Origin of the sequence: Rhodococcus sp. NPDC057297 (assembly GCF_042667435.1) — a bacterium.
GTDB lineage: Bacteria > Actinomycetota > Actinomycetes > Mycobacteriales > Mycobacteriaceae > Rhodococcoides.
Genome location: NZ_JBHUZE010000006.1, coordinates 115344 through 171430 on the forward strand (window position 1 = coordinate 115344; position 56087 = coordinate 171430).

General features: G+C 64.7%; 56 protein-coding genes (2 of these 56 cut by a window edge). 29 read left to right on the forward strand and 27 right to left on the reverse strand.

What is annotated here, in order from left to right:
• Positions 1-1409, forward strand: partial view of an AAA family ATPase gene (locus ACFULT_RS18430; RefSeq protein WP_378482097.1) — the 3' portion only. Its footprint begins 1612 nt before the window's first position; the window shows 1409 of its 3021 coding nt (coding positions 1613-3021); its start codon lies off the left edge, out of view; its stop codon occupies positions 1407-1409.
• Here ACFULT_RS18430 and ACFULT_RS18435 read toward each other — a convergent pair.
• The 6 genes from ACFULT_RS18435 to ACFULT_RS18460 all read right to left on the reverse strand — a co-directional run bounded on the left by ACFULT_RS18435 (position 1388) and on the right by ACFULT_RS18460 (position 8535).
• On the reverse strand, positions 1388-2608 hold the full coding sequence (locus tag ACFULT_RS18435; RefSeq protein WP_037105822.1) for an AI-2E family transporter: 1221 nt from the start codon (positions 2606-2608) through the stop codon (positions 1388-1390). The two genes, ACFULT_RS18430 and ACFULT_RS18435, sit on opposite strands and share 22 nt — an antisense overlap.
• A 127-nt stretch (positions 2609-2735) precedes the next feature.
• Positions 2736-3248: a methylated-DNA--[protein]-cysteine S-methyltransferase gene (locus tag ACFULT_RS18440; RefSeq protein ID WP_037105826.1), complete on the reverse strand. Its 513-nt coding sequence runs from the start codon at positions 3246-3248 to the stop codon at positions 2736-2738.
• Positions 3245-4690 (reverse strand): DNA-3-methyladenine glycosylase 2 family protein, encoded by a 1446-nt coding sequence (locus ACFULT_RS18445; protein ID WP_037106333.1) that lies wholly within the window; start codon positions 4688-4690, stop codon positions 3245-3247. Before ACFULT_RS18445 ends, ACFULT_RS18440 begins: the two co-directional genes overlap by 4 nt.
• A gap of 74 nt (positions 4691-4764) precedes the next feature.
• A complete protein-coding gene (locus tag ACFULT_RS18450; RefSeq protein ID WP_371828032.1) occupies positions 4765-4935 on the reverse strand; it encodes a YbdD/YjiX family protein in 171 nt (56 codons plus the stop codon).
• Between the two features lies 1 nt (position 4936).
• Positions 4937-7222 carry a carbon starvation CstA family protein gene (locus tag ACFULT_RS18455; RefSeq protein WP_026347850.1) on the reverse strand — a complete coding sequence of 762 codons (2286 nt, stop codon included), beginning with the start codon at positions 7220-7222 and terminating at the stop codon, positions 4937-4939.
• A 137-nt stretch (positions 7223-7359) separates the two neighbouring features.
• Positions 7360-8535, reverse strand: a complete 1176-nt coding sequence (locus ACFULT_RS18460; protein WP_037105830.1) for an ROK family transcriptional regulator — start codon at positions 8533-8535, stop codon at positions 7360-7362.
• A 148-nt stretch (positions 8536-8683) separates the two neighbouring features.
• Here ACFULT_RS18460 and edd point away from each other — a divergent pair, with 148 nt between their 5' ends.
• Positions 8684-10507: a phosphogluconate dehydratase gene (gene edd / locus ACFULT_RS18465; RefSeq protein WP_378482098.1), complete on the forward strand. Its 1824-nt coding sequence runs from the start codon at positions 8684-8686 to the stop codon at positions 10505-10507.
• Between the two features lie 46 nt (positions 10508-10553).
• The gene (gene eda / locus ACFULT_RS18470) at positions 10554-11180 is read left to right on the forward strand and encodes a bifunctional 4-hydroxy-2-oxoglutarate aldolase/2-dehydro-3-deoxy-phosphogluconate aldolase (RefSeq protein ID WP_094720876.1); all 627 of its coding nucleotides are present in this window, start codon (positions 10554-10556) and stop codon (positions 11178-11180) included.
• Between the two features lie 86 nt (positions 11181-11266).
• Here eda and ACFULT_RS18475 read toward each other — a convergent pair whose 3' ends face one another.
• Complete coding sequence (locus ACFULT_RS18475) at positions 11267-12034, reverse strand: SDR family NAD(P)-dependent oxidoreductase (protein ID WP_037106335.1); 768 nt, start codon at positions 12032-12034, stop codon at positions 11267-11269.
• A 102-nt stretch (positions 12035-12136) separates the two neighbouring features.
• Here ACFULT_RS18475 and ACFULT_RS18480 point away from each other — a divergent pair, with 102 nt between their 5' ends.
• From ACFULT_RS18480 to ACFULT_RS18495, 4 genes are all read left to right on the forward strand, one after another.
• Complete coding sequence (locus ACFULT_RS18480; protein ID WP_037105839.1) at positions 12137-12964, forward strand: helix-turn-helix transcriptional regulator; 828 nt, start codon at positions 12137-12139, stop codon at positions 12962-12964.
• Between the two features lie 34 nt (positions 12965-12998).
• Positions 12999-13793 (forward strand): TIGR03620 family F420-dependent LLM class oxidoreductase, encoded by a 795-nt coding sequence (locus ACFULT_RS18485; protein WP_037105841.1) that lies wholly within the window; start codon positions 12999-13001, stop codon positions 13791-13793.
• Between the two features lie 12 nt (positions 13794-13805).
• A complete protein-coding gene (gene ychF, locus ACFULT_RS18490) occupies positions 13806-14885 on the forward strand; it encodes a redox-regulated ATPase YchF (RefSeq protein WP_019665448.1) in 1080 nt (359 codons plus the stop codon).
• 77 nt (positions 14886-14962) lie between these two features.
• Positions 14963-16510 (forward strand): carboxylesterase/lipase family protein, encoded by a 1548-nt coding sequence (locus ACFULT_RS18495; RefSeq protein ID WP_378482099.1) that lies wholly within the window; start codon positions 14963-14965, stop codon positions 16508-16510.
• 40 nt (positions 16511-16550) lie between these two features.
• Here the strand turns inward: ACFULT_RS18495 and ACFULT_RS18500 are convergent, their stop codons facing one another.
• The 5 genes from ACFULT_RS18500 to ACFULT_RS18520 are packed head-to-tail and all read right to left on the reverse strand — an operon-like array spanning position 16551 to position 21179.
• Entirely contained in the window at positions 16551-17564 is a 1014-nt protein-coding gene (locus ACFULT_RS18500; RefSeq protein ID WP_378482100.1) for a polysaccharide pyruvyl transferase family protein, read from the reverse strand.
• Positions 17561-18463: a glycosyltransferase family 2 protein gene (locus ACFULT_RS18505; protein WP_378482101.1), complete on the reverse strand. Its 903-nt coding sequence runs from the start codon at positions 18461-18463 to the stop codon at positions 17561-17563. Before ACFULT_RS18505 ends, ACFULT_RS18500 begins: the two co-directional genes overlap by 4 nt.
• Before the next feature lie 55 nt (positions 18464-18518).
• Positions 18519-19037, reverse strand: coding sequence for an acyltransferase (locus ACFULT_RS18510; RefSeq protein WP_378482102.1), 519 nt, complete (start codon positions 19035-19037; stop codon positions 18519-18521).
• A gap of 5 nt (positions 19038-19042) precedes the next feature.
• Positions 19043-19975, reverse strand: coding sequence for a glycosyltransferase family 2 protein (locus ACFULT_RS18515; RefSeq protein ID WP_378482103.1), 933 nt, complete (start codon positions 19973-19975; stop codon positions 19043-19045).
• A gap of 40 nt (positions 19976-20015) precedes the next feature.
• Positions 20016-21179 (reverse strand): winged helix DNA-binding domain-containing protein, encoded by a 1164-nt coding sequence (locus ACFULT_RS18520; RefSeq protein WP_378482104.1) that lies wholly within the window; start codon positions 21177-21179, stop codon positions 20016-20018.
• Positions 21180-21214: 35 nt separating this feature from the next.
• On the opposite strand from ACFULT_RS18520, the gene ACFULT_RS18525 reads away from it, so the two are divergent.
• Entirely contained in the window at positions 21215-21640 is a 426-nt protein-coding gene (locus ACFULT_RS18525; RefSeq protein ID WP_378482105.1) for a helix-turn-helix transcriptional regulator, read from the forward strand.
• Between the two features lie 31 nt (positions 21641-21671).
• Here ACFULT_RS18525 and ACFULT_RS18530 read toward each other — a convergent pair whose 3' ends face one another.
• Entirely contained in the window at positions 21672-22631 is a 960-nt protein-coding gene (locus ACFULT_RS18530; protein WP_378482106.1) for an SDR family NAD(P)-dependent oxidoreductase, read from the reverse strand.
• A 35-nt stretch (positions 22632-22666) separates the two neighbouring features.
• Between ACFULT_RS18530 and ACFULT_RS18535 the strand changes: the two genes are divergently transcribed.
• The 4 genes from ACFULT_RS18535 to ACFULT_RS18550 all read left to right on the forward strand — a co-directional run bounded on the left by ACFULT_RS18535 (position 22667) and on the right by ACFULT_RS18550 (position 26518).
• A complete protein-coding gene (locus ACFULT_RS18535) occupies positions 22667-24568 on the forward strand; it encodes an alpha-amylase family protein (RefSeq protein WP_378482107.1) in 1902 nt (633 codons plus the stop codon).
• Positions 24569-24652: 84 nt separating this feature from the next.
• Positions 24653-25639, forward strand: a complete 987-nt coding sequence (locus tag ACFULT_RS18540; protein ID WP_037105857.1) for an alpha/beta hydrolase family protein — start codon at positions 24653-24655, stop codon at positions 25637-25639.
• 26 nt (positions 25640-25665) lie between these two features.
• The gene (locus ACFULT_RS18545) at positions 25666-26031 is read left to right on the forward strand and encodes a VOC family protein (RefSeq protein WP_378482108.1); all 366 of its coding nucleotides are present in this window, start codon (positions 25666-25668) and stop codon (positions 26029-26031) included.
• Positions 26032-26044: 13 nt separating this feature from the next.
• The gene (locus tag ACFULT_RS18550; protein WP_037105863.1) at positions 26045-26518 is read left to right on the forward strand and encodes an SRPBCC family protein; all 474 of its coding nucleotides are present in this window, start codon (positions 26045-26047) and stop codon (positions 26516-26518) included.
• Here the strand turns inward: ACFULT_RS18550 and ACFULT_RS18555 are convergent.
• From ACFULT_RS18555 to ACFULT_RS18570, 4 genes are all read right to left on the reverse strand, one after another.
• Entirely contained in the window at positions 26500-27378 is an 879-nt protein-coding gene (locus ACFULT_RS18555; RefSeq protein ID WP_378482109.1) for a PE-PPE domain-containing protein, read from the reverse strand. The genes ACFULT_RS18550 and ACFULT_RS18555 overlap by 19 nt on opposite strands.
• Before the next feature lie 58 nt (positions 27379-27436).
• Positions 27437-28735: a WS/DGAT domain-containing protein gene (locus ACFULT_RS18560; RefSeq protein ID WP_378482110.1), complete on the reverse strand. Its 1299-nt coding sequence runs from the start codon at positions 28733-28735 to the stop codon at positions 27437-27439.
• A 52-nt stretch (positions 28736-28787) separates the two neighbouring features.
• Entirely contained in the window at positions 28788-29567 is a 780-nt protein-coding gene (locus ACFULT_RS18565) for a hypothetical protein (protein WP_378482111.1), read from the reverse strand.
• 130 nt (positions 29568-29697) lie between these two features.
• Positions 29698-30276, reverse strand: coding sequence for a TerD family protein (locus ACFULT_RS18570; RefSeq protein WP_019665434.1), 579 nt, complete (start codon positions 30274-30276; stop codon positions 29698-29700).
• 135 nt (positions 30277-30411) lie between these two features.
• Here ACFULT_RS18570 and ACFULT_RS18575 point away from each other — a divergent pair, with 135 nt between their 5' ends.
• On the forward strand, positions 30412-31179 hold the full coding sequence (locus ACFULT_RS18575) for a DUF1906 domain-containing protein (protein ID WP_378482112.1): 768 nt from the start codon (positions 30412-30414) through the stop codon (positions 31177-31179).
• 62 nt (positions 31180-31241) lie between these two features.
• Here the strand turns inward: ACFULT_RS18575 and ACFULT_RS18580 are convergent, their stop codons facing one another.
• Both ACFULT_RS18580 and ACFULT_RS18585 read right to left on the reverse strand, forming a co-directional pair.
• Positions 31242-32471 (reverse strand): MFS transporter, encoded by a 1230-nt coding sequence (locus ACFULT_RS18580; RefSeq protein ID WP_378482113.1) that lies wholly within the window; start codon positions 32469-32471, stop codon positions 31242-31244.
• A 51-nt stretch (positions 32472-32522) separates the two neighbouring features.
• On the reverse strand, positions 32523-33365 hold the full coding sequence (locus ACFULT_RS18585) for a hypothetical protein (RefSeq protein WP_378482114.1): 843 nt from the start codon (positions 33363-33365) through the stop codon (positions 32523-32525).
• 285 nt (positions 33366-33650) lie between these two features.
• Here ACFULT_RS18585 and ACFULT_RS18590 point away from each other — a divergent pair, with 285 nt between their 5' ends.
• Positions 33651-34895 (forward strand): mannosyltransferase, encoded by a 1245-nt coding sequence (locus ACFULT_RS18590; protein ID WP_378482115.1) that lies wholly within the window; start codon positions 33651-33653, stop codon positions 34893-34895.
• On the opposite strand, the gene ACFULT_RS18595 is transcribed toward ACFULT_RS18590, so the two are convergent.
• Positions 34837-35127, reverse strand: coding sequence for a 4a-hydroxytetrahydrobiopterin dehydratase (locus ACFULT_RS18595; RefSeq protein ID WP_378482116.1), 291 nt, complete (start codon positions 35125-35127; stop codon positions 34837-34839). The two genes, ACFULT_RS18590 and ACFULT_RS18595, sit on opposite strands and share 59 nt — an antisense overlap.
• On the opposite strand from ACFULT_RS18595, the gene ACFULT_RS18600 reads away from it, so the two are divergent.
• Positions 35126-35545, forward strand: coding sequence for a (deoxy)nucleoside triphosphate pyrophosphohydrolase (locus ACFULT_RS18600; RefSeq protein WP_052059143.1), 420 nt, complete (start codon positions 35126-35128; stop codon positions 35543-35545). The two genes, ACFULT_RS18595 and ACFULT_RS18600, sit on opposite strands and share 2 nt — an antisense overlap.
• On the opposite strand, the gene ACFULT_RS18605 is transcribed toward ACFULT_RS18600, so the two are convergent.
• Positions 35523-35699, reverse strand: a complete 177-nt coding sequence (locus ACFULT_RS18605) for a hypothetical protein (protein ID WP_019665427.1) — start codon at positions 35697-35699, stop codon at positions 35523-35525. The two genes, ACFULT_RS18600 and ACFULT_RS18605, sit on opposite strands and share 23 nt — an antisense overlap.
• Positions 35700-35886: 187 nt before the next feature.
• Here ACFULT_RS18605 and typA point away from each other — a divergent pair, with 187 nt between their 5' ends.
• The 5 genes from typA to ACFULT_RS18630 all read left to right on the forward strand — a co-directional run bounded on the left by typA (position 35887) and on the right by ACFULT_RS18630 (position 41235).
• Positions 35887-37824, forward strand: coding sequence for a translational GTPase TypA (gene typA, locus ACFULT_RS18610; protein WP_020112613.1), 1938 nt, complete (start codon positions 35887-35889; stop codon positions 37822-37824).
• 135 nt (positions 37825-37959) lie between these two features.
• Positions 37960-39687 carry an ABC transporter family substrate-binding protein gene (locus ACFULT_RS18615; RefSeq protein ID WP_378482176.1) on the forward strand — a complete coding sequence of 576 codons (1728 nt, stop codon included), beginning with the start codon at positions 37960-37962 and terminating at the stop codon, positions 39685-39687.
• Complete coding sequence (mshB, locus tag ACFULT_RS18620; protein ID WP_037106347.1) at positions 39663-40568, forward strand: N-acetyl-1-D-myo-inositol-2-amino-2-deoxy-alpha-D-glucopyranoside deacetylase; 906 nt, start codon at positions 39663-39665, stop codon at positions 40566-40568. Before ACFULT_RS18615 ends, mshB begins: the two co-directional genes overlap by 25 nt.
• A 27-nt stretch (positions 40569-40595) precedes the next feature.
• Positions 40596-40754 carry a hypothetical protein gene (locus ACFULT_RS18625; protein WP_019665422.1) on the forward strand — a complete coding sequence of 53 codons (159 nt, stop codon included), beginning with the start codon at positions 40596-40598 and terminating at the stop codon, positions 40752-40754.
• Between the two features lie 28 nt (positions 40755-40782).
• Entirely contained in the window at positions 40783-41235 is a 453-nt protein-coding gene (locus tag ACFULT_RS18630) for a hypothetical protein (RefSeq protein WP_037105901.1), read from the forward strand.
• On the opposite strand, the gene ACFULT_RS18635 is transcribed toward ACFULT_RS18630, so the two are convergent.
• Together ACFULT_RS18635 and ACFULT_RS18640 are read right to left on the reverse strand one after the other, a co-directional pair.
• Positions 41162-41854, reverse strand: coding sequence for a uracil-DNA glycosylase (locus tag ACFULT_RS18635; protein ID WP_212556235.1), 693 nt, complete (start codon positions 41852-41854; stop codon positions 41162-41164). The genes ACFULT_RS18630 and ACFULT_RS18635 overlap by 74 nt on opposite strands.
• Complete coding sequence (locus ACFULT_RS18640) at positions 41851-42234, reverse strand: helix-turn-helix domain-containing protein (RefSeq protein ID WP_094720883.1); 384 nt, start codon at positions 42232-42234, stop codon at positions 41851-41853. The genes ACFULT_RS18635 and ACFULT_RS18640 overlap by 4 nt, the downstream gene beginning before the upstream one ends.
• A gap of 101 nt (positions 42235-42335) precedes the next feature.
• Here ACFULT_RS18640 and ACFULT_RS18645 point away from each other — a divergent pair, with 101 nt between their 5' ends.
• A complete protein-coding gene (locus tag ACFULT_RS18645; RefSeq protein ID WP_378482117.1) occupies positions 42336-43751 on the forward strand; it encodes an MFS transporter in 1416 nt (471 codons plus the stop codon).
• Here ACFULT_RS18645 and ACFULT_RS18650 read toward each other — a convergent pair.
• Positions 43741-45234: a PH domain-containing protein gene (locus ACFULT_RS18650; RefSeq protein WP_378482118.1), complete on the reverse strand. Its 1494-nt coding sequence runs from the start codon at positions 45232-45234 to the stop codon at positions 43741-43743. The genes ACFULT_RS18645 and ACFULT_RS18650 overlap by 11 nt on opposite strands.
• On the reverse strand, positions 45231-45719 hold the full coding sequence (locus tag ACFULT_RS18655; protein WP_378482119.1) for a PH domain-containing protein: 489 nt from the start codon (positions 45717-45719) through the stop codon (positions 45231-45233). The genes ACFULT_RS18650 and ACFULT_RS18655 overlap by 4 nt, the downstream gene beginning before the upstream one ends.
• Before the next feature lie 343 nt (positions 45720-46062).
• Between ACFULT_RS18655 and ACFULT_RS18660 the strand changes: the two genes are divergently transcribed.
• From ACFULT_RS18660 to ACFULT_RS18685, 6 genes are all read left to right on the forward strand, one after another.
• Positions 46063-48642: a bifunctional FO biosynthesis protein CofGH gene (locus ACFULT_RS18660; RefSeq protein WP_378482177.1), complete on the forward strand. Its 2580-nt coding sequence runs from the start codon at positions 46063-46065 to the stop codon at positions 48640-48642.
• A gap of 1 nt (position 48643) precedes the next feature.
• A complete protein-coding gene (locus ACFULT_RS18665; RefSeq protein WP_037105919.1) occupies positions 48644-49393 on the forward strand; it encodes a hypothetical protein in 750 nt (249 codons plus the stop codon).
• A gap of 111 nt (positions 49394-49504) precedes the next feature.
• On the forward strand, positions 49505-49828 hold the full coding sequence (fdxA, locus tag ACFULT_RS18670) for a ferredoxin (RefSeq protein WP_019665415.1): 324 nt from the start codon (positions 49505-49507) through the stop codon (positions 49826-49828).
• 2 nt (positions 49829-49830) lie between these two features.
• Positions 49831-50934 carry a succinyldiaminopimelate transaminase gene (gene dapC, locus ACFULT_RS18675; protein WP_094720888.1) on the forward strand — a complete coding sequence of 368 codons (1104 nt, stop codon included), beginning with the start codon at positions 49831-49833 and terminating at the stop codon, positions 50932-50934.
• A 40-nt stretch (positions 50935-50974) separates the two neighbouring features.
• A complete protein-coding gene (locus ACFULT_RS18680; RefSeq protein WP_378482120.1) occupies positions 50975-52447 on the forward strand; it encodes a SulP family inorganic anion transporter in 1473 nt (490 codons plus the stop codon).
• A 3-nt stretch (positions 52448-52450) separates the two neighbouring features.
• The gene (locus ACFULT_RS18685) at positions 52451-52840 is read left to right on the forward strand and encodes a MerR family transcriptional regulator (RefSeq protein WP_378482121.1); all 390 of its coding nucleotides are present in this window, start codon (positions 52451-52453) and stop codon (positions 52838-52840) included.
• On the opposite strand, the gene ACFULT_RS18690 is transcribed toward ACFULT_RS18685, so the two are convergent.
• On the reverse strand, positions 52812-53216 hold the full coding sequence (locus ACFULT_RS18690; RefSeq protein ID WP_037105936.1) for a hypothetical protein: 405 nt from the start codon (positions 53214-53216) through the stop codon (positions 52812-52814). The two genes, ACFULT_RS18685 and ACFULT_RS18690, sit on opposite strands and share 29 nt — an antisense overlap.
• 2 nt (positions 53217-53218) lie before the next feature.
• Here ACFULT_RS18690 and ACFULT_RS18695 point away from each other — a divergent pair, with 2 nt between their 5' ends.
• Positions 53219-54634 (forward strand): acyl-CoA synthetase, encoded by a 1416-nt coding sequence (locus tag ACFULT_RS18695; RefSeq protein WP_378482122.1) that lies wholly within the window; start codon positions 53219-53221, stop codon positions 54632-54634.
• Here the strand turns inward: ACFULT_RS18695 and ACFULT_RS18700 are convergent.
• Entirely contained in the window at positions 54631-55230 is a 600-nt protein-coding gene (locus ACFULT_RS18700; protein ID WP_378482123.1) for a CHAP domain-containing protein, read from the reverse strand. The genes ACFULT_RS18695 and ACFULT_RS18700 overlap by 4 nt on opposite strands.
• 87 nt (positions 55231-55317) lie before the next feature.
• On the opposite strand from ACFULT_RS18700, the gene ACFULT_RS18705 reads away from it, so the two are divergent.
• Positions 55318-56087: the 5' portion of a MerR family transcriptional regulator gene (locus tag ACFULT_RS18705; protein WP_378482124.1), read on the forward strand. Its footprint extends 241 nt past the window's final position; 770 of the gene's 1011 nt are visible here — the first part of the coding sequence; it begins with the start codon at positions 55318-55320; its stop codon lies off the right edge, out of view.

The following is a 56087-nucleotide window of genomic DNA, read 5'->3' on the forward strand; positions in this document are numbered from 1 at the left end:
GCGCCGAGGAGTCGACCGTCACCAAGGACGACGAGGCGGACGCCGCAGCCAGCGAGCGCCGGGCCGGAGTCATCGCCGAGAAGAAGGCGGCGGAGGTCACCGCGCTGCTGCGGACCCGAGACGTGCTGGTTCAGCAATCGGGAGACCGGGACAGCGCAGAGTTGGTCGCTGCGCTGGACAAGGTCTCCGCAGCGCTCCGATCCGCACGGACGGCTGCGGAGCAACGAGAGAGTCTGGACGCACGGCTGACGCACCTGCGCGGCGAGGATCAGAGACTCGCCGCGGCGATCGCCGACGAGCAGTCCGCGGCAGCAGGATTGAGTGCACGGGCCGCGCAGATGGCCGACGACGTGGCGCAGATGAGAGCCACGATCGCCGCAGCCGTCGACGGGACGGAGGGAATCGACGCCGAGGTGAAGCGGCTGGAGACTCTCATCTCACTGTCGTCCGTGGTCGTCGAGCGGCGAGAGGAGGCTTCGCGCGCGCTCCTCGACATGCGGGACGTGACCCGAAGGCTGGATGCGCTGATCGCGGAGTCGGGCTTCTCGACTGCACGCGAGGCTGCGGCCGCCGTGGTCTCTCCGGCCCGGGCGCAGTCCATCCAAAAGCAGCTTGCGCAAGCCAACGACATTCGCGCCCACGCGGAGCAGGTACTCGCCGAACCCGCGATCGCGGCTGTCGCGGACCTCGACCCCGTCGACACCGCTGCAGCGAGAGCCGCCGTCGAGGACGCGCAAGTGCGCTTGCATGCCGCCGTTGCCGAGCACGCCGAGTGCAAGCGTCGGGCCGAACAGTTGGAGGAGTTGACGGCCGGCTTGTGGGCGGCCATCGACCGTGCTGCGCCCATGCAGACCAAGCACGACGAACTTGCGGCACTCGCCGACGTGGTGGCGGGCCGCGGTCAGAACTCGCGAAAGATGTCCCTCCGGTCGTACGTGTTGGCGTCGCGGTTGGAGGAGGTCGCAGAATCGGCGTCGGCGAGACTGCGTCGAATGTCCTCGGGCCGATACGATTTCGTCCACTCCGACGAGGCAGAATCGCGGGGTCGACGCGGTGGGCTCGGTCTCGACATCCGCGACGACTACACAGGTGCCGTGCGCTCGGCGAAGACCCTGTCCGGGGGTGAATCGTTCCTGGCCTCGCTGGCATTGGCACTCGGCCTTGCCGACGTCGTCGCTGCCGAGAGCGGCGGTGTCGTCCTGGACACCATGTTCATCGACGAGGGCTTCGGCACGCTGGACGCCGACACTCTGGAATCGGTGATGGGAGTTCTGGACGAACTACGCGCAGGCGGCCGGGTGGTGGGCATCGTCAGCCATGTCGACGAGATGCGTCAACGCATCCCGACGCGCCTGCACGTCATACGTGAGCGAGAGGGATCGAGGCTTCAGCTCTTCGCGGCGTCCTGATCCTTCTGTTTCTTCTCCTTGGAATCCTTGTTGACACCGTCCTCGTCGGTGACGAGATCCTCGGTGTCCGGAGCCTGCTCCTCGAGCTCCACGCGGTCGGACTCGTTGGAGTGCCTGTCTATCTGTTCCGACACGTAGCGGATCAGCACCGCTGCCACGGCTGCTGCGGGGACCGCCAGGAACGCGCCGATGATGCCGAAGACGGAACCACCGCCGGTGACCGCCAGCAGGACGATCGCGGGATGCAGGTTCATGCTGCGGCTCTGCAGAATCGGTTGCAGCACGTTACCTTCCAGCTGCTGCACCGCGATGATGATGACGAGCACGATGAGTGCCGTCGTGGGCCCGTTCGCGACGAGCGCGACCAACACGGCCAACGCACCTGCGACGAACGCACCGACGATCGGGATGAAGCCACCCAGGAACGTCAACGTCGCCAGCACCAGGGCCAGCGGCACGCCGAGAATGACCAGGCCGAGGCCGATGAAGAAGGCGTCGATCAGACTCACGATGGCCTGAGTGCGGATGAAGCCGCCGAGCGTCGCCCACATCCGCGCTAGAACCTCGGCGAGGTGGCGACCAGCGCGGCCGCCGGCGATTCCGTGCAGCCATGGAATGAACCGGACGCCGTCCTTGACGAAGAAGAACGACAGCACGAGCACCAACGCGAGCGTGACGAGAATCGAACCTGCAGCAGAGACGCCGGTGAACACGCCCGAGGCGATCGCGGTGCCACTGTCCTGGAGTCGCGAGGTGATCGCCGACACGGCGTTGTCGATCTGTTCGTCCTGCAGGTTGACCGGCGGGCCCTTGAGCCAATCCTGAACCTGCGCGACGCCGTCGGTCGCCTTGTCCGCGAGTTCGGGTGCCGAGTCCACCACCGACGGCACGATCAAGGTGATGATGCCGCCGATGACGAGGAAGAACACGACGAGTGCGGCCGTCGCAGACAGCGCCGGAGGCAGCCCGACACGCATCATCCACTTGGTCGGTGGCCACAGGACCGTCGCGACGATGATCGCAAGCAGAGCCGGCAAGATCACCACCCACAACGCAGAGATGAGCCAGCCGAGAACCCAGGCACCCGCTGCGACGGACACCAGGATCAGCGACCATTTCGCCAACCAGATTCCGCCGACACCGATGAGGTCGCCGCGATCGCGCCCCGGTTTCACTTCGGGCGCTGTCTTGTCCGCCACGCTGCACGTTCCTTCCGTCGCCCCGCCGCTCGGTGCATCGTTCGATCCACTCGAGTGACCTTAACGTTTCATGACTCCACTCCCGCTTTCACTGCTCATTCCGCAGGCTCCACTCCCGCTTCCCTGGTCATTCCGCAGGCTCCACTCCCGCCTCGTGTGTGAGGAGCCATTCCTTCGCCGGCAGACCCCATCTGAATCCGCCGAGTGCGCCGCCGATTCGGAACACGCGATGGCACGGCACGAACAGTGCGGCCGCATTGCGCGCGCAGGCGGACGCAGCCCCCCGAATGGCCGCTGGGCGCCCGGCCATTTCTGCGAATTGCGAGTACGTCACCGGCGACCCGGCAGGCACTGTCCGTAGAACCTTCCAGGCGTGGACCAGGAATTCACCCGACTGTTGCGATACCGGTACGTCGTCGATGGCTCCCACGTCGCCGCGGTGATAGGCGTCGACGGCTGCGGTCACGCTGCCGAGCGTCGAGGCCTGCCGAAGATCCGTCGGCCGGAGACTTGTGTGGATCAACGGGACCAGATTGTCGACCGAGTCCGTCCATCCCGCTGCGAGGACGGACCCCGCGTCGTCGACGACGGTCGTGAACGGGCCGATCGGGGTGTCGGTGGTGGCGAACGATGCAGTCATGCTGCTCTCCTTGTCAGGGCGATGTTCCACAGGTGCATGGAGACGTAGGACCGCCACGGCGCCCAGCGGTCCGAGTCCTTCAGCGAAAGTCCGAGTGCCTCGGCGCCCTGTCGGACGACGAGATCGGTGTCGAGCAATACGTCGGGATCGGCGAGAGTGCGCATGACGACGTACCGCGCCGTCCACGGGCCGATCCCCTTGAGCGCGAGCAAGTCTCGTTCCAGCTCCTCGGCCGGCCTGGCCGGATGAAGGACGATCTTGCCCGACGCCACCGCGTCGGCGACGCCGATGATCGAGCTGACCCGTGCGCGCGGGCCGGTGAGGACCTCGTGTCCGCGTTCGGCGATGACGGCCGCGCTGGGAAACAACCGCGTGACGGTGCCGCCGAGTGGATCCTCGATGTGGTCCCCGAGTGCGTCGACCAGCCGCGCAGTGTGGGTGGCGGCGGCGCGTAGGGAGATCTGCTGCCCGATCATGGTGCGCAGCAGCAGTTCCTCACCGTCGATGCTGCCGGGCGCTCGCATCCCGCGGTGTGCGGCGATGTTCGACGCCAGTGCCTGGTCCTCGGACAGTGCGGAGTCGACGGCTTCGGGGTCGGCGTCCAGATCGAGCAGGTGACGGATCCGGGCGACGGCGGGAGCGAGGTCTCGCATGTCCATCAGGCTCAGTGTTGCCTCGACGTACCCGTCGACGAAGCGCATCCCGACGACGGCGTGACCGTGGGGGAGCCGAAGCGACCGCCGGTAGAGGCCGTCGTCGAACGATTCGATGCCGGGTACCGCGTGGCCTTCGAGGAACCACTCGAGCCACCCGGTGTCCAGCGGCTGCCGATAGGGGAGTCTCACCGACACGGTTCCGTTGGACGAGAGGGTCTTTCGGCGAGTTGCTTCGTCGCGCAACGTCGTGGGGTTGACAGCGAATACTTCCCGAACGGTGTCGTTGAACTGCCTGATGCTCGAGAACCCCGATGCGAACGCGATGTCGCTCATGGTCATGTCGGTCGTCTGGATCAGGGTGCGAGCAGTGTGCGCGCGGTGGGCCCTGGCCAGCGCGAGAGGACCCGCGCCGATCTCGGCGGTCAGCACCCGCGTCAACTGCCTGCTCGAGTACCCGAGGGTATCGGCGAGTGCGTCGACGCCACCGCGCTCCACGGCGCCGTCGGAGATCAAACGCATGGCGCGCGACGTCAGATCCGAGTGGATGTTCCATCGCGGTGAGCCGGGGGTGGCATCGGGCTGACAGCGTCGACACGCACGGTATCCCTCGTGCTGCGCGGCGGCAGCGGTCGGAACGAACGTGACGTTCTGTGCCTTGGGGGTGGTCGCCGGGCACGACGGGCGACAGTAGATGCCCGTCGTGCGCACGGCCGTGAAGAACTGCCCGTCGAAACGGGTGTCTCGTGCCGAGACGGCGCGGTAACACCGGTCGAAGTCCAAGTCCATGGACTCCACTGTGTCACCGCGCCCCCTGAAGTCGCTAGCGGGAATCGGACACCCATGTACGACGCCCGATCAACTCAGCAGCAGCGGGCACCGGGGTTCGTGTCGGCGTCGGCGTAGCGGTCCCGCCAGAACTGACGTTCGGACGGAACCGGTTCGCCGGGGTGGACCCGCTGCATGTGGGCGACGTAGCGCTCGTAGTCCTTGTCGCCCATCACCGAGGTGATCCACCACAGAAGTCCGCGCATGTCAGTGATGCCCTGCGTGCGCCGCACCCGGTGCGCGGACGGTGCCGTCGGCGATGAGCTTGTCCCATTCGCCCTGGATTTCCTTCTCTGCCGCGGTCGGGACGAACCCTGCGGGTCCGAAGATCTTCGACGGAACCTCGGGTTCTTCGTTGTCCGGGAGTCCGCCTGCTCGAACGGCTTTGATGCAGACCAGAATGCCGGCCGCGGCGACGATGATGACCAGCACGGCGAAGATGATCGACAACGTTCCCTGGATGAACGTATTCCTGATGACGGCGTCGATTGCTTCGGCGGACTTGGCGCTGCCGAATTCGGTGAGGCCTTGGTTCTTGGCGTCGACGAACTGGGAGTGCTGCGCCCAGTATCCGATGGCGGGTACCGACGAGAAGATCTTCTGGTACGACGCGGTCATCGTCACGATGAGGTCCCAGGCCAGGGGGACACCGGGAATCCAGGCCCACTTGAACAGGCCGCGCTTCATCACGATGGTCAGGACCACCGTCAAGGCGATCGCGGCGAGCAACTGATTTGCGATGCCGAAGAGCGGGAACAGCGTGTTGATGCCGCCGAGCGGGTCGGTGACGCCCATGAGAAGGATTGCGCCCCACGCTGCGACGACGATGAACGAGCACACCCATGCGCCGGGTCGCCACGACGGGTCCTTGAACTTCTTGGCCGACGAGCCGGGGAGGTTGCCGATGCTGTCGGAGAGCATGAAGCGTGCAACGCGCGTGCCTGCGTCGACCGTCGTGAGAATGAACAGTGCCTCGAACATGATCGCGAAGTGGTACCAGAACGACTTGAGGCTTTCGCCGCCGAAGACCTGATGCAGCACCTCGGACATACCGAATGCGAGCGTCGGTGCACCACCGGTGCGGGAAATGATCGATTCCTCGCCGACGTCGGATGCCGCCTGGCTCAGTTCCGCTGCGGTGATGTCCCCGCCGCTCAAGCCGAGCCCGTTGACGTAGTCCGCCGCGGTTTCCGGGGTGCCGCCGGTGAGCGTCGCCGGAGCGTTGAGCGCGAAGTAGATGTGCTGATCGAGAACACATGCGGTGACGAGCGCCATGATCGCGACGAAGGATTCGGTGAGCATGCCGCCGTAGCCGATCATCCGCATCTGCTTTTCCTTCTCCAGCAGCTTCGGAGTGGTGCCGGAGCAGATGAGGGCGTGGAACCCGGACAGGGCGCCGCAGGCGATGGTGATGAACAGGAACGGGAACAGCGAACCGGAGAACGCGGGACCGTTGCCCTCGGTGGCGAACGACGTCATCGCGGGCATCTGGATCTCGGGCCGTGCGATGAGGATGCCGACGGCCAGCAGTGCAATGGTGCCGACCTTCATGAACGTCGACAGGTAGTCACGCGGAGCGAGCAGCAGCCACACCGGCAGGATCGAGGCGGCGAGGCCGTATCCGATCAGGCACCAGGCGACGGTGACCTTCGAGAGGGTGAACCAATCGGTGCCCCATTCGGTTTCGGCGACCCAGCCGCCTGCGACGATGGCGAACAGCAGCAGCACGACGCCGATCAGCGACACCTCGGACACCTTGCCCGGGCGCAGGTAGCGCAGGTACACACCCATGAACAACGCGATGGGGATGGTCAGTGCGATGGAGAAGACGCCCCACGGGCTCTCCGCGAGAGCATTGACGACCACCAGCGCGAGTACGGCGATGATGATGATCATGATGACGAAGACGCCGATGAGTGCCGCGGTGCCGCCGACCACTCCCAGCTCGTCGCGGGCCATCTGGCCGAGGCTGCGGCCCCGGCGTCGCGTCGAGATCCACAGGACGAGGAAATCCTGCACCGCACCGGCGAACACGACGCCGATGATGATCCACATCGTGCCCGGGAGGTAGCCCATCTGAGCGGCCAGAACAGGGCCGACGAGGGGGCCCGCACCGGCGATCGCGGCGAAGTGGTGACCGAAGAGCACCCGCCGATCCGTCGGCATGTAATCCTTGCCGTTCTCGAGGATCTCGGCAGGCGTGGCTCGGTCGTCGCGAGGGAAGACGATCTTGCGTTCGATCAACCGTGCGTAGAACCGGAACGCGATGATGTAGGTGCAGACCGCGGCGATCACGAACCAGACCGCATTGGGGTTCTCGCCTCGGACGATCGCGACGACCGTCCAGGCCACACCACCGAGCAATCCGATGAGGACGAACAGGACGCGTTTGGCGGGAGTCATCGGAGACTTGTCGACTACTCCGACCGGGGGCAGATCCGCATCGGTCTTCAACAACTCGATGTTCGGATCGTCTGCCGCTTTCAAAGCCATGGGGACCGCTTTCAGCATTCGCGAATGTGACAGCGATCACCCTAGACGCTCCTGGTGACAGCCCGGCCACATTCCGGTGTAGCTGCGGTCAATGGTTCCGATCCTGCGCCGAACGGGAGGGGCGCCGTGGGCGGACGTCAGCCGCCCAGTGCGTCGTCGACTGCCCGCGCGCTCAGTACCTGGTCCAATACCATTGCCGCGCTACCTATGACGCCGGAGTAGTCGCCGTGTGTCGTCGCTTGAATGGTCAACGCCTTGGTGGCCAGTGCCGTCGCATTTCCGTAGACGGTCTCACGTAACCCGGCGACGAAGATGTCGTATGCCTTGGCCATGTCTCCGCCGACGATGAGGACCTCGGGGTTGAGTAGGTTCACGGCGCCTGCCAGTGTCTCGCCTATGTGGCGGCCGCTGTCGCGAATGAGCCGACGCGCCTCGGGGTCGCCGCTCACCGCCAGGTCGACGACGCCTCGAATGTGGCCGACGCTTCTGCCCTGTTCCTGCAATGCGCGTACCAGTGCCCAGCCGCCTGCGATGGCTTCCAGGCAGCCGCTGTCTCCGCATCGACATGCGACTCCGGCCGCGGCGGAGGTTTTGGTGTGGCCGAATTCTCCTGCTGCGCCGAGCGATCCGCGCTGTAGTTCGCCGCCGGCGACGATCCCCGCGCCGAGACCCGTCGACGCCTTGACCAGCAGCGCATTCGTGAATCGATGCCGGTTGTCGCGGCGTTCGGCCAGGACCATCGCGTTGGCGTCGTTGTCGAGGAAGACCGGCGCAGTGGTCGTGTCGGCGAAGAAGGGTGCGAGGGGGACTCCGTCCCAGCCGTGCATGATCGGCGAGTCGAGACTGCACCCACGGGCGGTGTCCGCGGTGCCGGGGATGGACAGTCCGACCCCGAGAATGCGGTGATCGCTGCGTGCAGCGTCGTCGACAAGCGCTTCCAGTCGCTTGGTGATCTGCGGCATCAACTCGTCCGGCCCGATGCCGATCTCCTGGTCGACGGTGTCGCCGAGGAGGAACTCGCCGCCGAGGGTGAACACGCCCAGTTGCGAACGACTTCGGCCGATGGCTGCAGCGAGAACGATTCCCGCGTCGACGTCGAACGACAACCGGGCAGGTGGCCTGCCCCCGGTCGAGAGAGTGTCCTCGGTTTCGACGATCAATCCGAGTGTGGTGAGCGCAGTGACGCGTGCGGCTACGGCCGATCGCGACAGGCCGGTCGTCTTTCCGAGTTCCGCTCGGGTGTCGGCATCCCCGTCACGGATCAGCGCGAACATCTCACCTGCTGTCGCAGGTGGAGCACTTGCACGTGACATTCGCATATACGCCATTCAACCAATCCGCAACCTTTGCGGCAACAACGCAAGATCGCAGACTTATGACTTTGAAAAACGTAAGTTGGGTTGTCGTGACGCGTAAGTGCCTCTAGTCTGAATCGTGAAAGACCGAACAGGGAGACACCTCATGGACACCATCCACCCGGTCCTGCGTCAGGTCACCGACCGGATCGCAGCCCGCAGCCAGTCCGCCCGGGCCACCTACCTCGATCGCATCGCCGCAGCAGGAAGTCGAGGCCCCGCTCGCGGGCGGCTTGCCTGCGCCAACATCGCCCACGGTTTCGCCGCGTCGGGAAAAGCCGACAAGCAAGCCCTGCGCGGCATGGTGAAGCCGAACATCGCCATCGTGTCCGCGTACAACGACATGCTCTCGGCGCACAAGCCGTTCGAGACCTACCCGGCTGCACTCAAGTCCGCCGTCATCGAAGCGGGCGGAATCGCGCAGTTCGCCGGGGGAGTGCCCGCCATGTGCGACGGCATCACTCAGGGCCGCGACGGGATGCAACTCTCGCTCTTCAGTCGTGACATCATCGCGATGTCCACCGCAATTGCACTGTCGCACGACATGTTCGACGCCACCCTCATGCTGGGGGTGTGCGACAAGATCGTGCCAGGAATGCTCATGGGCGCCCTGAGCTTCGGCCACCTGCCCGCGGTATTCGTCCCCGCGGGCCCGATGACCTCCGGACTTCCCAACGGCGAGAAGGCGAAAGCTCGCCAGCTCTACGCCGAAGGCAAGGTGGGACGAGAAGCGTTGTTGGACGCGGAGGCGGCGTCGTACCACGGCAGTGGCACGTGCACGTTCTTCGGAACTGCGAATTCCAACCAGTTGCTGATGGAGGTCATGGGTCTGCACCTACCCGGCTCGTCCTTCGTCAACCCCGGAACCCCGTTGCGCGACGCCCTGACTCGCGAAGCCGCCCATGTCGTCACCGGTCTGACCGATCTCGGCGAGAACTACACACCGGTCGGTGAAATCGTCGACGAGAAGGCGATCGTCAACGGCTGTGTTGCACTCCTGGCCACCGGCGGCTCGACCAACCACACCATGCACCTCGTCGCGATCGCCCGTGCCGCCGGTATCACGCTCACCTGGCAGGACCTGTCGGATCTATCGGCTGTCGTGCCGCTGATGGCACGGATCTACCCCAACGGCAAGGCGGACGTGAACCACTTCCACGCCGCAGGCGGCCTCGGTTTCGTGATCGGTTCGCTCCTCGATGCCGGTCTGATGCACGACGACGTGAAAACCATTGCGGGATTCGGTCTTCGGCGTTACACGCAGGAACCCAAACTCGACGGCGAGGGTGTGATGTGGCACGACGGTACGCGAATGAGCCATGACGACAGTGTGCTTCGCGGCGCCGACGAACCGTTCAGTGGCGACGGCGGCCTGAAGATGCTGACCGGCCCGATCGGAAAGAGCGTCATCAAGACCTCCGCGCTGGCGACCGAGCACCGCGTGGTCACCGCGCCCGCGAAGGTGTTCGACGACCAGGCCGACTTCCTCGCAGCATTCGACGCCGGAGACCTGGAAGGCGACTTCGTCGCAGTGCTGCGCTACCAGGGGCCGCAAGCCAACGGAATGCCTGAACTACACAAGCTGACGCCGGCATTGGGAATCCTGCAGGATCGCGGCTACCGCGTTGCGCTCATCACGGACGGACGCATGTCCGGTGCGTCCGGGAAAGTTCCTGCAGCAATTCATCTCACGCCCGAAGCAGCAAGCGGTGGCGCGATCGCGAAGATCGAGGACGGTGACATGATCACCCTCGACTCCGTCGCCGGAACGCTCGACATCGACGTGCCACTCGCCGACTTCGAGGCCAGAGTCGCCACCGGCCGAGCACCGGCGCAGGACGAGTGGGTCTCCACCGGCCGGGACCTGTTCTCCGGCATGCGCGCACTCGTCGGCCCCGCCGACGAAGGCGCCATGTTCGTGATGCGCTGACAGCTCCGCCGTTCAGAAGACCCGACGCACAGAAGAAGGACTACACATGACCGAATCCCTGCTGGACCGCGTACCCGTCATCCCCGTTGTCGTCGTCGAGAATCTCGACCACGCCGTGCCGATCGCCCGCGCCCTCGTCGCCGGCGGCCTGCCCGTCATCGAACTCACCCTCCGCACCCCGGTGGCGCTCGACGCGATCGAACGCATCGCCGCCGAGGTGCCCGAGATCCTTCTCGGAGCGGGCACGATCGTCACGCCCGGCCAGGCGAAGCAGGCCGCCGACGCCGGCGCGCAGTTCCTCGTCTCACCCGGCAGCACGCCAGGGTTGACGCAGGCGATGCGCGACACCGGTCTGCCCCACCTACCCGGTGCCGCCACCGTGTCCGAAGTGCTCACGCTTCTCGAATCGGGTTACACCGACCTGAAGTTCTTCCCGGCCGAGGCGTCGGGCGGCGCGAACTTCCTGAAGTCGATCCACTCACCCGTTCCAGCGGCCCGCTTCTGCCCGACGGGCGGGATCTCCACGGCCAATGCGTCGACGTACCTGTCGCTGCCGAACGTCGGATGCGTCGGAGGGTCGTGGATCACCCCGGCGCCCGTTCTCGCTGCCGAGGATTGGGACGCAGTGACGGTTCTGGCGCAGGCAGCATCGACGCTGAAGACAAAGGCGTGAGTAGGTCATAAGGGGCGTACTCTTCTACATCCTTCTTCTCGCAATGCTGGTCCATTCCGACTGGAGCGCGGTGTAGGCGTCGGAGTTCACAATCGCGTCGCGGTGATTCCACCGTCGACGTACAGGGTGATCCCGTGCACCATCGCGGACTCGTCGGACGCAAGGAACAGCACACCGTTCGCGATGTCCCGAGGAGAAATCACGCTGCCGGCCGGGGTGTTCGAGGTCATGGCGTCGAGAACCTGGCGCGAATTCTCGTTTCCTGGAGTGAGGGTTGCGCCGGGTGCAACCGTGTTGACGCGCACGCCGCGTGGACCGAATTCTGCTGCCCAGCTTCGGGTCAACTGCTCGTCTGCGGCTTTCGTGGCGGTGTACATCGCGGCGAACGGGCTGCCGACCTGCGCCATCCAGGATCCGATGTTGACGATTATTCCGTCACCGCGTTCGGCCATCGCGGGTGCGAGGGCACCCACCAACACGTGCGGTGCTCGGATGTTGACTGCGAGCATGGCGTCGAGGTCTGTGTCGGCCAGATCTTCGGTGAGCGTGGCTGGATAGAGGCCTGCATTGTTGACGAGAACATCGACTCGGCCGAGGGTGCGCTCGGCTTCCGTGGCGAAGCTTCGGATGCCGGCGTAGCTCCCGCCGAGGTCGACAGCGATGAACGACGCCTTCCCGCCGGCAGCGACGATGCGATCGACGACGGCGTCTCCGCGCGTCGAGTCGCGTCCGCTGACCACGACGGTGGCGCCGTGCGCAGCGAGTGTCGTTGCGATCGCCTCGCCGATCCCGCTGGTCGATCCGGTGACGACGGCGGTGCGTCCGTTCAAACGTTGCGGTGTTGTGTTTGTCATGTCCACTGTCTAAGGCAGGTGTGCGCATGCGAACCAGGCGCTGGACAACCTAGGCCTGCCATGACCAGGTTCGGGTGGGCATCCGCAGTTAGCCTGAGGTGCATGAACCGAGACCGCGCGGCACTGAGCGCATTCCTGCGCGACCGTCGTGATCGGTTGACGCCTGCGTCCGTCGGGCTGACGGTGTATCCGGGTCGGCGACGCGTCCCAGGTCTGCGGCGGGAGGAGTTGGCTCAGCTGGCAGGCGTCAGCCCGGACTACTACTCGAAGCTCGAACAGGGCCGCCAGGCCACTGTGTCGACCGAAGTGCTTCGCGCGCTGGCGACAGCGCTACAGCTCGACGAGGTCGAGACGCGACACCTCCATGACCTCGCTGCACCCGCAGAATCGTCCGGTCCCGAGCCTCAGGTTCCGGACCCAGGCCTGCAGCAGGTCATGGCCGCCCTCGACCACGTGCCGGTGATCTTGCTCGGTCGGTCCGGTGAGATCCTGGCCGGTAATGCGCTGGTGCGTGCAGTCCTGAGTCTCGCGCCCAGCGACGGTTCGATGTTCCACTATCTGTTCCGGAATCCAGTCGCGCGTGAGCGAATAGTCAATTGGTCGCAGTTCGCCGCGGCATCGGTGGCCGGACTTCGACGTGATGCCGCCCGGCGTCCATGGGATTCGACTCTGGCTCGGCTGATCGAAGAATTGCGTTCGTCGGAGCCCGACTTCTCTCGCTGGTGGGACGACCACGAAGTTCAGGAATTCAGCCGAACGATCAAGATCATCCAACATCCGGCCGCCGGAACTCTGCAGTTCGGAATCGAATTCTTGAACACCCCGGGCAGTCCCGACCAGAATCTGATCGTCTACACCGTCGAGCCGGAATCCCCGACGGCACGGGTTCTCCCGATTCTCGCGAGTTGGGCGACGTCTCCCAAGGGTTGACCTGAACAATGCTCGAGGTTCTACCGTCGAGTGCATGGACACCCTGGGACTCGGACCACTCGGAATCTCCATCGACGTCGGCCACTCGTATCTCGACGACGCCTGCGAACTGGAATCGCTCGGCTACTCCTCGCTGTGGCTCGCAGGTGGCCAGATCGATCGGTTGAGCAGGCTCTCCGACCTCGTGCGCGCGACGGCCACTGCAACGGTGGTGCCAGCCATCGTCCCGGTCGACGTGTACAGCGCGGCCCGAACCGGAGAACTCTACGACGAGCTGGAACCGTCGGGCAGATTCGTCCTCGGCCTCGGTGGTCCTCAGACTGCGAAGCCTCTCGCCGGCATGAACGCTTACCTCGACGACCTGGCGGTGCCGTCGAGCAGGGTTCTTCTCGCTGCCCTGGGGCCCAAGAAGCTCGAACTGGCGCGCACCAGAGCTGCAGGGGCCGTCACGTTGCTCGTCACGCCGGACTACACAGCCAAGGCCCGAACTGCCCTCGGTGACGCGGTGTTGACCGTCGACCAGTTCGTCGTTCTGGAAGAAGATCCGACCAGGGCGCGAGAGATTGCCCGCGAACCGATGTCTTTCCTCGCGTCGGTGCCTGGCTACCGACAGAATTTCCTGCGGATGGGCTTCACGAGCGAGGACGTCGACCAACTCAGCGACAGCCTCGTCGATTCGGTGGTGGCGTGGGGGAGTGCCGACGACATCGCCCGACGAGTGGACGAACACTGGCAGGCCGGTGCCGACCACGTGGTGCTGGCGCCGCTCGGTGCATCGAGCCTGGCCGCGGGACGGGCGCTGTCCGAGCTGGTCCGTGCACCAAAGTAGACTCCATAGACCGTGAGCCTCACCCTCGGAATCGTCGGACTGCCCAACGTCGGCAAGTCCACCCTCTTCAACGCATTGACCAAGAACGATGTGCTGGCCGCGAACTACCCGTTCGCGACCATCGAGCCCAACGTCGGTGTCGTGCCGTTGCCGGATCCGCGGCTGGGCAAGCTCGCCGAGGTCTTCGGTTCCGAGAAGGAGGTTCCGGCGCTCGTGTCGTTCGTCGACATCGCCGGCATCGTCAAGGGCGCGTCCGAAGGCGCTGGCCTGGGCAACAAGTTCCTCGCCAACATCCGTGAAGCCGACGCTATCTGCCAGGTCGTGCGCGTCTTCGCCGACGACGACGTCGTGCACGTCGACGGCCGTGTCGATCCCGCTGCCGACATCGAGGTCATCGAGACCGAGCTCGCGATCGCCGACCTCCAGACGCTCGAAAAGGCCATCCCGCGCGTGGAGAAGGAAGCGCGGATCAAGAAGGACCGCAAGCCTGCACTCGACGCCGCCATCGCAGCGCAGGCAGTCCTGAACGACGGCAAGACACTGTTCTCCGCGAAGGACAAGCTCGACTTCGAGCTCCTCAAGGAGTTCCAGCTGCTCACCACGAAGCCGTTCCTCTACGTCTTCAACGCCGACGAATCGATCCTCACCGACGACGCACGCGTCGGCGAGCTCGCACGATCCGTCGCGCCCGCGGACGCGGTGTTCCTCGACGCCAAGATCGAATCCGAGCTCCTCGAACTCGACGCCGAATCGGCCGCCGAACTGCTCGAGAGCGTCGGCCAGACAGAACCGGGCCTCGACGCCCTGGCCCGCGCCGGCTTCCACACCCTCGGCTTGCAGACCTACCTCACGGCAGGACCGAAAGAAGCCCGCGCGTGGACGATCCACCAGGGTGACACCGCGCCCCAGGCTGCAGGCGTCATCCACACCGACTTCGAGCGCGGCTTCATCAAAGCCGAAATCGTCAGCTACGACGACCTCATCGAAGCCGGCTCCATGGCCTCGGCCAAGGCCGCAGGCAAAGTCCGTATGGAGGGCAAGGACTACATCATGGTCGACGGCGACGTCGTCGAATTCAGGTTCAACGTCTAGACAGCGCTTCACCCGCTTCGCCTATCCTTTCGGAGAACGGAACGTACGGCGGTCGATGATCACGGACGAGGCGATCGATGAAGAAGTTCTTGGCGGCACTGGTGTGTGTGCTGCTCGTAGGCGGATGCACTACTACAACGGACGACCGGCCAGAACTACAGGACCCGTTGTTCGTGGACACCGCGACGGGCCTGCTGCGCGGTAGCGAGGTCGGTGGCACGCGACAGTATCTCGGAGTTCGATATGCGCAGCCACCTATAGGTGATCTTCGGTGGGCATTGCCGGTGGCAGCGCCGGACACCGATGACGTCGTCGACGCCACGTCGTTCGGTGCGCGGTGTCCGCAGGGGGCCGGCCCGGATGTGCAGACCGACGAGGACTGCCTGTTTCTGAACGTGACGGTTCCTTCGGGCGCGGGTGACGGCCGGCTCCCTGTCGTCGTGTGGTGGCACGGGGGCGGTTTCACCAGCGGCGCGGGCTCGGACTACGACGCCACGCGTTTCGCCGAACAGGGCAACGTGATCGTAGTGACGGTCAACTATCGGCTCGGAATGCTCGGCTATCTCGGTCTTCCCGGCCTGGAGGGCTCCGGCAACTTCGGGCTCGCCGATCAGCTCCTTGCGCTGAAGTGGGCGAACGACAACGCCGAGGCGTTCGGTGGCGATCCCGACAACGTAACCGTGATGGGGGAGTCGGCCGGAGGAATGTCTGCCTGTGCAGCGCTGGGATCACCTGCTGCGGAGGGGCTCGTCGACAAAGCGATCATTCAATCGGGGTCGTGCCTGATCGATTGGCCCGCCGGAACTCTCTACCCGGGGCTGCCCGAGTTGACGCCGTACGCTCCGCTCGCAGAAAGCGAAGCAACGGGCAGTGCAATCGCAGATACTCTTAGCTGCACCGACGATCAGCTGCGTTGCCTGCGGGAGTTGCCCGTCGAGAAGGTGGTCGAGCAGTCGTCGTCGTTCGGCAACGGTCTTGCCTACGGTACGGACCTGCTACCGACAGATCCTGCAGACGCAGTTCGAAACGGACGCACGCTGCCGATCCCAGTGATCATGGGTGGTAACGCGGACGAGCACCGATCGTTCGTCGGGGGTGCGTTGCTGGCAGATCCGACGTCCGTCACCGACGAGACCTACGGGTCGCTCGTCCAGCAGGCATTCGGCACGCGTGCGGGCGAGGTGGAACAGCGTTACCCGAGAAGCGGATTCGACAGTGCGGCACTGGCATGGTCCACCCTGGTCACCGATGCGGCCTGGTCGTGCCCGATGCTGAACACGTCCGCGTTGCTTTCTACGAACGCCGACGTGTGGTCCTACGAGTTCGCCGACGAGACAGCCCCGGATGTGAGCGGTGTATCGGCCACAGGATTGGCGCAGGGCGCTGCACATGCGACCGATCTCCCGTATACGTTCGACCTGAACGGCAGCGACCTTCTCACCGGTCCGGGCCAGAAGGAACTGGCCTCGAAGATGATCGATGCGTGGTCCGAATTCGCGCGATCCGGCAACCCGGGCGACGCCTGGCCGAAGACAACGGACGCCAGCGGTCCGGTGCTGGAATTCGGCAACCCGGACGCCGCGGTGGGCAACTACCACGACGCTCACCAGTGCTCGTTCTGGTGACTCCTCCGCTGTGTCCAGTGATGAGCTGGCGAACCAGCGCTCAGGATGCCTGACTCGCGTTGTCGACAGCCTGGGCCACCATGTCTGCAGCGTCGGCCGTTGTCGCAGCGTAGCGGACGTTGTCGAACCGGTGTAGGTACGCCGTGTAGATTCCGGACACTTTCTTGTTTGCGTTGTCCATGGCTATGACTTGTTTGCCCATCATCGCGGCCAGCACCGCGGCGTGCAACCTGTCTGTCAGTACAACACTGCCCTGACTCAAGATTCTTTGGGCGACTCGGATATTCAACGCGGCGATCCGCGGATAAGATCGAGACAGGGCGGGGTACATCGCGGCGGTAGCCTTCGGGTAGCTGTGCGTGATCCGGGTCGGGACCGTGAGGGCATGCCACACAGCGACATTTCGGCCGCGCAGACCCCAGTCGTATTGGACGGACGAGTGCTGGATTTCGACGGCTCCGTGGTCGGCCTTCTCGGAATCGACCCGAAGTAGTTTCACGACGTCCACCGACGCCGCGGAGGTATCGGGCGCGATGTGCGCTCCGAACGCCAAGTCTGGGCAGAAATCGACGCGGTTGTGTGGGAAGTGGTCGAGCGCGATCTCGTATGAACGTTGCTCTCGCAGAAGCAAGGTCAGGTCTGGATGCTGCGCGTAAACAGCCGCCGTTTTTTCGAGCTCGTCGGGGTCGGCATAGTCGATGCCTTGGGGGAGGCCGACGATCTTGTTGTGGGGGTGCGCAGCGACAATTCGTTCGCGAAATCGCTGCACCGTAGACCAGCGGTCGCCGAAGTTACCTCCACCGTGAAGCAGAATGGTGCTGCTGCCCAACCGGTCCCGCAGCATCTCATCGGAGTGAGTGAACAGATCGGATACGTATCGGAGTTTCACACCGAGTTCATCGAGATAGTTCGTCTGGCCGACCCAGATCAGGGAGTCTCCGGCGTTGTGGTGCAACGGGAAGTCCAGCAGCGCGACGCGTTCGCCGGGGGCGACGTGACGTTTCAGAACGGTGCGAGTCTCGTTCCGAATCGAGTCGAGTGCAGAACTTGTCATCGGCTGGTCGCCCTCATTCCGTGTCCGAGTAGACGTAAGCGCATCGTCAATGCGCCGTATTGCAACCCGATGCTGTGCACCCACTGACCGCGGGACAGCGGTCGCAGAATCGATGGCACCCAGGGGTTCCGGACCAGTGTCAAGTACACGATGGTGGCGAGGTGGGCAGGAATTTGCGGCAGCGGCTTCGCGTCCGGGCAACCGAGGGGGCTGTGTTTACGCGTAAGCAGGCAGACGGTACTTCCGTAATTGGTGCCCTGGCGAAAAGTCTCCCGAAGAGTGCTTCGCAGGCGGTAGGCGACGACGGCATCGGGTGCGTGACCCAGCGCCATGCCGGCCTGTTGAATTCTCCACGAGTAGTCCACGTCATCGCCGCCCCCGATGAAATTCTCGTCGAAGTACCCGACCTTGTCCACTACTCGACGCCACATCGCGAAGTTGCTGCCCGGTGCGTACGGAAGATAGGGCGTAGCAAAGAGTTGCCCGGCCGGTGGAACGTCGCGCCACGTGGCCACTTCAGGTGAGTTGAGCGTAGACACCTCGATCGCGCCGCCGATCGCGTCGTAATTCGAGGCCGCATGGGTGAGCGCTGTCAGCCAATTCGGGTGAACAGCATCATCGGCATCGACAATGGCCAGAAATTGCCCACGGGCGGCGTTGATCCCGACGTTTCGTGCGTGCGAGACCCCTCGCGTACCGGAGGAATCAACCCATCTCAGAGGGTACGGGACGGCCACCTTGTCGAGGTGTCCGCGAAGCCCGTCGGTCGAACCGTTGTCGCTGACTATTACTTCGAAGGTGCCGTCGTAGTCCAGCGCAGCGAGTGCAGTGAGCTGAACGTCGAGATGGGGAAGCCCATTGCGGACAGGGATGATCACGGATACAAGACCGATTGGCACGTTATGACCATACCGATCGCGGGCCCCGAGGTGAATCCGAGCGCGATGCTCGGCATCACTCGCCCTCGACATCGAGCTCGCGGACTCGGCGGGCGGGTGAACCGACGTACAGGCCGTTCGGCTCACAGTCGCGCGTTACCAACGAGCCTGCGCCGATCACGCATCCACGTCCGATAGTGACGCCGGGCGCAACGACGACGTGCGCTCCCAGCCAACTGCCTGCACCGATCGTCACGGGCGCAGACATGAGTGTCCCTGCTCGGCGCGAAACAGGGCCGATGCGGTGAGTGCTGGTGACGACGGTGACGTTCATAGCGAGAAATGCACCGTCGTGGATATCGACGGCGTCGGTCGAATCGATGTAGACCCGGCGATTCAGAAACACCCGATCGCCGATGGTGACGTTTCCCGGTCCGATGTGGCAGCCGGCGTAGATCAACGATTTCCCGACTTTTCTTCCCAGCCCCCGGTACACAGCCCACCGGTATCGCGATGGGATCAATGCTGATGCCGCGAATCGATTGACGACAACGTCGTAGAGTGTGTCTCGAATGTCAGTTGCAACTGTTGCCATGGTGTTCAGTCTGCTACCGGTCGCTGTGGCCGCTCAGGTAGGACCCTGCGCCGCATGGACGTGCCGACCATGTGGAGTCGACCTTGCATGGACCCGATTTGCATTCCGAGGATATGTGCCCAACGTCCCCGAGATGGCGGCCGCAAAAGTTTGGGCAACAACGGATTTCGGGCTGTCGCGAGGTAGAGAATCGACGCGAGATTGGCCGCCACGGACAGCAGGGCCGGCTGGCTGGGGCATCCTTGCGGCCTGTGTTTGATCAGCACCGGCCACGCCGCTCGGCCGTACAAGATGCCCTGTTCGAACGAGGCTCGGACAGTGCGCCTCAGTCGATAGGACATCATGGCGTCGGGAGCGTGTCCCAACGTCATTCCCATCTCTTGAATTCGCCAAGAGTAGTCGACATCTTCCCCTCCCATTGTCAGGGATTCGTCGAAGTATCCGACTGTCTCGGCGACCCGCCGCCACAGTGCAAAGTTGCAGCTCTGGGCATAGGGGAGGTACACGGTTTCGAATCGCTGATCGGGTTGGGGAATGCGTCTCCACGACGCGACTTCGCGGGTATTCAGGGAGTCGAGCTCTATCGGCCCGCCGAGCGCGTCGAAGTTCTCGGCTGCAGTTGTCAACGCGGATAACCAATTGCTGTGTGCAGCGTCGTCGGAATCGGTGAAAACAAGCAATTCACCGAGAGCGGAGTCGATGCCTACGTTTCGGGCGTGCGACGCGCCTCGGACGTCCGAACTGTCTACGCATCGAACGTTGAGGTCAAGGGTGAGATCCCGAAGGTAGTCCCGCAAATTATCGGTCGAACCGTTGTCGCTCACGATCACCTCGAACGCGCCCTTGTAATCCTGAGCCGCCAGAGCCCTGAGCTGCACGTCCAGGTGTGGCACACCGTTGCGGACGGGCACGATTACGGAAACGAGACTGATCGGCATGGTTTAAAACTGTACTGGGTGCGCGGTCGCACCGCGTCACTTACCTACCGCGCAGTCGCTTTTCCAGGGGCGTCGGGAAGGACGGTACGACGGCGGTGCCGTTCAGTAGTGCGGTGATCCGCTCGGCTTCGGCGGTGACCTCGGCGGTGTTGGATCCGATGTCCTCGAACAGTTCGGTCGCTACTTCGCCTGTCGGCGTGACTGCCCATCCGCCGACGATTCGGCCGTCGAGCCAGATGGTCGGACCGATGTTGCCGAAGGTGTCGAACAGCGGTGCCTTGTAGTCACCGAGGTACCAGTCGCGGTGCTTCCAGCCCATCGGCGTCGGGTCGAGGGCGGGGAGCAGCACGACACCGCGCGCGGAGCCGGACAGGTCCGTGTCCGGCAGCATGATGCCTTCGCCTGCAGTCAGTTCGACGGCGACCGTGTCGATCGCTGCCACGGCCGCTCGCGTCTGGGTCTTGTTCCATCCGGTCCACCATTGGATGTCGTCGATGGTCGCCGGGCCGAACACTTCGAGCCACCTGCGCACGAGTTCTCGACGGCTTTCGGTCTCGTCGACGACGGGAATGCCGCCCGGCCACCAGTGATCGATCGGCGCCCATGCGTGCCGCCGTGATGTCCAGGCGCCGCGAGGTTCGACCCGAACCATCTTTCCTTCGGCTGCCATCATCACCAGGACTTCGGAGGTGACGTATCGCTTGACGTCGTAGGCCTTGTCTGTCGTGGGCAGAAACGCGGTCTTGAGCAGTGGAACCGCCGCGGACAACTCGGCTCCCGTTGCCGTGCCGACGGCCTTCAGGCGTGCCTCGGTCTCATGTTCGACCTGCGTGATCCATGCCGCGGGGTTCTCGACCACCGGATCGGTCGGTCCCTTCTGGACCTGCGTGAGCAGCCGTGTGCGCATTGTTCGTGCGACGCCGAGACTCGCCGCGGCATGGACGAGCGGTAGGTCGTCGTGTGCGAGGACGAACAGGGTTCGGCGCATTGCCATCGAGCGGACCAACGTCCGACGCTCGTACATCGCGTCGCGGACGTCGTCGATGCCCAGCGACCGGGCCCGCGCGAGAACGGACAGGTAGACCGTCGCTGGATCGGTAGCGTGCAGTGCCAAGACCGATTCGACAACGCCTTCCGGCGTCGACGCAGACGCGAGCTGTCGTGACACCAGTCGGGCGCGGCGCTGTTCATCGGTGACCTTCACTCGAACAGTGTGCCTCGCGGGGCCGACATGGCACTATGCCCTGCGTGGACGAATCGCAGAACCTGAAGGACCTGGCGCGCCTGAGGCGCGTGCGTGACCGGATGGATCGCGAATACGCTCAGCCACTGGACGTCGAAGCGCTGGCGCGTGGTGTGCACGTGTCGGCCGGCTACCTGAGTCGGCAGTTCAAACTCGCCTACGGCGAATCCCCTTACTCGTACTTGATGACTCGCCGGATCGAACGTGCGATGGCGCTGCTGCGTCGAGGCGATCTGTCCGTCACCGACGTGTGCTTCGAAGTGGGGTGCTCTTCACTCGGCACGTTCAGCACCCGCTTCACAGAGTTGGTGGGAATGTCGCCGAGCATCTACAAGCGACGTGCGGCCGGAGACGCGGCAGGCATACCGTCGTGTGTTGCGAAACAGGTGACGCGGCCGATCAGAAACGGCGTACGCCGATGAAGTGTCGAGACGCTCACCTGTGCAGGTCCGTCTACAACTCGATTCCGGTTGCCTCGACCACCGTCGACCACAGGGCGTCTCTGGCTTCGGGGGAGTCCTTGCGCCACGACGGGTAGTGGGTCGGCCGGATGGCTCGGTCGTGCCAGAACTTTCCGGTGCTGGTCAGTGCTTCGTCGCCGGCGGCGAGCCAGACGATGGTGTCCGCGCCTTCGTCGGGTGTGCGGAGGATGGGTTTCATGACCGTGCCGAACATCGGAATCGAGTCCGTCACTCCCGGCGTCGCGGCCCAGCCGGGGTGCATGCTGTGCACGACCGGGTCGTGTTCTTCGGTCATGCGCTGAGCGAGTTGCTCGGCGACGACCACCTGCATGCGCTTGGTACGGGCGTACGCCGTCATGCCGGAGTACTTTCCGGAGGCGAACTCGAAGTCTCGCGTATGCAACGGCACCGGATACATGCCGCCGCTGGAGACGAACACGACCCGGGATCCGGCGTCGAACAGTTCCCTGGCGCCGACGGTCAGGGCGACGGGGCCGAGGACGTGCGTCGCGAAGGCGGCCTCGTGGTTCTGTGCTGTCAGCGTTCGCTCTTCGGGCATGACTCCCGCACAGTGGACGATGGCATGCAGCCCGGTCAGCTCCGACGTCAGGTCCGTCACCAGCCGTGCGACCGAATCGAGGTCGCTGACGTCGCATTCTCGGACGACGATCGACGCTTCCGATGCAGCTGTCTTGATGATCCCAGCGGACTTCTCGAGTCTGTCGGCCGATCGTCCGACAAGGTGTACCCGGGCGCCGAGTTTCGCGAGGGACGTCGCGGTCGCGGCTCCAAGCCCGGAGCTTCCGCCGGTGACGACAACGTCGATCGGTTCGGGAAACGGTGCCGGGTCCGACGCCCAGAACCTACTGCGCACCGTCGACCCGATGCGGGAGTAACCGGCTACGACGGTTCGATCGAGGACGGTGTCGAGGATGCGCGTCACGGAGACCATGCGTCCTTCGTACCCCACCGTGCCATCATGCAAGCATGGTTCTCTCCGAGGAGGCACGCGATCTGCTCGCGGATCTACCCACGCACAGGCGTCAGACGTTCGAGCTGCGACTGCAGCAGTGGGGGCCCGATCTGCTCGACGCGGTCACCGCGCTGTACGCCTCCCCGGACGAGGTGGCGTCGGCTCTCGTCACCGTCGCAGCCCGGGGGTTCGCCGCGCGGTCCGACGAGCTGCACCGGCTCGACGAACGCAGATTGCTGCAACCGGACTGGTTCCAGCGGCCGAACATGTTCGGCTACGCCTGCTACGTCGATCGCTATGCGACGACGCTGAAAGGTATGGGGGACAGGCTCGATCACCTGACAGATCTGGGAGTCACCTACCTGCACATGATGCCGTTGCTGAAGCCGCGTCCCGGCGACAACGACGGCGGGTACGCCGTCATGGACTTCTCCTCGGTACGTGAGGATCTCGGCACCAACGAGGATCTGGCGGAATTGGCCACCACGCTGCGCAGTCGCGGGATCAGCTCCGTCGTCGACCTGGTTCTCAATCACGTTGCTCGCGAACATGACTGGGCAGTTGCCGCGCGAGCGGGTGACGCGAAGTATCGTGACTACTTCCTGATCTATCCCGATCGCGACACTCCAGACAGATTCGAGCGCACCCTGCCCGAGGTGTTCCCGGACTTCGCGCCCGGTAGTTTCACCGAGGTCGACGGCGAATGGGTGTGGACGACGTTCAACGAGTGGCAGTGGGACCTGAACTGGGCGAACCCCGCTGTGTTGCTCGAATTCGCCGAGATCGTGGTGCATCTGGCGAACCTGGGAATCGAGGTGCTGCGCCTCGACGCCATCGCGTTCCTCTGGAAAAGGCTCGGGACCAACTGCCAGAACCAGCCGGAGGTGCACGCCGCCACGCAGGCGTTGCGGGCGACCTGCCGGTTGACCGCCCCAGCGACGTTGTTCAAGGCCGAGGCCATCGTCGGGCCCCGAGACCTCATGCCCTATCTGGGTGAGGGTCGCCATGCGGGACGCGTGTCGGACATCGCGTATCACAACAGTCTGATGGTGCACGTGTGGTCCATGTTGGCGTCCGGCTCCACCGATCTGGCCCGGCACGCACTCGCTGGGTTGCCACCGACACCGCCCGGCGGTACCTGGGTGACCTACGTCCGCTGTCACGACGACATCGGCTGGGCCATCGACGATTCCGATGCCTCGGCCCGGGGTGTCACCGGCGTCGGGCATCGGCAGTTCCTTGCGGACTGGTACTCCGGCGAGTTCGACGGATCGTGGGCGGAAGGGCTTGTCTTTCAACACAACAAGGAGACCGGTGATCGGCGGATCAGTGGCACGGCCGCGGCTCTCACCGGACTCGGCCCGTCGAGGAAAGATGTCGCGGGCGGATTCGCCCGGATCTTTCTCGCGCACGCCGTCGTGGCGGCGTGGGGAGGAATTCCCGTCGTGTGGAGCGGCGACGAAATCGGATCACCGGGCGACTCCGATTGGGCGTCGGAGGACGGACACTCCGCCGACAATCGGTGGGTTCACCGGCCGCGGATGACCGACTCCGACCGAGCCCGCCGCTTCGAGCAGGGATCCGACGCCCAACGAGTCTTCGACGGAATCGCTCTCATCGCACGCGTCCGTGCCGGACTGCCGATGCTTCACTCCGAGGCCCCCACCCGGGTGCTCACCGACGCGGACATCGACGACGGGCTCCTCGTCGTGCAGCGTCGACACCCGAGTGGAACCTTTGTCGGGGTCTTCAACGTCACGGGTGAGCATCGGCCACTTGCCCGAGCCCGGTTGACGGACCTGGGGTCGGGCGATCCCCGTGAAGTGCTGTCCGGCCACGATCTGGCAGAGCACGGACTCGACGACCCCGACGGAATGCTGTGGGTCCCGCCGTACGCCGCGTGGTGGATCGTCTGAGAATCGGCGAAGAAGCGAAGGCGTTATATCCCTGTTACCCTGCCTCCCGAAGGTCGTCGGATATCGGACGTTAGGGACTCGTTGATGTTTTCTCGTGCTCGCAGCTCGGTCGGGTCGCTCCGCGGGCTACGCTCCCGCCTGCTGTTGGGTCTCGTCACCGTGCTGGTCGCGGCGTTCGGTGCCACCTTCGTGGGGACGGGTGTTGCGCAGGCCGATTCCGCGCTGGTCTACGTCCACTCGGACGCGATGAACAAGGACATCCCCGTCAAGGTCCTGAAAGCTGCAGGTGAGGGCCCCGCTCCGACGATCTATCTGCTCGACGGTCTGCGTGCGCCGGACGACAACAACGGCTGGCTCATCGAGACCGACGTGGAGCAGTTCTTCGCCGACAAGCACGTCAACGTGGTCATCCCGTTCGGCGGCGGCGGAACGTTCTACACCGACTGGGAGCGCCCCGACCCCAAGCTGGGCGTCGTGAAGTGGGAGACCTTCCTGACGCAGGAGCTACCGCCGGTCATGTCCGCGCAGTTCGGCAGCGACGGCGTCAACAACGCAGTCGCCGGTCTGTCCATGAGCGGCACCTCCGCGCTGAACCTGGCCGCGAACCACCCCGACTTCTACAAGGCCGTTGCATCGTTCAGTGGCTACCCGACGGCCAGCAGCCCCGGCTACGCGCAGGGTATCCAGGTGTCGGTCGGCGAAATGGGTGGCAATGCGCGCAACATGTGGGGCGCATGGCCGTCGGCGTCGTGGCTCGCCAACGATCCGCTGCTCAACGTCGGCAAGCTCCGCAACACCAAGGTGTTCGTCTCGGCCGGTACCGGTTCGCCGCTGACCGATCCGACCGTCAACCCGGTCAGCGCCAGCTTCGACCCCGTCAAGTTCGCACAGATGGTTCCCCTCGAGACTGCGTCGGGTCTGTCCAGTCGCGCCTACGTCGGAGCACTCCGCGCAACCGGCAACAATCCGGAGGTGCGCATCACCGGAGTCGGAACGCACTGGTGGAACTTCTGGGAAGAGCACCTGAAGGACGCATGGTTCACCACCTTCGCACCGACTCTGGGACAGTAGGCGTTCTCTCGTATTAGCGTGCACGCATGACTGCACCCAAGATCGAGGTCGACTACACCGTCCTGGACTGCCCGGACCCGACTGCTCTCGCCGGGTTCTACGCACAGGTTCTCGGATGGAAGCCCACGAGCGACGACGGCGACTGGGTGGTGATTCAGGGACCGGGGGAACTTCGCCTCGCGTTTCAACGAGCCCCCGAGTTCGCTCCCATCGACTGGCCGTCCGACGGCATCAAGATCCACCTGGATTTCGTCGTAGACGACATGCAGGAAGCCGAGCACTACGTTCTCGGAATCGGCGCGACGAAGATCGAAGGCAACGAGAACCACCCCGGCTTCGCCGTGTTCCGGGACCCCGTCGGTCACCTGTTCTGCCTGTGCCGCAGAGGATGACTACTATTCGCGCATGAGCTCTTTCCTGGTAGAACGCTCGACGGTGATCAACGCGTCGCCGGACAAGATCCACCCGTTGATCAACGACCTCCGTGAGTGGCGTACCTGGTCACCGTGGGAAGGCGCCGACCCCGATTTGTCACGGACCTACACAGGTCCGAGCACCGGTGTCGGCGCCTCCTACGCCTGGTCCGGCAACCGCAAGGCCGGGGCCGGATCGATGACGATCACGGATTCGAAGCCGGGTCAGATCGTCGTCCTCGACCTGGTGTTCACCAAACCGTTCAAGGCGAAGAACGTCACGACGTTCACCATCGATCCCGGCGCGAACGGGTCCGAGATCACCTGGTCCATGACGGGGGAGAACAACCTCTTCTTCACCCTGCTCGGAAAGCTCTTCCCGATGGACAAGGTCGTGGGGAAGGATTTCGAGAAGGGATTGGCTCAGCTCAAAGCACGAGCGGAAGGTCAGGCCGCCAGTTCGTGACGGCGGGGTGACCGCTGATCAGCGTGCACCTGCAGCCACTGTGCGAGTACCTGGCAGCCGGTGAGGCCGCTTCCGTCGACCTCTCCGGCGTCGAGCGGTTCTACCGCGTACGCGATGTGGCGTCCGCCCGACGGATTGGCCACCGACCAACGACGCCACGCCAGGGTTTTCGGAAGGTACCCCGCGAGCTCCCGCAGTGCGACGCGTACGCGTCGGGCATCCCTCCTCCATTGCCGCGGCGAGAAGCTGGTCTTCGACGCATTCTGAAAACCGTTGCTGCGGATCAGGTGCCATACCTGTCGGAGCCACGACCGGGTCGTGCGGAACGACATCCACCTCGTGAGATCGGCGATGTCGCGAATGTAGCTGTCCTCGCTGGCGTTGCAGATCATGTCGTGTGGGTGCCCGATCCAGACCGTCTCGACCTCGGCCGGTACGTTCGGCCCGACGCCCGCGACTCCGCGACCGGAACACCCGTCGACGGCACCCGCGGGTTGCTGAGGATCGGAAATCAGTCCCGCGGCCGTCACCGCCGGCAGGTCGATCGCACCGGAGGCCATCTGTCCCAGAACTTCGCGGATGACCGAGCAGCCCTGCGAGTAGCCGATCAGTGCGACCGGTCCTCGGGTTGCTTCGACAGCAGCGATGAGTCGACGGACTCCCAGTGCGGTGCTGTGCCGATAGCTCAGCCCACCGACTGCGACGGGACCGTACGACGCCGGGTAGCCGACCCATCGGCAGACGAACCGGTCGTCCAGTGCGCCGGTGACGTGGCCGAGCAGTCCCGTGACGAAAGTACGGTGGTCGTCCGGTCGGGACTCTCCGGTTCCACCTACTGCGAGAACGGTCAGCTGGGTCATGTCCTCGACTATGACGCGGCATTCTGTGAAATCTCTGGGAAGACGACCGCTACCGGGCTCACCTCCGGTGAAGTGCGGTCGAGACCTCGTCGATCGCGCGGTCCAGGAACGAGCAGTAGACGTCGGGATCCGGCATCGCCGACGCCGCCGATGTCACGCTGACGGTCACGGTGTCGCCGATGCCATGGACTCCGTGCGTGAGCCCCATGACCGGGGACAGTGCAGGGAAGCCGGCGGTGAAACGAACCGGACCGCCTCCGAGTTCGAGGTCCGCGGCACCACGCGCGACGCTCGACAGGACCGTGTTTCCGGTGACCATGTCCGGAACGGCGGTGGCGTCGAACTGGCGGACACCCCAGTGCAGCAGTACAGCGGGAACGGCTTCGGATGCGAGCGACTGAGCCTCGGCTGCGGGATGGGCTGCGCGGCGACGACGAGCCTGCAGTGACTCGGAGATGGCGTGCGCTCGGGTGACGAGATCGGTGATGTCGGGGCGGAGGTCCACTCCTGCGTTGCCGAAGTGGTTGCGCGCCCGGCGTTCACCCTGCTTGCCCAGTGTCACCTCGGCGCCGAGCTCGGCGGGTACCGGATCTCCGTGGTGTGAGAGGTAGCGTTCGAGAGCGAGTGAGATCGCGGTTGCGGCACCGACTGTGACGCTGATGCCCGGGCCGGTGAAGTCTCTGTGATCACGAACGAGACACCGCAAAAATGTGCGTCCGGTCGGTGCGACGTTGACTGTGATCTTGGGTCGGCCCGGCGCAGGAGCGGGGACTGTTCCGGCGGCGGTGTCAGCTGTCAGCTGTCGTTCGAGATCGCGTGCACTGGTGGCTCTTCGAAGGAATGTGCGCGGGCCGATTCGGGGCCGGTCGGGGATGGGGGCAGGCGCGGACCGGTCGTCTCCGAGGAGTCGTCGGGCCAGGCTCGACGCGACACGGCCGTCGCCCAGTGCGTGCGAGATCTGTAGTACCGCAACGAGTGCAGGGCCGTCGCACCGCGGAGCGCCGGTGACGCCACCGAAAAGGTGCAGACGCCAGACGGATCGGTGGGGGTCGAGCTGATCGGTGAATGCCTCGGCGACGGTGTCGAGGCAGTCCCTCCACGTGCGGCCAGTCTCCCGGATGTGTACGAGGGCCGTTGTGTCGGGTGCCCGACGAAGACTCGGATAGCGAAGCGAGAGTGGGAAATCGACGATCCGCACACCGAGGTCGCTGATCTGTTCCGCGCGGCGCAGCAGTTCTTCGCGGACGGACTCCGCAGGCGAGTCGGAGTCGAAGCAGTACAACAAAAATTGATCGTTCGGAATCTTTGCGGACATCCAGTACGTCTGGGCGTCGGTGGGATGCAGACGAACGGTCACCTGCCGAGACCAGCTGCGGCAGGTGACCGGTGCGCGGACGACGCGAGAGACGTCAGGCGACGTTCACCAGACCCACCGTCGGGAAGAAGAAGCAGCTCTTGTCGCTACCGTCGACTGCCTTGTGGTTCACGGTGCCGAAGACCGCGGCGAGGACGGTGCCGGCGCCGGTCTCGACCGGTACGGCCCGCGCGCCTGCTGCCGGCAGCACGGCGAGCGCGTCGGTCAGCGGTCCGCGAACCAAGTCCTTGATCATCGGGGAGACGTCGAGGTTGTCCAGAATCGACTGCACCAACGTCGATGTCGCGCCGCCGAAGTCGGCGAATCCGCCCTTCGAGGTGTTGACGTTGAACCACGCCACCTGCATGCCGCTCTTGTCGCCGGAATCGTCGACGATGCCGGCCGGAACGAATGCGAACAGCGTCTCTCCGGCCTCGGCCGCATTGAGAGCCGGCAGCGGGACGGGCGAGGGGATGGTCAGGTTGGGCCACGGTCCTGCGGCACCGCCTGCCACACCGGGCACGATGCCGAGAGGTGCTCCGGGCGCGGCGGCGCAGTTGATCGCGGCCGTCGGGTAGAAGAACGGCGTGATGCCGACGTTCGTCAGAATGCCGTTCACCGTGTCGAGTGCAGCGAGTGGATTGGCGCCGGTCGGTTCGGCTACCTCCGTGCGAGTCGCCGCGATGGCGTCGGCAGCAGCCTGGGAGACAGCATCGAGAGCTGCCGGTGCAGGCGACGCGGGGCCGGGATCGGCCGCCGCGGTCGCGGGAACCGCGAGTAGAGCCGCGCACGACAATGCGACGGTTCCCGCTAAACGGCTGAGGCGACGAGACATATGTGACTCCTGGGACTCATGAGGTCAAAGTTACGAATGGGGTGATGGGACCACAATTCTTATGAAGTTCTCAAGCCCAGGAGTTCACGGTTATGCAATTGCAACGTCGGCCTACGCCGAGTTCGGTGCGTCAGCTTGCGTTGATTCCGTAGTCACGCACAATGCCGGCGAGGCCGGAGGCGTAACCCTGGCCGATAGCTCGGAACTTCCATTCCTGGCCGCGGCGGTAGAGCTCGCCGAACACCATCGCGGTCTCGGTGGAGGCGTCTTCGGTCAGGTCGAATCGCGCGAGTTCACGACCGTCGGCCCGATCCACGACACGAATGAATGCATTGATGACCTGGCCGAAACTCTGCCCCAACGCGTCGGCGTCGTGGATGGAGACCGGAAAGACGATGGAATCGATCTGCGGGGACAGCGCGACGAGGTCGATGTCGATCGACTCGTCGTCGCCCTCGCCTTCGCCAGTGCGGTTGTCGCCGGTGTGCTCGATGGCGCCGTCGGGGGAACGGAGGTTGTTGTAGAAGACGAAGAACTGATCTCCCGCGGACTTCTTGTCCGCGCCGAGTCCGATGGCGCTGGCGTCGAGGTCGAAATCCCCGCCCGTCGTGCTGCGCACATCCCAGCCCAATCCGATGGTCACGGCAGTCAGGTTCGGGGCTTCCTTCGACAGCGATACGTTTCCGCCCTTGGCCAGGGTGACGCCCATTCACTTACTCCTTCATTCGTAGATGAATTGCCTGCTCTCCACAGTAGGTGGTGAAGAGAGGGGAGGGTGTGACTAGCGATGCTGGAGTGATTGTGGTGAAATACCGAAACCGAAAAAGTTATCAGGGCGGCCGGCGTGCGCGTCGGCGACACGCCGAGCGAAACTATCGATCTGGGGACTTACGTGCACGTATCGCGTCGAGACTTGTTCAAGTACGCCGCTGTGGGATCGGCGGCCGCCGTCGGTCTGGCCGCAGTGTCCACTCAGGCAGCACGCGCCGACGGGCTGGGGACGTTGATCGATTACTCGGGAGGGGTTCCGTCGCCGGAATCGATTCGCGCTGCCGGGCACCTGGGCGCGATCAGATACGTCTCGGACCGTCGGCCGGGAGCCGAATGGATGCTCGGCAAGCCCATGAAGCGCGACGAGGCCGACGCGCTCACCGAGGCCGGCCTCGAAGTGGTGTCCAACTACCAGTTCGGCAAGGGTGACACCTCGGACTGGAAGGGCGGATTCGCGGCAGGCGTCAAGCATGCGAAGCGCGGCCTCGAACTGCACCGAGCAGCGGGTGGACCCGAGAATCGCCCGATCTACGTTTCCATCGACGACAACCCCACCGCGGTGCAGTTCGCGACCCTGATCGCGCCCTACATCCTGGGCTGGGAATCGATCGTCGGCCCGGAGAACACCGGAATCTACGCCAATTCACCCACGATCGAACTGGCGTCCATCGCCGGTCTCGGTCAGTGGTACTGGCAGCACAACTGGGGCACTCCGAAAGGTTTTCGCCACCCGGCTGCGCATTTGCATCAGGTTCAGATCGACAAAGCGAAAATCGACGGAATCGGCATCGACCTGAATGTAATTCTGAAGCCCGATTACGGCCAGTGGTCGTTGGCCTGAGCCGGAAAGAATTTCGCAATGAATCTCATCGATGTCATTTATGCGATCGCGGCGTATTTCTATCAGCTTTTCTCGGATTCGCTCGGCTCCTGATTCACTGCCGTACTTCCGAACAGCAGAATCAACGACACGACGGCCAAAGCCGCAACGACCGCCGAGAACACAACACCCGCAGTGACGAGGCCCCACGCTGTCGCCGCAGCACCTGCGCCGATGACGGGGACAGAAATCGCGACGTAGAGGACGACGAACAGTGTCGACGTCACCTCTGCGCGCCGATCCGCTGGTAGCTTCTCGGTCACCGACGCCAATCCCTTGCTGAACGTGACGCCCTGGCCGATACCGCACACCACAGCGGCGACCAGCAGGATCGGTAGAGACGCCGTGGCCAGAGCGAGGCATAGAGCGCTGACGCCGACGATGAGCGTGATGCACCCGCCACGCAGCGCGACAGTCGTGCCGAGCCCACGAAGCGCGATCTGTGCGACAGCAGACGACGCGAACGTCACGAAGGCGACAGCGCCGACCACCGCGTGGTTCTGCACTCCCAGCACCTGTGTGACGAATCCGGGAGAGACGCCTGTGAACAGCCCGAGAACGGCGAAACCGGCGAACCCGCCGATCGACGCTCGCACGAACGTGGCACGCACCGGAGCCGGCACGGACAACCTCTGCATGTGAGGCCGCGCGCCGGGCAACACCGTCACCGGTTCCGGAATGAGAAACACGGCGACGCCGGCAAGGACCAGCAGCACAAGGTTCACGACGAAGGTCAGGTGCGTCGGCTCGGGGAGATACTCGACCAGCAGACCAGCCACGAGCGGTCCGAGCCCCAGCCCGCCGATGTTCGCCGCAGTGGCTATGGCGGGAGCTCTGGACTTCCACTGCGAAGTGCTCGTTGCTGCAGGCCCCGGTCGTGGACCGGGAGCCAGCTCCATCAAGGTGACCGTTGCCGTGCCGACGAAGATGCCCGCGGACAGGCCCGACAGAACACGACCGACGAGGAGCGCAGCAACGGACCCGGCGAAGATGAACACCAGAGCGCTGGCGATGCCGAGCGCCACGCCTGCGAGCAGGAGCGGTCGCCTACCGAGCGAATCGGACCACCGCCCGAACGCGAGGAGAGCGGCCAGCACGCCGAGCGCATACGCTGCGAAGATCACGGTCACGACGAACACCGAGAACCCGAACTCGGCCTGGTAGAGCGAGTACACGGGAGTGGGCATGGTCGTGCCCATCATCGCGATGGTGAATGCGTAGGTGACCGCTACGAATGCGACAGGTTTGCTCACCAGCAAACCCTAATGGGCAATGCCGGCCAGGGGGCGGTCAGGCTCGGTCGATCAGGGAACGAACACAGTCCCGATGGTCGGCAGGAATCCGCACGTGCGTGCCGGGGCGGCGGGATCTTCCTTGGACTGCGTCGTGATCGAACCCGAGACGACGGCGAGCACGCGGCCCGGACCGGTGTCGGCGATAGCCGAGACGGTGGCCGGTCCGTCCGGGTTGATGTTCGACGCGCCGGTGAGTTCCGTGGTGCCCGTGCGACGGTTGTCGAGGTTGAGCCACGTGACCGTCAGCGGAGCTTCCTGGACCTGCGCGACGGGCGCGGTGCCGAGTGCGGTGAACACGAAACCTGCTTGGCCGGCGGGCGGGCCGGGAGGGGGAAGCGTGGCCGGGCCGGGTACTGCCAGCGCCGTGCCGACCGAGTCTGCGCTGTCGGAGATGCATCCCTTGCCGATGGTGGGGTACAGGAACTGCGCGATGACCGGCCCGTCCGCGGGGGGAAGCTCGGGGCCACCGCCGCCGGAACCGTCCAGGAACGTGATGACCCGCTCGAGGGTGGACTTGACCTGATCCGGCAAGGCCGAGTTCTCGAGAAGTGCGCGCGCCTGGGCGAGAAGATCCGCCTGAGGAGCAGCGGCGACATCCGTCGGACCGGCTGCAGCGCCGAGAATAGCCGGAGCGAACGAGGCGAGGGCTTCGATCTGTGCGTAATCGGGAAGCGGCTGATCCGGAGTGGGAAGGAAGAAGGGAGGCAACGGTGTTTCGGGAGTCGGGGACTCGGGAGCGGCCGGGGCCTGCAGTGCAGGCTCGGCCGATGCGGTGGCCGGCACTGCCAGCGCGGCAGCGATTGTCACAGCTACTGCGGTGACGGTCCTGCGCGTTACCCCGTTACGAAGCACTTGATTTCCCCATCCTCATCGAAAGCGGGCCGTGGAACTGTTGCTGGCTCGAGGGGTCACTCTATGTATACGGCCCATCGTTGTACAGCCGATGCCGATGCCAGACTGCCACCGTAGATTAGCCTGTTGCAGAAGTGAATAGTGTTACTGGTGATGAAACTGTTATATGTGACAATCCAATACGACGTCGAAGAATTTCTGTGAACGGCTGTTTCGGAACCAGATCCGACGCCCTATAGGCTCAGGCGTCAATCGCGGTCGAATCGAACGGGAGCAGTTACTTCAGTGAACCCCCCGCCCCGTCTGTCGATTCTTCGCCTCGCACCCCTGCTGCTCCTCTTGTCCGTGATCGCACGTCTCGTCTGGGCGTTCGCGACCGAGAACGGGATGAACCTCGTCGACCTGCACGTCTACGTCGACGGATCTGCAGCGCTGCTACGGGACGATCTCTACGACTTCACCTATTCCGAAGAGACGCCGGACTTTCCGCTGCCGTTCACGTATCCGCCGTTCGCGGCTCTCGTATTCTTCCCGCTGCACTACCTGCCCTTCACCTTCGTCGGCGTGTGCTGGCAGCTCGCGACGATGGCCGCAATGTTCCTGCTGGTCAAGCTCGCCCTCGAGATGATCCTCGGCGACGACGCGGCAACGGTGCGGCCCGCCATGGCGTGGACCGCGCTGGCTCTGTGGACCGAACCGGTACGCACCACACTCGACTACGGGCAGGTGAACGTATTCCTCGCCCTGGGGGCGGTGCTCGCGGTACGCAGCTCCCGATGGTGGGTCGCCGGCGGCATCGTCGGTTTCGTCGCCGGTATCAAGTTGACGCCCGCGATCACCGGACTGTTCTTCCTCGCCACCCGACGATGGAAAGCTGCTGCCTTCTCGGCCGTCGCATTCGGGGCGACTGTCGCCGTCAGTTACGCGGTCCTCGGACACCAGGCGGGTACGTACTTCACGACACTGCTGGGCGACGCCGACCGCATCGGTCCCGTCGGATCGGTGTGGAACCAGTCGCTCCGAGGGGCGATGAGCCGCATCGCGGGATACGACGTCGAATCGTCCGTCGCCTGGATCGCCGGCGTCCTGGTGATCGCAGCACTCGCGGTCGCTGCGTGGCGGGCACTACGCCCCGGTGACCTTCTCGGCACCCTGATCATCGTCCAACTGCTCGGGCTCGCCGTCTCGCCCATCTCCTGGTCCCACCACTGGGTCTGGGTCATGCCGATGCTGGTGTGGTTGCTGCACGGCCCCGACCGGCGACGAATCGGTACCCGCGTCGTCGCCGGATTCTGGCTGCTCACCACGCTCGTCGGCGTGCCGTGGATACTCAGCTTCTTTCAGGAATCGATCTGGCTGGTCTCCCGGCCCGGCGTGCTCGCCTGGTTCGGTGCCGTCGACATCGTCGGAATCGTGCTCGTCTACGGCTGGGTCATCTACCTCGGTAGGGATCGTCTGCGTGCGCAGATGCTCAGTCTTCGGGCAACAACGCGTCGATCCGATGCGCCAGATCAACATCCTTCTGCGTGAGCCCGCCCGCCGAATGCGTCGACAGGGTGAAGGTCAGCTTTCGCCATCGAATGTCGATGTCCGGATGATGGTCGGCGGCTTCCGCAGCAGCCGCCACACGAGAGACGAACTCGATCGCGGTAGGGAACGTCGGAAGTTCGACGATGCGGACGATCGACGAGTCCACTCGTCGCCACTGTGGAAGGGCGCGAAGCGCGTCGTCGACATCGGAATCGGAGAGTAGGTCGGCCATGACAGACGATGGTGGCACGAACGAGCGTCTCGTGGTGGCAGGAGCAATCGTCGCCGACGGATTGTTGCTGCTCGCGCAGCGCGCGCGACCCGTCGAACTCGCCGGACTGTGGGAGCTTCCCGGCGGAAAAGTCGAACCGGGCGAAACCCCCGAGGCTGCGTTGGCACGGGAACTGCGGGAGGAACTGGGCGTCGAGACCGCCGTCGGGCATGCGTTGACCGGTGATGTCGCGTTGGCCGAAGGCCGTGTGCTCCGTGCCTACCGCGTCGAGCTGATCTCCGGTAACCCGGTACCGCTCGATCACTCCGCGCTTCGCTGGGTGGATGCGTCCGCGCTGTCCACGATGGACCTCGTCGACGCCGATCGCGCCTGGGTCTCCGAATTGAGTGCCTTTCTCAGGCAGCCCGGGCCTTCTTGAGACCCTTCTTCAAGTCTTTGCCGGTGGCGCCCGCGTCCTCGAGTTTCTTCATACGCATGATGACGACGGGGCACTTCAAGCACCGTGTTTTCTTGCGGCAACACTTCTTCTTGGGCTTCAGACCCGAGATGTCCTTGGCCTTGACCTTGCCCATTTTCTTGGCTCCGCTTTGCTCGACTTCGAGGTGAATTCCTACCCAACAGTACTGCGTGGTGCAGGTCACCCTGTGCGAGCGGGTAAACTCGATCGGTCGCGAGAACCTCGCGGTGCAGCGCGCTTCTCTAGCGACATAAGCCCGCTAGCGAACAAGAGCCCGCATTCGACCCAGGAGAATTTTTCGCGTGAGCGCCCCAAGCAGTGCAGACAACATCGACAGCACCACAACCTTCCGCAACGTAGCCATCGTTGCACACGTCGACCACGGCAAGACCACGCTGGTCGACGCCATGCTGCGGCAGTCGGGAGCGTTCGAGGAACGCGCCGAACTCGTGGACCGAGTCATGGACTCCGGTGACCTCGAGAAGGAAAAAGGCATCACCATCCTGGCGAAGAACACCGCCGTTCACCGCCACAACCCTGACGGCACCATCACCGTCATCAACGTCATCGACACCCCCGGCCACGCCGACTTCGGTGGAGAGGTCGAGCGCGGCCTCTCGATGGTCGACGGCGTCGTCCTGCTCGTCGACGCGTCCGAAGGCCCGCTGCCGCAGACGCGCTTCGTGTTGCGTAAGGCGCTCGCCGCGTCGCTGCCCGTCATCCTGGTCGTGAACAAGACCGACCGTCCCGACGCGCGCATCGAAGAGGTGGTCTCCGAGAGCCACGACCTGCTGCTGGACCTGGCGTCGGACCTCGACGACGAAGCGTCCGAGGCAGCCGAGCTCGCCCTCGACCTCCCCGTTCTGTACGCCTCCGGCCGTGAGGGCAAGGCATCGAAGGTGCAGCCCGAGAACGGCAGCGCACCGGACGCGGAGAACCTCGACGAACTGTTCGACGTCCTCCTCAACTACGTTCCCGCACCCAAGGGCAACGTCGACGCGCCGCTCCAGGCTCACGTCACCAACCTCGACGCGTCGGCCTTCCTCGGCCGCCTCGCGCTCGTCCGCATCCACAACGGCACGCTCAGCAAGGGCCAGACCGTCAGCTGGATGCGTGAAGTCGACGGCGAGCCCGTCGTCCAGAAGACCAAGGTCACCGAGCTGCTCAACACCATCGGTGTCGAGCGCGTTCCCGGCGAGAAGGGTGTCGCGGGCGACATCGTCGCCGTGGCCGGTTTCCCGGACATCATGATCGGTGACACCCTGGCCGACCTGGAAAACCCGGTCGCCCTACCCCGCATCACCGTCGACCAGCCGGCCATCTCGGTCACCATCGGCACCAACACGAGCCCGCTCGTCGGACGCGTCAGCGGCCACAAGCTGACCGCTCGTATGGTCAAGAGCCGTCTGGACTCCGAGCTCGTCGGCAACGTCTCGCTCAAGGTCCTCGACATCGGTCGTCCCGACGCCTGGGAGGTCCAGGGTCGTGGTGAGCTCGCACTCGCCATCCTCGTCGAGCAGATGCGTCGCGAGGGCTTCGAGCTCACCGTCGGAAAGCCACAGGTGGTCACCCGCCAGGTCGACGGCAAGATCCACGAGCCCTTCGAGGAGCTCACCATCGACACCCCCGAGGAATTCCTCGGCAGCGTCACCCAGCTCCTCGCGGCACGCAAGGGCAAGATGGTGCAGATGACGAACCACGGCGCAGGCTGGGTTCGCATGGAGTTCATCGTCCCGTCGCGAGGCCTGATCGGTTTCCGCACCGACTTCCTCACCGACACCCGCGGCACCGGTATCGCCAACGCCGTCTTCCACGGCTACGCACCGTGGGCAGGCGAGATCCGTGCACGCCACACCGGCTCGCTCGTCTCGGACCGCAGCGGAAGCGTCACCCCGTTCGCCATGATTCAGCTGGCCGACCGCGGAACGTTCTTCGTCGAGCCCGGCGCGGACACCTACGAGGGCATGGTCGTGGGTATCAACCCGCGTCAGGAAGACCTCGACATCAACGTCACCCGCGAGAAGAAGCTGACCAACATGCGTCAGTCCTCCGCCGACGTCATGGAGACCCTCGCCAAGCCCAAGAAGCTGGACCTGGAAATGGCCATGGAGTTCTGTGCAGGCGACGAGTGCGTCGAGGTGACACCCGAGGTCGTTCGCGTCCGCAAGGTGCACCTCGATTCCAACGAGCGCGCTCGCGAGCGTTCGCGTAGCAAGTCCCGCGACAAGGCTGCTCTGTAATCAGCCTGTTTCGGTACATTCTGGGCTCGAGGTAGCCGTTCGAGCGTGGTGACTCTGCAGAGGGTCACCACGCTGGAACGATGGTGGTGCCTGTGGGATGGACAGGTGCTGGGCAACGACGAAGGAGCGGCCATAGTGCGGCGGACGAAGAGTGGCATTGCAGTCGCAGCCATTGCACTGGTGTTGGCAGCCTGCACGGCCAATCCGCCGCCTCCTGTCGAGAGCGAACCCACCCCCGAGACCACGACGACCACTCCGGCGCCGACCGAGACCGGTGACCGAGTGGTCGTGGCCATCGACGATGTGGGGATCGGTTTCAATCCCCATCTGCTCTCGGATCAGTCGCCGGCCAATTCTGCGGTCAGTTCGCTCGTCCTACCGAGCCCCTTCCGTCCGATCGCCGATCCGAACGACCCGGCGAGCACCGTCTGGGCCCTGGATTCTACCGTCCTCGTGTCGGCCGAGGTTACGTCGCAGAATCCGTTCACGGTCAGATACCAGCTGCGCAACGACGCACAGTGGTCCGACAGTGCGCCGATCGCCGCCGAGGACTTCAGATACCTATGGCAGCAGATGATCTCGCAGCCAGGCGTCGTCGATCCCGCTGGATACGCGCTCATCGAGGACGTGGCCTCGTCCGGTGGAGGCAAGACCGTCGACGTCACCCTGTCTCAGCCGTACCCGAACTGGCAGCGACTGTTCACCGACCTGCTGCCGAGCCACCTGCTCAAGGACTCACCCGGCGGCTTCGAGACCGGCCTCAGCGACAACGTTCCCGTCTCCGGCAGTCAGTTCAACATCAAGTCCATCGACCGCGGGCGCGACGAAATTCTGCTCGAGCGTAACGACCGCTACTGGGGTGAGCCCGCCCTGCCGTTCCAGATCCTGCTTCGCCGTGGTGGAACTCCGGCGCAACTCGCGGACTCGCTGCGCTCGGGTGATGCACAGGCAGCGCAAGTCCGGGCAGGCACGGCCACCGAAGCGCAGCTGTCGGCAATTCCAGGTATACGCACCGGGATTCGGTTCCAACCCCGCGTTCTGGATCTGACGCTGAACGGGCGCACGCCGGTTCTGACGGACCCGATCGTGCGGAGGGGAGTGCTGGGACTGCTCGACTCCTCGCTGTTGTCCACCGTCGCAGCAGGATCCGGATCTGCCGATCATCCCGCCCGAGCGCATCTGACCTCTCCGTCGGACACGCGCTACGAAACTACCGCTCCGGCTCCGATCACTCGCGAGGCTGCACTGACGCTGCTGGAACAGGCCGGATACGTCCCCTTGGCCGACGGGTCTCTCGGAAAAGCCGGTGTACCTCTCGATTTCGTGATCGGTGCCGTGGAGAACGACACCGTGTCGATCGCCGTCGCGAACACCGCAGCGGACCAGCTGTCCGGCGCAGGAATCAAAGCAACGGTCACTGCGCTGCCCGCGGAGGAGTTGTACAGCACCGCTCTGACCGACAGCGAGGTCGACGCGATCGTCGGGTGGTCCGCGGCCGGGGTGGACCCCGCAACCGTCATGGCGTCTCGATTCGGTTGCCCGGCAACGCAGACCGACGCGCCCGCGCCAGTGGAGGCCGAGGGCGACGACGCGCCTCTGCCGTCTCCGAGCAATCTGTCCGGCTTGTGCGTACCCGAGCTCGAGGGCTCGGTGGACCGCGCGCTTCGAGGGGAACTGCCGGTCGACCGCCTCGTCGCCGAAGCCGAGCCGAAGCTCTGGGAGTTGGCCGCGGTGCTCCCGATCATGCAGGATTCTTCCGTCGTCGCAGCGGGCACCGGTGTGGAAGGTGCGTCGTTGGCCGGTCCCATCGAAACGGGGATTTTCGGCGACGCATCGAAATGGGTGAGGACACCGACCAAGTGAAACTGCTACTCGTTCACGCACATCCGGACGACGAGACCATCACCACCGGAGGCACCATCGCGCGTTACGCGCGAGCAGGCGTGGAAGTCACGGTCCTGACGTGCTCGCTCGGCGAGGAGGGCGAGGTCATCGGAGACACGTGGGCACACCTCGTGGTCGACGAAGCGAACCAGCTCGGTGGATACCGCATCCTCGAATTGGACAGGGCGCTGGCAGTTCTCGGTGCACAGCCTCCGAGATTCCTCGGCGGAGCAGGGAAGTACCGCGACTCGGGAATGGCCGGTACGGCGGCGGCGTCCAATCCGCGGGCGTTCGTCAACGCGAATCGAGACGAGGCGCTCGAAGCGATGCTGTCGGTGGTGCGCAGTGTGCAGCCGGACGTGATCGTCGGCTACGACCCGGAGGGCGGCTACGGTCACCCGGATCACCAGCAAGTGCATTCTCTGGTGACGGAAGCGTTCGACCTGGCAGGAACGGATCACTATCCGGGCGCGGGAGCGCCGTGTACGCCGAGGAAGTTCTACTGGACCGTCACCGGCGAGAAGCAGCTGCACGACGGTATCGACGCGATCGGCGAGGTGCCCGACGGTTGGAGGATGCCGGAGGACGGTGAACTCCCGTCGGTTCCGGAGAGCGTCGTGACGACGTCGATCGATGTACGTGAGGTCTTCGACCTCAAACGTGATGCCCTGCGTGCCCACGCCACTCAGGTGACCGTGGCGCCGTCGGGTGTCGAGTACGCGCTGTCCAACAACATCGTGCAACCCATCCTCGCCGACGAGCAGTACGTGCTGGTCCGCGGCGAACCGGCGGACCTCGATTCGTCGGGTAGGGAAACGGATCTGTTCGCCGGCGTACTAGGATATGGCGTGAATCACTAATTTGATTGCATCTGGGGTGGGTCACACATGTACAACTGGATCGTGCAGGACGCCATAGTCGCGTTCGTCAACTCGCTCATGCCGGACTTTCCGCGGCAGGAAATGCTCTACCAGCAGGGACTGACCGATATCGCTTCAGCGCTGAGCAACTTGCTGACCTCGTTGGGATACCCGCCGGTCTCCTGATCGATCTCGATACGTCAGTATTGGACGCATGATCTCGAAGGCCGCATCCAATGCTGTCGTCCTCGTGTCGAGGGCAACTCTCGCAGTACTGATCTTCGACGGTTTTCTGTGCGGCGTTCTGTCGATCCTGTTTCTTCCCACCTACCTCGGCTCGGTGCCGTTCCCGGTGAGTGCGCTTCTTGCCGGGGCTGCGAACGTTGCGTTGCTGTTCGCGGCCCGCAAGGTCGCCGAGGAACCGCTGGCCATCGCGTCGCCGCTGATCGCGTGGTTCGTCGCCGTCCTGCTGTGCATGTTCGGCGGCCCCGGCGGAGACGTCCTACTCCTGGCGGACTGGCGCACGGCGATTCTGCTTCTCGGCGGACTCGTTCCACCGGGGGTACTGCTGTTCAGCTGGAGGCTGCAACGCCTCACAGCAACCCCGCATGCTCACCCGCATCCCGGAGCACATTCTCGATCATCGTCGGGGTCAGCCTCCCGGTGAAGGTGTTCTGCTGGCTGACGTGGTAGCTGCCGAACAAACGGACGCCGTCGAGTTGGACGTGCACCCCGTGGCCGAACTTCGGCCGCGGTCGCGGAACTTCCCACCCGTTTCGCTCGAGCATCGGCAGCAGTGATTGCCAGCCGAAGCCGCCGAGGACGACGATCGATCGCAGTGTCGGCTTCAGCAGGCGCAGTTCGATGTCCAGCCACTTCTGGCATCGATCTCGCTCGGTGACCGTCGGCTTGTTGTCCGGGGGAGCGCAGTGGACCGGAGCGGTGATTCGTACACCTCGTAGTTCGAGGCCGTCTCCGATGTGCGTCGACGTGGGCTGGTTGGCCAATCCGACGGCGTGCAGCGCCGCATAGAGGAAATCGCCGCTTCGGTCGCCGGTGAACATACGCCCGGTGCGATTGGCTCCGTGGGCTGCGGGCGCGAGCCCGACTATCAGAACGCGTGCATTTGCCGGCCCGAACCCAGGGACCGCTCTGCCCCAGTAGGTTTCGTCGCGAAACGCCGCCCGTTTCTCGACGGCGACCTTTTCACGCCAGTTCACGAGGCGTCGGCAGGCCCGGCACTGCGATATCGCCGCGTCGAGTCGAGGAATGTCTCGCGGGATCATCGCGCCCACGGGTTGCCTGGAGCGGATGCCTCGTCGAACGTGTTTCGGGACGTGGTGACGTGCGCCAAGTTCTCGTCCGACCAGGTCACCAACGCGCTGAAGACCGGCTGCAGGCTGCTTCCCAACGCGGTGATCTCGTAGTCCACCCGAAGTGGAACCACCGGATACATCGTCCGGGTGACGAGCCCGTCGCGTTCGAGCTGACGAAGCCTGTCGGTCAAGACCTTCGCCGTCGCTCCGATGCGAGCGCGCAGTTCGCTGAACCGCATCGGCCCCTCGTGATGAAGAGTCCACAGAATCGGCGTGGTCCACCGGCTGAACACGAGATCGACGACCGGCGTGATCGGGCACCCATTGCTGGCAGTGGGTTCGTGCGGCACGTGACCTCCAGGGGTACTTGGTTTCCTCTAGGAACCTAGTATCCGGCAGCGCTAGCGTCAACGTCGTTCTCGAACATTCGACGACAACAAAGGGGGCGATCATGGTGTCGCGCAAATGGTCTGTTCTGGTTTTCCTCGGCGTTTCCCAGTTCATGGTGTTTCTGGATGTGTCGATCGTCAACGTGGCGTTGCCCTCGATCGAAGAGGCCCTCGACATTCGCGAGGGCAACCTGCCGTACGTCGTGACTGCGTACGGCACCCTGCTTGGCGGGTGTCTGCTTCTCGGGTCACGATTGGCCGATCGCTTCGGGCGACGAACCGTGCTGCAATGCGGGCTGGCCTTGTTCGGTCTGGCGTCGTTGATCGCGGGCTTGGCCGGTGATCAGGTCGTTCTGTTCGTCTCACGTGGAGTGCAGGGCGTCGGCGCGGCGTTGATGGCGCCCTCGGCGTTGGCCATCCTGACGCTCACCTACAGAGAGGGCGACGATCGGAACAAGGCGCTCGGTGTGTGGGGCGGGCTCACCGGGCTCGCCTCCGTTGCGGGCGTCGTGCTCGGAGGAGTCGTCACCGATCTACTGGACTGGCGCTGGGTGTTCTTCGTCAATGTTCCGGTCACCGTGCTCGCACTTGTGGTGGCTCCGCGTGTGTTGCCCGAAAGTCATGGGCGCGCTTCGTCGTTCGATCTCGTCGGCTCCGTGATGTTGACCGGTGGCCTGTTGGCCGTCATCAGTGCTCTCGCACGTGCGATCGAAGCAGGGTGGGGAGATCAGCTCGTGCAAGTCGCAGGGATCGTCGGCGTGGTCGTGCTCGTCGCGTTCGTCGGCGTCGAAACACGGGTACGGGATCCGCTGATTCCGTTCGAGGTATTCGCGTCACGGGCGTTGAGAACCGCCAACATCGTTACAGTGCTTCTGCTGGGCGTGGTGGTGACCTTGTTCTTCTTCGTCAGCCTTTTCCTTCAACAGGTACTCGAACTATCGCCGTTGGCAACAGGATTCGCGTACCTACCACTGGCGCTGACTGTGGTGTTGGGTGCTGCAATCGCCAGCGGTCTGACAGGACGTGTTTCGGCCAAGTTCGTGCTGCTCGTCGGATTCGCGTCGATCCTCGTCGGGACCGTGCTGCTTCGACTGGCACCCCCGGAGTCGTCGTACTGGATCGACATGCTGCCGGCATTCGTCCTTCTCGGCACAGGGATGGGCATCGCATTCGTCTGTCTCCAGATTGCTGCGCAATCCGATGTGTCCGAGGAACGCGCGGGCGTTGCTGCTGGGGTGATCGGCACGAGCCAAGAGCTCGGCGGCTCGCTCGGCGTGGCAGTGGCAGCCACCATCGCCTTCAGCAGCATTCCTGTCGTCGACGACACGGACACGGTGGCCGTCCGCATCGCCAGAACCGAGGTCTTCCATCAGGCGTTCGTGGTCGCGGCGGTCTACATCGTCGTCGCCGCCGTAGTCGCGGTATGGCAGATGCCCGCGCTGACACCACGAGCGCAGGACGACGGCGTCAGCGCGTGACCCACTTGTCACCGGCTCCCGGTGTCACTGCCTCCACGAGTGACCACGCCTGGTCGACGGGCACATCGAGAATTTCGTAGTGACCGACCCCCGCGGGGGTCGCGGCGACGATGGTCGCGACCCCGGCGCGGCGCTGGAAGAAGCTCTGGCGCACGGTCCACCCGATGATTCCTGCGGCCTCGAGGCTGTGGCGCTTGCGATCCAGCGAACCGTGCTGGGTGATCAGCCAACCCGGTAGAACGGCGTGGCCGAGACCCCGACAGCGGTCCCAGGCAACCGAGAGTGCACCGACGAACAGAACAGCCAGTGCGGCCCAGACGAGGAGGGGGATCGGTGCACCTACGTACTCTGCGACGCCGACGCCTGCTGCGACGACGGCGACGGGGAGCACGGCCCGTGTGTAGCGTCGACGCTGTGCCGCCGGGCCGTGCACCACCAATGGTTTCCTGGCGTCACCGTGGAGTCCCGCGTCACCGAGAACGACGGTCATCATTCGTCTGGCTTCGGCAGCGGGAGCCTGGGGCAGTAGTAGCGACGACTCCTTCTTCTCTGCACTGACGCCCGTCATGATGGCGTCGAGCTTCGCGCCTTTCGCGACCCGCAGCAGCAGCGGCTCGGACAGTGACGTCCCGCGCAGGCGCTTACGGTCGAGCGTCGTCGACCGAGTCCTCAGCAGTCCGTGTGCGACGTGCAGTCGAGTCCCGTCGTCGGTGACCGTCAGGTTTCCGTACGCGATCAGGTAGCGGACGCAGGCGAAGACGCTCGCTATCGCCAGCAGGACGAGCAGTCCGACCACGACCACCACTGCGATCCCGAATCGCTCGGCGGAGTCGATGCTGTCGGTGACAACCGAGGACTCGGTGATCGTTTCCGCGAATCCGTACTGGAACAGGACACCGATCGCTGCGGCGATGGTGACGACGCCGGTGAACGAGAACGGCGCATAGCGCACCCACGACGTCCGCCAGTGCGCGATCTCGTTCTCTGCCGGTGGCGCTTCGTTCGGATAGTCCGGCCGTCTCGTGACTCGCTCGAGCAGCTCTTCGCGCAGGGCAGGTACGACCTTCGAGTCGAGTGCGTTCAGCTCGAACTTCTCACCCTTGCCCGCCTGTTGACCCGTGCCGATGCGCAGGATCGACAGACCGAGCACGCGGTGGAGCACACCGGCCTCGATGTCCACGGACCGAATGCGGCTGCGCGGCACCGACAGGAGCTTTTTCTGAAAAACGCCGGTGCGTAGTTGCACGTGCACCGGCCCGATTCGGTAACTCGTGGTGAACCAGCGCAGAATCGCGAACACGACGACCACCGCGACGATGATCAAGCCCCACAGATGATTGCCGCTCCGACTGCCGACGATGAACGACACCAGCAGGACCGGCAGAACCTTCACTGCCTCGTTGATCGGATGTACCAGCAGCATCCGCTTGTCGAGCCGCAGCCACGGTTGCTGCTCTTCCTCGGCGAGAAGTTCGTCGCTCATGTGGCGTCGCCCAACGTCCGTCCCGCGATGTCGGTCAGCTGTGCGACGGTCTTGTCTGCAACCTCCTTGTCGAGGGCCGTGATCTTGACAGCACCCGCGGAGGACGCCGTCGTCACCGTCACCGTCGACAACCCGAGCAGGCGATCGATCGGACCACGCTCGGTGTCCACTGTCTGCACCCGGCTGATCGGGGCGACACGTCGCTCCTGGTTGAACCACCCCGTGCGGGTGTAGACCGCGGTGTCGCTGATCTCCCAGCGGTGTACTCGATACCGCCAGATCGGCGTCACCACGATGTCCAGTGCCGCGAGCACGACCGACACCCCGAACACCGTGACGTGCGGCCACGTCGTCCACGTTTCCACGACCACCGCCCATACGACCTGTGCAACGAACACTGGAATCCAGATCAACGTGGCATTGATCGCCCACAACTGCTTGGCACGGGGACTCGGACGCCACGCCGGGTCGGTCATCGTGATCATGCTTACAGACCCTATCCGCACACTCCGGCTGCGCGGGTTGTAGCGGAAGCGTGGGTTGCACCCTGCGCGGTGGGATGGAACGTGCGCGAGGAAGGCTGGGGGACCGAACGTGGCGTTCGGTCACCAGGGGGATGGCTGCGCAGGTTGTAGTGAAAGCGTGGGTTGCACCCTGCGCGGTGGGATGGAACGTGCGCGGGGAGTGTGGTGACGAGGGATGTTGCGCCGAGCACGTTTGCAGCGGGAAACCCCTGCAGGGTGATCCGGTCGTTGCCGTGACGATCCACGCGCGAAGCGGTCCCGGTGGCACGTCCGTGTGTCGGAGGAGCATGATCGACTGGTGACCATGTTGCCCGATCCCGTTTCCGTGCCGTCCGCAACAGAGAAAGCTTCCGCAGCCGAGAAAGCCCCTGCACCGTCCGCTATGCGTCGGGTGCTCCGGCGCGCGCGTGACGGTGTCAGCCTGAACGTCGACGAAGCCACTGTGCTGCTGCATGCTCGCGGCGACGACTTGGTGGACCTGATGGCGTCGGCGTCTCGGGTTCGCGACGCCGGACTGTTGGCGGCCGGGCGAGAGGCCACCGTCAGTTATTCGCGCAAGGTGTTCGTGCCGATCACGCGGTTGTGCCGGGACAAGTGCCATTACTGCACGTTCGTGACGGTCCCGGGAAAGCTGAAGGCAGAAGGCCACGGGCTGTTCATGGATCCCGACGAGATCGTCGAGGTCGCTCGGCAGGGTGCGGCGTTGGGCTGCAAGGAGGCGTTGTTCACGCTCGGTGATCGCCCGGAGGAGCGGTGGCCGGAGGCCAAGGAATGGCTCGATTCGCGTGGCTACGACTCGACGTTGGATTACGTGCGCGCCATGGCGATCAAGGTGCTGGAGGAGACCGGTCTTCTGCCGCACCTGAATCCGGGTGTGATGTCGTGGCAGGAACTCTCGCGTCTCAAGCCCGTCGCGCCGTCGATGGGCATGATGCTCGAGACCACGTCGCGTCGGTTGTTCGAGGAGAAGGGGCAGGCGCATTACGGCAGCCCCGACAAGGATCCCGAGGTGCGCTTGCGCACGCTGACCGACGCAGGCCGGTTGAACATTCCGTTCACCACGGGCATCCTCGTCGGAATCGGCGAGACCATCCGTGACCGGGCCGAGTCGATCATGGCAATCCGCAAGGTGCACAAGGCATTCGGGCATGTGCAGGAAATCATCGTGCAGAATTTCCTCGCCAAGCCGGACACCGCGATGCGGCAGGCGCCGAATGCCGGCATGGAAGAGTTCCTCGCGACCATCGCGGTGACTCGGATTCTGCTGGGGCCGGCCATGCGAATTCAGGCTCCGCCCAACCTCGTCGAGGCCGAGGAGACGGCTGCGTTGCTGGGCGCGGGCGTCGACGACTGGGGCGGTGTGTCCCCGTTGACGCCGGACCACGTCAATCCCGAGCGGCCGTGGCCGAATCTGGACACACTCGCCGAGCTGAGCCAGGCCGCGGGATACACCCTCGTCGAGCGGACCGCGGCGCAGCCGCAGTACATCCTCGCCGGCGCGCCCTGGATCGATCCGAGGATCTCCGCGCACGTCAAGGCGCTGGCCGACCCCGAGACGGGGATGGCGCGCGAAGGCGTCATCCCGGAAGGGCAGCCGTGGCAGGAGCCGGACGAGGAGTGGGAATCGTCGGGACGTGTCGACCTGAACACCGAGATCGACACCGAAGGCCGAAACACCGAGACTCGAAGCGATCTCGCGAACGCGTTCGGTGACTGGGAGTCGATCCGTGAGCAGGTTCGTGACCTGGCGGGCCTCGAGCGGGTCGACCGAGACCTGGTGTCGGCGTTGAATGCGGCGGAGAAGGACCCGGCAGGGCTGTCGGACGAGCAGTATCTCGCGTTGGCGACGGCCGAGGGCCCTGGCATGGATGCCGTTGCGGCGTTGGCCGACGATCTGCGCAAACAGGTCAACGGAGACACCGTCACCTACGTCGTCAACCGGAACATCAACTTCACCAACATCTGCTACACCGGCTGCCGATTCTGCGCGTTCGCGCAGCGTAAGGGCGACGCCGACGCCTTCACGCTGTCGACGTCCGAAGTCGCCGATCGTGCATGGGAGGCACACGTCGCGGGGGCGAGCGAGGTGTGCATGCAGGGTGGCATCGATCCGGAGCTGCCGGTCACCGGCTACGCGGATCTGGTGCGTGCAGTGAAGGAGCGTGTGCCGTCGATGCACGTGCACGCGTTCTCCCCGATGGAAATCGTCAACGGGGCCTCGCGCGGCGGCCAGTCGATCCGTGAGTGGCTGACGGAACTCCGGGCGGCCGGCCTGGACACCATCCCCGGCACCGCCGCCGAGATACTCGACGACGAGGTCCGCTGGGTGTTGACCAAGGGCAAGTTGCCCGCAGCCGAGTGGATCGAGGTAGTCACCACCGCGCACGAGGTGGGACTGCGCTCGAGCTCGACGATGATGTACGGGCACGTGGACAACCCGTCGCACTGGGTCGGACACATGAACGTGCTCAAGAAGATTCAGGACAAGACCGGTGGGTTCACGGAGTTCGTGCCGCTGCCGTTCGTGCACCAGTCGTCGCCGTTGTATTTGGCGGGTGCGTCGCGTCCCGGCCCGACCAATCGGGACAACCGCGCTGTCCATGCGTTGGCGCGCATCATGCTGCACGGCCGGATCGACTCCATCCAGACGTCCTGGGTCAAGCTCGGGATCACGGGAACTCAGGTGATGCTCAACGGCGGAGCCAACGACCTCGGCGGAACGTTGATGGAGGAAACCATCTCGCGGATGGCGGGCAGCCAGAACGGGTCGGAGAAGACCGTCGCCGAGTTGCACGAGATCGCGAACGGAATCGGGCGCGAGGCACGTGAGCGCACGACGACCTACGAACTCGTCGACCGTGTCCCTGCCGTGGAGCTGGTCTGATATGGAAGATCGCACCGTCGCGGCGGCTCTGGGGCGTGCCGTCGCCATCATCGACCCCGTACTCGACCTGCTGGCCCAGCGGGATCCGGTGGGACTCAAAGGCAGAACGTTCAGGACGCCGACGGACACCGACACAGCGCTCGACAAGGTCCTCGACACGCTGGCGTCGGCGCTCGACGCGACCGACTTTCCGGGGACCAAGGGCTGGCAGGCGCTCGACGAGGACGCGCGATCGCAGTGGTGGGTGGCGCGCATCGGCGCGCTGAACACCGTCGCAGTTGCGTTCCCTGGCGTGTTCGGCGTTCTCGTCAACCGGCTTCCGCTGCAGGACCTGCTCGGTTTCGCCAACCAGGCGATGGTCCTGGTCGCGGTGGCGCGCGAGAGCGGCGTCACCGACCGAGCGGATCACGTCCGCATGCTCGCGTCGGTGCTGTGCGAACGTGAGATCGATCTCTCCGCCCCCGAACCCGAGCGTCCTGCCACGCCGAGAGGTCACGGGCCTTTCGCGTTGCTGCGCGGGATGTGGGACGTAGCGAACGTACTGCGCGATGTGTCCGGCGAGCTGGCGAAACGTCCACGTAGCCGGGGCGTGCTCCGGGTGCTGTCGGCCATCCCGGTCGTCGGGGGCGTCGCCGGATACCTGGGAGAACGTGGTGCCCTGTCCCGGGCTGCCGACGAGGGGAGGCAGTGGATCCGTGCGCACCGGAACGACGCGAGCCACGTAGGCTCGAAAGTGACTGTGCGTAAGTGAGGACACCCTGCGCTGGTTGTCGGAATTCTCCGGCGCGATACTAGGATCTTCAGGGCGCTAGGTTCGATCGGATCGTGGCGCCGACTTTGCGGAAAGGGAGGGAGAGCAGCAGTGCCCTACACGATTGCGGAACCGTGCGTGGATGTGATGGACAAGGCATGCATCGAAGAATGCCCGGTGGACTGCATCTACGAGGGCAACCGAATGCTGTACATCCACCCCGACGAGTGCGTCGACTGCGGTGCCTGTGAGCCGGTCTGCCCGGTCGAAGCCATTTTCTACGAGGACGACGTTCCGGATCAGTGGAACGGCTACATCAGCGCCAACGTCGACTTCTTCGACGAACTGGGTTCGCCCGGTGGCGCGGCCAAGCTCGGACGGGTCGACCACGACTCACCGTTCGTCAAAGCACTTCCCCCCATGGCCGAGAACTGACGTTGGCGCGCATCTCCGTTGCCGCTGGACTCCCGGATTTTCCGTGGGATTCGCTGACCGCGGCCAAGGACAAGGCGTCGGCGCACCCGGACGGCATCGTCAACCTGTCGGTGGGTACGCCGGTCGACCCTGTCGCTCCGGTCATCCGTGACGCTCTGAGCTCGGTCTCGGACCAGCCCGGCTATCCGACGACTCTGGGCACGGACGCGCTGCGACGTGCAGCCGCCGAGTCGCTGGCTCGTCGCTACGGAATCACCGGAGTAGAACCGTCCGCGGTGCTCCCGGCCATCGGCACCAAGGAAATGATCGCCTGGCTGCCGAAGCTGCTCGGCCTCGGCGCCGACGATCTCGTGGTGATCCCGGAGCTCGCCTACCCGACGTACGAGGTCGGGGCCCTGCTCGCGGGCGCGCGGGTCACCCGGGCCGACGGTCTCAACCGACTCGGACCCGAGAACGCGTCGCTGGTGTTCGTGAACTCACCGTCCAATCCCACCGGGAAGGTGCTTCCGGTCGATCACCTGCGCAAGGTGGTCGCGTGGGCACGGGAACGGGGTGCCGTCGTCGTGTCCGACGAGTGCTACCTCGGTCTGACGTGGGAGGCGGATGCTGTGTCCGTCCTCGATCCGCGTGTGTCCGATGGGGACCACACCAACCTGCTGGCGGTGCACTCGCTGTCGAAGACGTCGAACCTGGCCAGTTACCGCGCCGGGTTCGTGACCGGTGACCCGGTGCTGGTGAAGGATCTGCTCGAGGTGCGTAAGCACGCAGGCATGATGGTTCCTCTTCCGGTGCAGGCGGCCATGACCGCAGCCTTGAACGACGACGCGCACGAGAACGAGCAGCGTGAGCGGTACCGTGCCCGCCGGACCGAACTGAAGTCTGCCGTCGAGAAGGCCGGATTCACCGTCGACCACTCCGAGGCCGGTCTCTACCTGTGGGCGACGCGCGGCGAGTACTGCCGCGACACGGTCGACTGGCTTGCCGAGCGGGGCATCCTTGCTGCGCCGGGGGAGTTCTACGGCCCGAGCGGAACCCAGCATGTGCGTATCGCACTGACCGCCACCGACGAGAGAATCCACGCGGCAGCGGAGCGGTTGCTCTCCTGAAGGCGAACTCTACCCTCACGTGAGGGTAGAGTAGCGCTACGTGCCGACCGATGTACTGAGCGCGCTGCGTTCACCCAAGATCCTCAAAACCGAGATCCTCGCCGGACTCGTCGTCGCCCTGGCGTTGATTCCCGAGGCGATCTCGTTCTCGATCATCGCCGGTGTCGATCCGAGCGTCGGTCTGTTCTCCGCGTTCACGATGGCAGTCACCATCGCGATCGTCGGCGGCAGAACCGCGATGATCTCCGCCGCAACGGGTTCGGTCGCGCTGGTCATCGCTCCGATCGTCCCGAAGTACGGTCTCGACTATCTGGTCGCGACGGTCTTGCTCGGTGGACTGATGCAGATCGTCCTCACCGCGTTCGGGGCAGTGAAGCTGATGAGGTTCATTCCCCGCAGCGTCATGGTCGGATTCGTCAACGCGCTGGCGATTCTGATCTTCATCGCCCAGATCCGATACTTCGTCGACGTGTCGTGGCTGGTGTTTCCGATTGCCGCGGCCGCGATCGTCATCATGGTGGTTCTGCCCCGCCTCACCACCGCGATTCCGGCGCCGCTGGTTGCCGTCGCGGCTCTGACCGTCGTCACCGTCGTGTTCGGAGTGCAGATCCCGAACGTCGGCGACGAAGGGGAGTTGCCGTCGTCGCTGCCGTCGCTGTTCTTCCCGGACCTTCCGATGAATCTCGAGACGCTGAAGATCATCGCGCCCTTCGCTTTCGCCATGGCGCTCGTGGGACTGCTCGAATCCCTGTTGACCGCGAAACTAGTCGACGACGTGACCGATACGCCGTCGAACAAGACGAGGGAAGGCGCCGGGCTCGGTGTCGCGAACATCGTGACCGGCGCGTTCGGAGGCATGGGAGGGTGCGCATTGATCGGCCAGACGATGATCAACGTCAAGATTTCCGGAGCCCGGACCAGGATCTCGACGTTCCTCGCGGGAGCGTTCCTGCTCGTCCTCGTGGTGGTCTTCGGCGGCGTCGTCGCGCGCATACCGATGGCGGTTCTCGGAGCCGTGATGATCATGGTCTGCTTCGCGACGTTCGACTGGCACTCGATCGCGCCGAAGACCCTGCGCCGCATGCCACTCAGCGAAACCGCTGTGATGGTGGCAACCGTGGCGGTCACGGTCGCCACCGACAATCTGGCCTACGGCGTCATCGTCGGTGTCGTCGTCGCGATGATCCTGTTCGCGCGTCGCGTCGCGCACGTCACGGAGGTCGTCGAGATCGCGCATCCCGACGACGACACCCGGGTCTACGGCGTACGCGGCGAACTGTTCTTCGCATCGAGCAACGACCTGATCCACCAGTTCGATTACGCGACAGACCCGGCCAACGTCGTCATCGACCTGTCCGACGCGCACGTCTGGGATGCGTCGACCGTTGCTACCCTCGATGCCGTGACGACGAAATACGCCAAGTACGGCAAACACGTCTCCATCGTCGGACTGGCCGGGGCAAGTAAGGAAAGGCATGATCGACTGACCGGACGCCTCGGCGGAGAAGGCTGAATCATGGCTGCGCACATGCAGATCGGTGAAGTCGCCGAACGTACCGGCTTGTCCATCAGAACGCTCCGCCACTACGACGAGGTGGGCTTGGTGCCCCCGTCGGAGCGCAGCGCCGGCGGGTTTCGCTTGTACACCGACACCGACGTCGAGCGGCTGCTGGTGATCCGCCGCATGAAGCCGCTGGAATTCACGCTCGACGAGATGAGAAGACTACTGGCCTCGCTGGACACCATCGACTCGGGCGGCGACGGTATCGAAGAGGCAGGCGCTTTCGTCGACGAGTGTCACGCACGAGCCGAGGCAGCGTGCGCGAACCTGCGGAAGAAGCTGGCGTACGCCGAGGAGCTCACTGCGGTTCTGGCCGCTAACCGACATCCCAGCCGCCGCGCCTGATACGCAGGATGTACACCAGTTCGGTGCTGCCGAACGCCTCGACCGTAGTGAACCTCTTCGGTTCGGTGTTCGTCGACGGGTTGCGGGCGAACTGCTCCTCGTAGAGTTGACCGGCCCGAAGGTCGGCAAGTTCGACGCGTGTCCAGAAATCGTCGGACTGCACCGAATACACAAGCCGCGGCGCACTGTCGGTGACATGGTCGAAGTCGAGATCGTCGTCGTCGGCGGTGTCGTTCGTCAGTTCGTCCGAGTCCTCGTCGGTATCGACGTCCTGTTCGGCGTCGGTACCGATGAGGTATACCCCGGGTTGCAAGCTGCCTGCCGGGACCGTCAGATATTCGGCGTAGTCGCCGGAGTCGATTCCATCGGCGTCCATGTATGTACGGTAACCATGTGCTGCTTCGTTCACTGAACCCACTCGCCGTTGCGCGCGGAGACGATATTCCCGACGCCGTCACCATCGACGGGGTCTCGCTGTCGAGGGGGGACATTCTCGGGGCCGCGACGTCCGTGGCGGAGCGCGTCGCCCAGGCCGACAGGCTTGCCGTGCTGGCAACGCCGTCGGTGAAGACGGTGCTGGCGGTGGTCGGGTGTCTGATCGCAGGCGTGACGATCGTTCCCGTGCCCCCGGACGCGGGACCCGCGGAACGTGCTCACATTCTTCGAGACTCCGGTGCCCAGGCGTGGCTCGGAGTCGCTCCCGACGACACCGCCGGGCTGCAGGTGCTACCCGTGCGCCAACACGCTCGATCGTGGCACAGCTACCCGGACCCGCACCCGTCCTCGACGGCGTTCGTTCTTTACACCTCGGGCACCACCGGCCCACCGAAAGGTGTACTTCTCTCGCGTGAGGCCATCGCCGCGGGAATCGACGCCCTCGCCGAGGCATGGCAGTGGACGTGGAAAGACACACTGGTGCACGGTCTTCCGCTGTTCCACGTGCACGGATTGATTCTCGGTCTGCTGGGACCGCTGCGGGTGGGAAGTCCCGTGATCCACACTGGCAAGCCGACGCCGGAGCTGTACGCAGCCGCGGGCGGCTCGCTCTACTTCGGAGTTCCGACTGTCTGGTCGAGGGTCGCCGCGGACGCCGACTCCGCTCGCGCACTGTCCGGTGCCCGTCTGCTTGTCTCGGGGAGCGCACCGTTGCCGGTACCCGTGTTCGAGAAACTGCGCGAATTGACCGGTCAGGCGCCGGTCGAGCGGTACGGCATGAGCGAAACGCTGATCACACTGTCGACGCGTGCCGACGGAGAACGCAGGCCGGGATCGGTGGGTCTTCCTGTTGCCGGCGTCGAAACCCGGGTGGTGGGCGAGGACGGCGCGGTGCTTGCACACGACGGTGAATCCATCGGAGCGCTCCAGGTCCGTGGGCCGATGGTGTTCGACGGCTACCTGAACAATCCCGACGCAACCGCCGAATCCTTCACTGCCGACGGCTGGTTCGACACCGGGGACGTCGCGGTGATCGAGCCCGACGGATTCCACCGCATCGTCGGTCGCGCGTCGACGGATCTGATCAAGTCCGGCGGTTATCGCATCGGGGCAGGGGAAATCGAGACGGTACTGCTCGGTCACGCAACGGTCGACGAGGTGGCCGTGGTGGGGCTTCCGGACGAAGACCTGGGGCAGAGAATCGTTGCGTTCGTCGTCGGATCAGGTGTGGAGCCGACGGTGTTGATAGACCTGGTGGCGTCCGAGTTGTCCAACCACAAGCGGCCCAGGGAAATCCGTGTCGTGGATTCGCTGCCTCGGAACGCGATGGGGAAGGTGCAGAAGAAACAGCTGAGCTAGGAGAGTCTGCCGAAACCGACTATCGCGGAGTCGGACCGAACGTCGACGGTGTGCACGCGGATCTTTCCGAGTTCGTTGCCGCCGACCGTCGTCGCGGTGTCTCCGTCGACCGCGACGACGATATTGGTGTGCTGGCCGACCCAGCTGCTGTTGTCGTACAGCACCACGTCGCCGACGGTGGGTGAGTAGCCCTTGGGCTCGAACGTGCCCTGCTGCTGGTAGTACTCGGTCAACGTGTACACCCCGGGGATGCGCCAACTTCCGGAATGCGGGTTGCTCAGCGGGCGGCCCGCTTCACGCATGATCCAGCTGACGAAGTTCGCGCACCAGGCTTCCTCGACGCCCTCGGAGTAGAACGTGCCGGGGCGCTGACGCTCGTGCTCCGCTCTGGTGAGCTCGACGACGGTCGCTTGCTCGGTGGTGAGCGCGGACGTGTCGACGTCGGGAAACGGCGTCGTGTCCCACGGCAGGTACCGGCTCGGGGCCAACCACAGCACGGCGCCCGCCACCACCACGACGACCGCGACGAAGGCCGCGAGCCAGCGGCCGACGCGTCGGCGACCGCGTTGCGGGGCGGTGGGTACCTCGATGCTCATCCTTCGAATGTACCGGCAGGTTCGTTCGAACCGACGGTGAAGAACCGGGCTTGACCTTCGACCAACCGGAGACCCCAGGATGGGCTGGTGAGCACATCCAAATTGATGACAATCGGCGCATTCGCCCGCGCAACGGGGTTGACCCCCGGTGCCCTGCGCTTCTACGCGGACTCGTCTCTCCTCGAGCCCGCCAGGATCGACGAGACCACTGGCTACCGCTACTACGCGCCGGGGCAGCTCGAGCAGGCCGAGGTGATCCGGAGCCTGCGGCAGATCGACATGCCGTTGGACATGATCGGGTCGGTTCTCGCCGGCGACGGCGCGCAGATCGACCGGCACGTGACCGCCCTGACCGACCAGGCCCGTCTCGCGGCCCGCTCCGCCGCCGCCGTACACGCAACACTCGACACCGAAAGCAGGACAACCATGTTCACCGTCAACGGCCCGGTTCTCGCCGCGGCATTCGATCAGACCCTCACCGCGACGTCGCATCACCCCGAGCATCCCGTCCTCGGCGGGGTGTACCTGGAATGGCGGGACGGCACGCTGACCATGACCGCCACCGATCGATTCAGGTTGGTCTCCCGGTCGCTGGTCACGAAAGCCACTGAAGGAGAACACGAGTGGACCGCAGTGGTCGATGGGGACGATCTGCGTTCCGCGGTCCAATCCGTCAGACAGCACCATCGAGTGCAGGTGGATCGCACCCCCTCGGCGGTGATCTTCCGGCCGGGTGACGTCCGCGCCGGCATCCTTGCTGCCGAGTTTCCGGATTACCGGGCAATGCTCGGCGCGCTGCCGGACGTCACCACCCGAATAGTCGTCGCCAAGTCGAGGTTGCTGTCGATGTTCGACAC

Excerpts from the sequence above, each read along its gene's own strand:
- ACFULT_RS18440 (WP_037105826.1), bottom strand. The coding sequence starts at position 3,248 with ATGACTGCATCGTTCGCCACCACCGACACCCCGATCGGCCCGTTCACG.
- ACFULT_RS18445 (WP_037106333.1), bottom strand. The coding sequence starts at position 4,690 with ATGGACTTGGACTTCGACCGGTGTTACCGCGCCGTCTCGGCACGAGAC.
- ACFULT_RS18450 (WP_371828032.1), bottom strand. The coding sequence starts at position 4,935 with ATGCGCGGACTTCTGTGGTGGATCACCTCGGTGATGGGCGACAAGGAC.
- ACFULT_RS18455 (WP_026347850.1), bottom strand. The coding sequence starts at position 7,222 with ATGGCTTTGAAAGCGGCAGACGATCCGAACATCGAGTTGTTGAAGACC.
- ACFULT_RS18460 (WP_037105830.1), bottom strand. The coding sequence starts at position 8,535 with ATGTCACGTGCAAGTGCTCCACCTGCGACAGCAGGTGAGATGTTCGCG.
- edd (WP_378482098.1), top strand. The coding sequence starts at position 8,684 with ATGGACACCATCCACCCGGTCCTGCGTCAGGTCACCGACCGGATCGCA.
- eda (WP_094720876.1), top strand. The coding sequence starts at position 10,554 with ATGACCGAATCCCTGCTGGACCGCGTACCCGTCATCCCCGTTGTCGTC.
- ACFULT_RS18475 (WP_037106335.1), bottom strand. The coding sequence starts at position 12,034 with ATGACAAACACAACACCGCAACGTTTGAACGGACGCACCGCCGTCGTC.
- ACFULT_RS18480 (WP_037105839.1), top strand. The coding sequence starts at position 12,137 with ATGAACCGAGACCGCGCGGCACTGAGCGCATTCCTGCGCGACCGTCGT.
- ACFULT_RS18485 (WP_037105841.1), top strand. The coding sequence starts at position 12,999 with ATGGACACCCTGGGACTCGGACCACTCGGAATCTCCATCGACGTCGGC.
- ACFULT_RS18495 (WP_378482099.1), top strand. The coding sequence starts at position 14,963 with ATGAAGAAGTTCTTGGCGGCACTGGTGTGTGTGCTGCTCGTAGGCGGA.
- ACFULT_RS18500 (WP_378482100.1), bottom strand. The coding sequence starts at position 17,564 with ATGACAAGTTCTGCACTCGACTCGATTCGGAACGAGACTCGCACCGTT.
- ACFULT_RS18510 (WP_378482102.1), bottom strand. The coding sequence starts at position 19,037 with ATGGCAACAGTTGCAACTGACATTCGAGACACACTCTACGACGTTGTC.
- ACFULT_RS18515 (WP_378482103.1), bottom strand. The coding sequence starts at position 19,975 with ATGCCGATCAGTCTCGTTTCCGTAATCGTGCCCGTCCGCAACGGTGTG.
- ACFULT_RS18525 (WP_378482105.1), top strand. The coding sequence starts at position 21,215 with ATGCCCTGCGTGGACGAATCGCAGAACCTGAAGGACCTGGCGCGCCTG.
- ACFULT_RS18530 (WP_378482106.1), bottom strand. The coding sequence starts at position 22,631 with ATGGTCTCCGTGACGCGCATCCTCGACACCGTCCTCGATCGAACCGTC.
- ACFULT_RS18535 (WP_378482107.1), top strand. The coding sequence starts at position 22,667 with ATGGTTCTCTCCGAGGAGGCACGCGATCTGCTCGCGGATCTACCCACG.
- ACFULT_RS18540 (WP_037105857.1), top strand. The coding sequence starts at position 24,653 with ATGTTTTCTCGTGCTCGCAGCTCGGTCGGGTCGCTCCGCGGGCTACGC.
- ACFULT_RS18545 (WP_378482108.1), top strand. The coding sequence starts at position 25,666 with ATGACTGCACCCAAGATCGAGGTCGACTACACCGTCCTGGACTGCCCG.
- ACFULT_RS18550 (WP_037105863.1), top strand. The coding sequence starts at position 26,045 with ATGAGCTCTTTCCTGGTAGAACGCTCGACGGTGATCAACGCGTCGCCG.
- ACFULT_RS18555 (WP_378482109.1), bottom strand. The coding sequence starts at position 27,378 with ATGACCCAGCTGACCGTTCTCGCAGTAGGTGGAACCGGAGAGTCCCGA.
- ACFULT_RS18565 (WP_378482111.1), bottom strand. The coding sequence starts at position 29,567 with ATGTCTCGTCGCCTCAGCCGTTTAGCGGGAACCGTCGCATTGTCGTGC.
- ACFULT_RS18570 (WP_019665434.1), bottom strand. The coding sequence starts at position 30,276 with ATGGGCGTCACCCTGGCCAAGGGCGGAAACGTATCGCTGTCGAAGGAA.
- ACFULT_RS18600 (WP_052059143.1), top strand. The coding sequence starts at position 35,126 with ATGACAGACGATGGTGGCACGAACGAGCGTCTCGTGGTGGCAGGAGCA.
- ACFULT_RS18595 (WP_378482116.1), bottom strand. The coding sequence starts at position 35,127 with ATGGCCGACCTACTCTCCGATTCCGATGTCGACGACGCGCTTCGCGCC.
- ACFULT_RS18605 (WP_019665427.1), bottom strand. The coding sequence starts at position 35,699 with ATGGGCAAGGTCAAGGCCAAGGACATCTCGGGTCTGAAGCCCAAGAAG.
- mshB (WP_037106347.1), top strand. The coding sequence starts at position 39,663 with ATGGGTGAGGACACCGACCAAGTGAAACTGCTACTCGTTCACGCACAT.
- ACFULT_RS18625 (WP_019665422.1), top strand. The coding sequence starts at position 40,596 with ATGTACAACTGGATCGTGCAGGACGCCATAGTCGCGTTCGTCAACTCG.
- ACFULT_RS18630 (WP_037105901.1), top strand. The coding sequence starts at position 40,783 with ATGATCTCGAAGGCCGCATCCAATGCTGTCGTCCTCGTGTCGAGGGCA.
- ACFULT_RS18635 (WP_212556235.1), bottom strand. The coding sequence starts at position 41,854 with ATGATCCCGCGAGACATTCCTCGACTCGACGCGGCGATATCGCAGTGC.
- ACFULT_RS18645 (WP_378482117.1), top strand. The coding sequence starts at position 42,336 with ATGGTGTCGCGCAAATGGTCTGTTCTGGTTTTCCTCGGCGTTTCCCAG.
- ACFULT_RS18650 (WP_378482118.1), bottom strand. The coding sequence starts at position 45,234 with ATGAGCGACGAACTTCTCGCCGAGGAAGAGCAGCAACCGTGGCTGCGG.
- ACFULT_RS18655 (WP_378482119.1), bottom strand. The coding sequence starts at position 45,719 with ATGATCACGATGACCGACCCGGCGTGGCGTCCGAGTCCCCGTGCCAAG.
- ACFULT_RS18660 (WP_378482177.1), top strand. The coding sequence starts at position 46,063 with ATGTTGCCCGATCCCGTTTCCGTGCCGTCCGCAACAGAGAAAGCTTCC.
- ACFULT_RS18665 (WP_037105919.1), top strand. The coding sequence starts at position 48,644 with ATGGAAGATCGCACCGTCGCGGCGGCTCTGGGGCGTGCCGTCGCCATC.
- ACFULT_RS18685 (WP_378482121.1), top strand. The coding sequence starts at position 52,451 with ATGGCTGCGCACATGCAGATCGGTGAAGTCGCCGAACGTACCGGCTTG.
- ACFULT_RS18690 (WP_037105936.1), bottom strand. The coding sequence starts at position 53,216 with ATGGACGCCGATGGAATCGACTCCGGCGACTACGCCGAATATCTGACG.
- ACFULT_RS18695 (WP_378482122.1), top strand. The coding sequence starts at position 53,219 with ATGTACGGTAACCATGTGCTGCTTCGTTCACTGAACCCACTCGCCGTT.
- ACFULT_RS18700 (WP_378482123.1), bottom strand. The coding sequence starts at position 55,230 with ATGAGCATCGAGGTACCCACCGCCCCGCAACGCGGTCGCCGACGCGTC.